This window comes from Acinetobacter brisouioides (assembly GCF_004331075.1).
Classification (GTDB): domain Bacteria; phylum Pseudomonadota; class Gammaproteobacteria; order Pseudomonadales; family Moraxellaceae; genus Acinetobacter.
In genome coordinates, this window is record NZ_SJNX01000002.1 from 1 (window position 1) to 57,671 (window position 57,671).

Genomic DNA, 57,671 nt, shown 5'->3' on the forward strand with positions numbered 1-57,671 from the left:
CACCATAAGCCATATCGGCAAACAACATACCAAAATCGGGTTGGTCAACGCCCAGTTGAGTTTGAACAACCTTAGACGTCAATCCAATTTTACGACCCACCAAACGGCGGCCTTCAGATAATGCATGTTGTGTATTCACTTCCTGAACAGCATAGGCGATATCGACATCAGCACTTTCTCCGCCAAGTTCAGAACGAATGGGAGCGATTGCAGCCTGTAATAATTCAGCTTGCCTTAATCTTAAGGCAACTGACTCAACTACAGCAGAATTTGACATCAACTTTTCCTTAAAAGTTAAATTTATAAAACACCTTGAGCTAGGAAAAAAATATAAACCAAACATTGATTTATTAGGCTTCTTTTTTGTATTTCTCCCATAAAGATAAAATGGACGAATAAAAGAAATCTATCAAAATAAACCCAGCTCTAAGTGAGTATAAGAATGGAAAAAAGTCGAATAGAATACCAATACTTATTTTATTTATTACTATAGGTTCTATGTCTAAAAATAAATCAATTATAGCCTTAAGCCAATACCAAACAAATTACCACAGCATTATGATTGATCTTTCACTCTCTGAGTCAATAGATTCATTTTCTATCATAACTCATGGACGGCTTATTCCTTTTTGTAAAAATTACATATATTTCAATAAAATGAAAAAAATAAAACAAACCAATAAAGAAACCCAATAATAAAGCTCACTATACCGCTTTGTATAAAAGCTCTCATTAAGGCATTAATTCTTAGGCTTTGTTCATCATGCCTTATCCACCTCTTTTATTTTCTCACAGAGAAAAAATGGATCAGTCAAAGCACTTATAATATTAAATAAACTAAAATTAAAATAGAAATCAACATACTGTCTAGAGCATTTATGTTGCTTCAGTATAACTGAGGTTTTAGTAATTATTGATTGCAGCACATTCTGTTAGATATTACTGTGCAATATAAAGCTTCTTTAGTATGGTGCTAAACTAAATAGCCCTTGAGAATTGAATGACACCCCAATTAGAAGCCTAAGAAGGTGCTCACTCTGTTGGCTTGATGATTACAAATCCAATCCTATGACAATAATCTCTAAATTTACTGAATGGTTAAATCGAAAGTAGAGAGAATCTATTTTAAATACAGCATATATCAGTTGCCAAAGGGCTGAAAGAAACCAACTCAAATACTCAAGTTCAAACCAATCTTACAAAGCACTCAAATAAAAAAAACAAGCTCAACCTATTTGGCTAAACTTGTTCCTTGATCTATTTACACTGTCATGATGAAAGTGTTAAAAATCTTGATTTAAACTGTTCAATCAAAGTTCTACAAGTTTTTCTTCTGAAATAATAATGCCATTATTATCAGCATAAATATAATTGCCTGGGATAATAATCACTCCACCAATATGCAGTGCAATATCAATCACGCCCACGCCCTGACGGTTACTTTTTCGTGGAATCGCTGCCAAAGCATGCACGCCCAAATCTAGCTCTGCCATTGCATCAACATCACGCACACAACCATAAATCACCACGCCATTCCAGTGATTACGTACAGCAGATTCGGCAATCATATCGCCCATGAGCGCACAGCGCATAGATGCACCGCCATCCACTACCAGCACTTTGCCCGTACCATCGCTGGCAAGTAATTCTTTAACACGTGAATTATCTTCATAGCATTTGACTGTGACAATTTCACCGCCAAAGGTTTTACGACCACCATAGCTTTTAAAAAATTTGTTGTCCAAACTCGGACCAAGCACCTGAATATTACTTTCAGGATGATCATCCAATAAATCACAAGTTACAAATGCTGTCATTCTGTGCTCCATGTTGTGTTTTGTATATCTAAGTTATTATAAATTCGAACGTGTTCGGTTTGTAGCATTGCAGCCGCGACCATAGTCTTAGCTACCTGTAGTGCTGTTACAGGTTTATAACGGTAGTATCGTGGTAAAAACCGTTCAGTACAATGAAATAATTTTTGTCCCAACCCTTCAAAAATTCGCGGATGTTCACGCTCACCAATCAGTAGTGATGGACGCAAGATAGAAATGGTGTCGAGGTCAAATGCCTGAACATCCCGCTCTAACTCGCCTTTGACCCGATTATAGAAAAAATGGGAATCTGGTGATGCTCCCATGGCACTGATCAGCAAATAATGTATACGTTTATTTTGTAGAAGTTCAGCAAAATGCATATTGATGCCATAGTCAGTATCATAAAAGGCTTGGCGTGAACCTGCTTGCTTTAAGGTTGTACCGAGACAACTAAAGGCATGCGTATGCTGACTGACATCTTCTTCATTGAGTAATAAAAAATCATCTAGAACCAATTGTTGAATCTTACTGACCCCTTGGTACTGAGTTTGTTCACGGCGTAATATCAGGGTGATTTTTAGGCATTCGGGAAGCTGTAGCAATTGCTGCACCAACTGCCGACCAATCAAGCCTGTTGCTCCAATTACAATTGCACTTTGTATTTTTACTTTTTGCATGAGAAGATATTCATCTAGAGCGATAATTATGTTTAGATTTTATACTTTTTTTGACCGCAAAAGTCGATCAAACCCTGATAATACTTGACTTCATAACGCTGATTCATCAAAATATCGCACTTGTTTACGGGCTGGTGAAGGCAATCTGAGTAGTTTCAGTATTGTTTCAGCCCGCCCAGACCAATCTATTTCAAGGAGTGCAAGAGTGGCAAACTCTGCTCAGGCAAAAAAACGTGCGCGTCAAAACGTTGTAGCGCGCAAACACAACGCAAGCTTGCGTTCTATGGTTCGTACTTACATCAAACGTACTTTAAGTGCAATCGCAGCTGGTGATTATGCTGTTGCTACAGAAGCTTACAAAAAAGCTGTTCCTGTAATCGACCGTATGGCTGATAAAGGCATCATCCATAAAAACAAAGCTGCTCGTCATAAGAGCCGTTTGAATGCACAAGTTAAAGCTTTAGCTAACTAATTTTGCATCATAAAAAAGCCCCAAGTTTGGGGCTTTTTTATTGGCTTATAATCCACTTTTTTGCTGGATAAATTCACGAATGGACAACTGGTGAATCTTTCCACGCCAAATCCACTTCAGTACACTATCGGCAAAGTTATCGCCTTCAAACCAGACGAATACCCCTTCCATCATTTCAGGCCAGTCACTTTTTTCTAATTGAGTCTGATTACGCATGACTGCAAGCATAGCTGCAATAATCGTGTCATGGCTGACCGCAAGCGTTAAACCACCACTGTGCTGCGGATGGGCGTTATAAATCAGTTCCAGCACATCTACTACGCCCGTAATCGGGTGCTTCATGCCAGGTAAAGCGTTATTGACAAAACTATTAATAAAACCCAATGCGCCTTGCTGACGAAAATACGGCGCTGCCTGCTGGATATCCAACACAAAGCTTCCTGGTTCAACCAGCAAACCCTGTTCAACAATTTCAATATGATGGGTATTGGTACTCTGTGTGATCTGGTCTGCGCCCTGAATCATCAATGCAGCGGTATCGACACAACGCTGGATTGGGCTGGACATACACTGTTCAATCACACGTCCTGTATTTTCAATTAAATAACAGCCCCACGCCTGCGCTAGTTCACGCCCCGCACCAGTCAATTGCAAATCATATCCCGCCAAACCTTGCCCAGCCACAACCTCACGAACGGAGTGTCGTGTAAATAAAGTCACAGGCGTGGAGATATCAGGAAGTAAATCAATTGCCCGATACATGCTTTGGGGTAATAACTGTAAAGACATTCTTCTAGATTCAAGTGGTTACTTGCCCACTATATCATGCTGCTTTTGGACTGCAATGTCATTTCGTCATTAGGCAAAGTGCATTCAAAGCAATTTCCTGATATACAGGCTGTGAAAAAGCAATAAACCCGTGATTTAACAAACTGCTACGCTGATTATAGACAAACGGCTCTCCTGTTAGGCTCACTAAGCCACCGCCAATGCTCTCAAGCAAGCCTTGCCCTGCACTGGTATCCCATTCTGAGGTTGGATGAAACCTTGGATACAAATCAATTTTTCCTTCCAGCATCATGCAAAATTTATAAGCACTGCCTGCCTGCGAGGTTTCAATCGCATGATGTTGCTGCAAAATATCAATAAACTGCTGATATTGCGGTTTATGGCTGCGATGACTCAAACCGACATGAATCGGCTCAAGCAAATCAGATTGTGGTTGATACTGAAACCAACGCTGCTGCACTACATCATATTTATAAGGTTTTTGTTGTATATATCCAATATAAATAAGCTGCTGTGCAGGAATCGCAATGGCAGAAAATAGGGTTTTGCCATGTTCGATCTGGCTTAGATTAATGGTAAATTCTGGACGTTGATGCAAAAACTCTTTGGTGCCATCGAGCGGGTCAAGCAACCAACAGCGCGACCAATTATGACGCTCATGATGCTCATTTTCTTCTGATAAAAGTGGCAGTGTTGGCGTAAGTTCTTGCAATGCAGCTTCAATAAACTGATTGGCTTTCAAATCAGCCTGCGTGACAGGTGAATCATCATGTTTGGTCTGAACATGAAATTTCTCTCCCTGACAAAAGTTCAAATATTCCTGCTGAATAATCTCACTGGCTTGCTGCAAAATTCGCACAACAGCATGCAGTAATTCATCATTCGGGCGGTCGCTTGGCACAAACATGATGACTTCTCATTTTCAATGATCCTTTCATCATAGCGACTCATTATTTTAAATACAGTCGAATGTGCTGAATTTTTTCGGTTTGTTGAAAATCTCGGCACAGTCCTTGCTTTATTCTTCATAAGAAAAAATATTGCACATCAATATATCGTCTACTCCTTATGAGATACCCCACAAAAGTTTCCTGATAGGAAATAAAAATTCAAAATAATACTAGACGCGGTGTTTAATTTTTTATATAAATTACCTTGAAGAAAATATTTTTCCCACGAAGAATTTTAAGGGGAATTTTCCTAAAGACCACATTGGCGAGGAAGCACCACCATGGCACACAACCAAGTTGAGCAATTTGTATTAAAAATTAGTTGTCCTGCGGCATCTGGAATTGTTGCAGCGGTTTCGGGGTATTTGGCAAGTAATGGTTGCTATATCAGTGAGATGGCACAATTTGACGATGAAACTACAGGGCATTTCTTTATGCGTGCCGTGTTCCGTTTCAATGCTGGCGTAGCTGGAGATATTGAACAGCTCAAAGCAAACTTTAATAGCGTTAGTGATGCCTTCGACATGCAGGCCACTTTTTATAATCAAAATCAGCCTGTTAAAGTTTTGATTATGGTGAGCAAGTTTGATCACTGCCTACTGAACTTGCTGTATCGCTATCACAAAGGCGAGCTGGATTTTCAAATTACTGCAATTGTTTCCAACCATTTAGATTTGCGTGCAGTTGCTGAGCGTGAAGGTATTCGTTTTATTTACTTACCTGTCACTAAAGACAATAAAGCACAGCAGGAACAAGAGCTGATCAAAATTGTTGATGAAACAGGCACTGAACTGGTCATTCTTGCACGTTATATGCAGATTCTGTCTAACGACCTGTGCAAACAGCTATCAGGTCGTGCCATCAACATTCACCATTCATTTTTACCAGGTTTTAAAGGTGCTCGACCTTATCACCAAGCTTTTGACCGCGGCGTGAAACTAATTGGTGCAACGGCGCACTTTGTCACCAGCGATCTTGATGAAGGCCCAATCATTGAACAAGCTGTGCAACGTGTTGACCATGCCTATATGCCAGAAGATTTGGTCTCTCTCGGTCGTGACACAGAAACCATCGCGTTGTCTAAAGCTGTGAAATATTTTGTCGAGCACCGTGTGTTCCTCAATGACAATCGTACGGTGGTGTTCCAATGAGCCTACTTAGCCAATTTACAGCATCTGAAATTACCGTGATCGATGGTAAAGCCACCGCTGCACAGGTACTCGAAGAAGTTAAACACGATGTTGCTGCCCTGCAACAGCAAGGCATCACACCTTGCCTCGCTGTGGTTTTGGTCGGCGAAGACCCTGCAAGTCAGGTCTATGTCCGCAACAAGGTCGAAAAAGCCCTGATGGTTGGTATTCGTTCACTGGAATTTCGTTTTCCTGCCGAACTTAGCCAAATAGAACTACTTGCCAAAATTGATGAACTGAACGCAGATCACAGCGTACATGGCATTTTAGTGCAACTACCTCTGCCAAAACATATTGATGAAACATTGGTTCTTGAACGTATTGACCCGAAAAAAGATGTCGATGGTTTCCACAGTGAAAATGTCGGCGGTTTAAGTCAGGGGCGTGATGTGCTTACCCCTTGCACGCCAACAGGCTGTATCCGCCTGCTTAAAGATACTTTGGGAGATCTGACTGGGCTACACGCGGTTGTGGTTGGACGTTCCAATATTGTTGGTAAGCCCATGGCGGCTTTGCTGTTACAGGAAAACTGCACCGTGACTGTGGTGCATTCCAAAAGTCAGGATTTGGCACAGCTTTGCCAGTTGGGTGACATTGTGGTCGCAGCGGTCGGACGCCCACGCATGATCAACTCATCTTATTTAAAAACCAATGCGGTAGTGATTGATGTTGGGATTAACTGCATTCAGGAAAATGGCAAAAATCGTTTGGTCGGCGATGTGGACTATGACGATGTCCTGCCAATGGTCAGCGCCATTACCCCTGTGCCAGGTGGTGTCGGCCCAATGACTATTGCCTACCTAATGAAAAATACCGTACATGCCGCACAGTTGCAGCATGCACAAGCTCATTCAACTTCCGTTTAAGTCAATGCCTAGCGCTGTGGAGGACTCATGCCATTTAGTCTACTGAAATATGGATTAAGTTCTGAATATCCTGTCGAAGTGGATTTACCTCCACCGACGGCTCTGAAACCGCATTATGATGTGGTGATTATTGGCGGTGGTGGGCATGGTCTTGCGACAGCCTACTACCTGTCTAAATATCATGGCATTACCAATATTGCGGTTCTGGAAAAAGCCTATTTGGGTGGGGGCAATACTGCACGTAATACTGCCGTGATTCGCTCTAATTACCTGACCTCCGAAGGCGTAGAATTTTATGCCGAATCGGTGAAATTATTTAAAAACCTCTCCAACGAATTTGATTTCAACATTATGTATTCTGAGCGTGGGCAGCTCACACTGGCACATACTGACTCGACTGTACGTGCCTTCCGCCAACGTGCAGAAGTCAACAAACACTTCGGTGGGCGTACCGAAATGCTGGATCGCCAGCAGATTAAAGAGTTAGTGCCTTGTCTGAATCTTGATCCTGCTCATTTGCCTGTATTGGCTGGACTTTGGCATATTGATGGTGCAACTGCACGTCACGATGCCGTGGCTTGGGGCTATGCCAAAGAAGCCGCCAAACGCGGTGTAGAAATCCATCAACTCACTGAAGTTCAAGATCTGGTGATTGAGAACAATAAAATCAAAGCCATCAAAACCAATCGCGGTACGGTGCAATGTGGCTGTGCGGTTCAGGCGATTGCAGGGGCATCTTCGATTTTGATGGCAAAAGCCAAAATCCGCGCACCAATTCAGACTTTCCCACTCCAAGCGATGGTTTCTCAACCATTTAAACCGTTCCTGACACCTTTGGTCAGTTCATCGGCTTTGCACTGTTATGTACAACAAACCAGTCGTGGCGAAATTGTGTTTGGTGGTGGTTCAGACCCTTATCCACTCTATAACACCCGCTCGACTTTGGATTTGAAAGAAAGCCTGCTCGCACATGCCATTGAAATGTTTCCTTTTATGGCCAATGTCAAACTCATGCGCCAATGGGCAGGCATTACCGATATGACGCCTGACTATAGTCCGATTATGGGTAAATCCCCTGTTGACAATTACTACCTCGATGCAGGTTGGGGAACCTGGGGCTTTAAAGCCACGCCAATTTGCGGCAAAACCATGGCAGAACTGGTGGCGACAGGCAAAACTCCAAGCCTAATTAAACCGTTTGCACTAGAACGTTTCAGCACCTTTCAGCAAGTCAACGAAATGGGCGCAACTGCGGCGAGCCACTAAAGGAGAATCTGATGAAAATTATGCCTTGTCCACTCAATGGTCCACGCAATATCAGTGAATTTGTTTATGGTGGCGAACTCAAAGACATGCCAGACCAGAACCACTGTAGCGACTATGAATGGGCAGATTACGTGTTTAACTGCGACAACATTGCAGGCATTGTTCGTGAATGGTGGATGCATGCTCCAAGCAGTTACTGGTTTATTGCTGAACGCAACACCATCACCGATGAAATTTTAAAAACTTATGACCCGAAAGAATTGTTCCAGCAACGGGTCGAATTTAATGAAAGCAGCCCATCTTCAGTTCAGAAGGAGTCTATGACATGAACCGATTACCCCTCCCTTATGGGCTGTTAATCAATCGTCAACAGCCTGTTGAATTTGAATTTGACCACAGCCGTTTCCAAGGTTTTGCAGGTGACAGTATTGCCAGTGCACTTGTGGCAAACCAGCGCTGGATTATGTCACGCTCATTTAAATATCATCGTCCACGCGCACCACTGACTATGGCTGGGCAAGATGCCAACACGTTGGTACAACTGCCTGAAGAAGCCAACGTGCTTGCCGATACCACAGTGATCAAACCAAATATGCAAGTCACTGGGCAAAACTTTTCAGGTTCACTACTGAAAGACTCAGATGCCTTTTTGGGTAAATTTTCCAAGTTTATGCCTGTCGGGTTTTACTATCGCTCGTTCTACAAACCGAAAGGGGTTTGGAAACTATGGGAACCCATAATTCGTAAAAAGGCAGGTTTGGGGATTCTAGATCTGAACTTTCAGCCTGAATATTACGACAAGGCCTATTTGTTTACCGATGTGGCAATTATTGGTGCAGGACCTGCAGGGCTACAGGCAGCGCTGACTGCAGCAGAGTTAGGTGCAAAAGTTCTACTGATCGAGCAAGAGAAAATCTTGGGCGGTAGTCTGAACTATGCACGCCTCGATGCGGCAGGCAAACAAGCGGCTGAGCTTAAACAACGTTTGGTCAGTGCAGTTGAACAACACGCGCAGATTACTGTACTGACTGAAGCAACCTGTAATGCATGGTTTACCGACCACTATTTGCCGATTATTCAAGGCAAACGGATGTACAAAGTCCGCGCAGCGCAATGTATTGTAGCGAGCGGCAGCTTCGATCAACCCGTGGTTTTCCGTAACAATGACCTGCCTGGTGTGATTTTGTCGAGTGCAGCACAACGCCTGATGAAACTCTATGCCGTGAAGCCTGCACAAACAGCAGTGGTGTTGACTGGGCATGATGATGGTTATTTGACTGCGCTAGATTTGACGGAAGCAGGTGTGACCGTCAAAGCGGTGGTCGATATGCGCCCTGTGGCATCGGATACCAGCTTGTTAAGTGCGGTCAAAGCCAAAGGCATTACCTGCCATTTAAGTAGTACCGTCTATGAAGCCTTACACAGCAGTGGCATGCAGCACCTGACTGGTGTGGATGTGCGCCGCATTGTGGCTGAAGGTCAAGTCGATGCTCACGCGCAGAAAATTGACTGCGATGTCCTGTGCATGTCGGCAGGTTACATGCCTGTTTATCAATTGCTGTGTCAGGCTGGCGGCAAGCTGAGCTACAATGATCAACAAGCTGCCTTTAACATTTCAGGTTTGCCGAAAGGTTTGTCGATTACAGGTTCGGTCAATGGCATTCACCAGATCGAGCATGTTTTGCAAGATGGCAGCTACATTGCCAAAGCTGCGGTTGCCGCTTTACGTGGTGAAGATACAAGTCAAATCATTGCTCCAAGCTCTAAAGAAAGTTCAATGAATTTTCCTTGGCCGATCTTTGAACACCCCAAAGGCAAAGAATTTGTCGATTTCGATGAAGACCTGCAAATTCGCGATATCGTCAATGCCACCAAAAGTGGTTATCGTGATGTGCAACTGGTGAAACGCTTTTCGACTGTGGGCATGGGACCTTCGCAAGGGCGTCATTCTGCACTGCCAACGGCACGTTTGGTGGCAAAATCCACTCAGCGCAGTGTCAGTGAAACAGGTGTGACCACTGCCCGTCCTCCATTTACTGCCGAGAAACTGGCACATGTTGCGGGGCGCGGCTTCGACCCATTTCGCCAGACTCCAATGCATGCACGCCATCTTGCTGCGGGCGCAAAAATGATGCCTGCGGGCAACTGGCAGCGCCCTGCTTTTTATGGCAATCCTGAACAGCGCCTAGAACACATTGCCCGTGAAGTACAAAACGTACATCAAAATGTCGGTATCATTGATGTCTCAACTTTAGGTGGACTCGATGTCCGTGGTCCAGACAGTGCTGAATTCCTGAATCGTCTCTATACCTTTGGTTTTGCGAAACTTCCTGTTGGAAAAACTCGTTATGCAGTCATGACCAATGAGCATGGCGTAGTGATTGACGATGGTGTAGCGGCACGCCTGAGTGACAACTATTTTTATGTGACAGCAACCACCAGCGGTGTCGACCGTATTTATCAGCAAATGCTGAAATGGAATGCCCAATGGCGTCTCAATGTCGATATTGCCAATGTCACCACCGCCCTTGCCGCGCTGAATATCGCAGGGCCAAACTCACGCCAAGTCATGCAAAAAGTCTGTCAGGATGTGGATTTATCCAATGCAGCTTTCCCATATCTGGGCGTGCGTACAGGCACAATTCATGGCATTCCTGTACGGATTCTACGGATTGGTTTTGTCGGTGAACTGGGTTACGAAATTCATTTCCCTGCACGTTATGGCGAGTATATGTGGGATACCCTGATGCAGGCAGGTCAAGCCTTTAACATGCAGCCATTTGGGGTGGAAAGTCAGCGTTTACTACGTCTCGAAAAAGGTCACATTATTATTAGCCAAGACACCGACGGCATGACCCATCCGCAAGAAGTGGATTTGGGTTGGGCGGTGGCTCGCAAAAAACCGTGGTTTGTCGGGAAACGCTCAATTGCAATTTTGGAAGCACAGCCTTTAAAACGCAAACTGGTGGCCTTTGAACTGGACAAACATCAGACTCAACCACTTGAAGGTCATATTGTGCTGAATGGTGACAAGATCACAGGCAACATTACTTCTTGTGAATACTCACCAACGCTCGACAAAATTATTGGCTTGGCCTATGTCAGCATTGAACAAAGTGAAATCGGGCAAAACTTCCCGATTCGGGTGGAACACGGTGCCATGGTACACGCCAAAGTGGTCAAAGCGCCATTTTATGATCCAGACAACCAACGGCAGGAGGTTTGATGATGCAAACTCTAGCAACTGAACGCAGCCCAATTGCACAGCAACCTTACAATACTTTTGGGCGCAGCAAACGCGAATTCCTGAGCGAAGCAACCTCACAGGCTGAACGTAAAATTCAGCGCTGTGCAGTGGTTGACCTCAGTAACTTATCGCATGTGGGTTTTCGTGGTGCGGACAGCGCAGCCTATTTGCACCGTTTTGGCTTTAGCCTGCCTGAGCATCCAAACCATGCCTTGGCACAAGTTGACGGTAGTTGGATTGCCCGACTGTCGATGACAGAATATTTAGTTTTGGGCAGTTTGGATGATTTTGGTGAACGTGTTGCTCAGCTCGAAAATGACTGGCAACCCGATGAACAATATGCCAACTATTTACTGCCACGTCAGGACAGCCACGCGTGGATACAACTGACAGGCCAGTTCAATACTGAAATTATGGCAAAACTTTGCGCTGTCGATTTATCACCTAAAGCCTTTCCAGTAGGCAAAGTGGCGCAAACTTCGGTAGCACGGATTAATGCCATTGTGATCAATGTCGGTGATCTACAAACGCAAAAACTGAATATTCTCTGTGACCGTGCTGCGGCGCTGTATTTGTGGCAAGTCCTGCTAGATGCCATTTCAGAATTTGACGGTGAGATGAGCGGTATTGAAGGGCTAATTTAAATTAACGTGAATTTGATGACTATTTTTCTGCAAAATTGGATACGTGAAAATGTCATCTATAACTGTCCGAACCAAATCAATATTTGTAAAATGCTATTTTTGCAATATTTTTGATCAAAGATGATCTTGAGCTAATTCTGCAGTGAGCAGCATAGCTGCGCAAGTGGGTTGCCCTTGCGTAGCAATTCTTCTCAGGTTGAATCTGAACAAGATTGAAATATATTTCAATCGACGCTCAAGACGCAGTGGGTTAATCCAGATATAGAAAGTCAAAACTGTAAGACACCACAATTATGACTCATTTATTTTCATTATCTTGATTAAATTTTTTTACCGCACTCAGGTGAATTTTAACAATAACCATCTAACTAAGCATACTTTTGCTTTAAGGGGATATAACAATGAAACTGATTACTGCAATTATAAAACCGTTCAAACTCGATGATGTACGCGAAGCACTCGCAGCGATTGGCGTACAAGGGATTACTGTGACTGAAGTCAAAGGTGCGGGGCGACAAAAAGGACATACCGAAATGTACCGCGGTGCAGAATATGTGGTGGATTTCTTACCTAAAGTTAAAATCGAAATTGCACTGGACAATTCAACACTTGATCAAGCCATTGAAGCAATTAGTAAAGCTGCAGCAACAGGTAAAATTGGTGATGGCAAAATTTTTGTATCCCATCTGGAACAAGTGATCCGGATTCGCACAGGCGAAACTGGCATGGATGCATTATAGAGGCAATTTTCAGATTCTAGATGCAACGTCAATACTCATGATAGGTAGCATGGATGCTGCCATATCTACTGCGTTATAAAGACGATGTACCTAATTTTGGAATCAAAGAAAGTTAAATGGATCTTGGATATTAACTCTAGAAAATCTGATCTATGATTAAGCCTTCTCATGAATCATAAAGAGCAAATCTTGTATTCATCTTTTAGACTTGCTTTACTCTTTTTGTTATTTTTTATACAGAGATTAAAACCGACATCTTTCCTCATGGTTTAACCTCTCTTTGCATTTCTCCATGAGCAAGATTGAAATATATTTCAATAAGGTGCAAGAGAAAGAGCATGGATATATGAAAGAAATCTAATCGGTACATTGCTCTTCTGCCTCTAAATTCTGTCTTTATTGAGTTATACAAAAATGAACTGGTTAGCTGCAGCACCTATCCTTGAACATGGCAACATTCGTCTTGAACCGTTGAGCATCGAACATTTGCAAGGTCTGATTACAGCCACACAAGATGGTGAACTGTGGAATATTCGCGTCACCTCTGCTCCACATCCCGATCAAGTTGCAGCCTATATCGAACACGCTTTACAACAGCGTGAACAGCAACAACGCCAAGCCTTTGCAGTCATTAACACGCAAACAGGCAAAGTGCTTGGAACAAGCAGCTATCACGATATTGTGCCCAATATTCGACGTCTTGAAATTGGTTATACGTGGTATGCGTCTTCGGTGCAGAGAACCCATGTGAATACCACCTGTAAATTTCTGCTGCTACGTCATGCTTTTGAAGATTTGGGCGCACAGCTCGTGGGCTTTCGTACCGATAATTTCAATTACCGTAGCCAACGCGCGATTGAGCGTTTAGGCGCAAAAAAAGATGGGGTTTTGCGCCATCATCAACCACGTAAAGATGGCACAGTGCGTGATACTGTCATGTACAGTATTCGCGCTGGAGAATGGGCGGAGATTAAGGCGCATTTGCAGGATTTATTGCAAAAGGCGTATTAACAACTTTTGGTATCAAAGGATGCCTTTTATAAGTCATGTTTAAACAATACACTCACCATCAGGATGCCCTCATCCTCTTGTGGAATAGTGTTCCCCATCCCAAGGGAGAGAAGGAACTTCCAATTGCAATTTGATTGATGAAAGATATCTCAACCTACTCTCTTAGGTTTCTATTCTATTTCAGCTCAAACATCATCCTGTGGATTGAGTGGCGTTGACAACGTCAGTTGATAAAATGCCGCATCTAGCCAGCGTCCAAACTTAAAACCAACCTGTGGGAATGTCCCCGAATGTTCAAAGCCTAAACGTTGATGCAAGGCTATGCTCGCCTGATTGCTGGCATCAATACAACCAATCAAGACATGTACCTGTCCGACTTGTTTTGCACGTTCAATCAAGGCTTGCAACAACAACTTTCCTAAACCGCGCCCACGTTGTTCATGATGAATATAAATACTGTGTTCAACCGTATATTTATACGCAGGAAAAGCACGGAAGCTCCCCCAGCTGGCAAACCCAAGTAGATTACCTTCAATATCGGCTGCACCAATCACGGGAAAACCATGTTCACGTTTAGAGGCAAACCAAGTTTGAATCTGTTCCAAACTGCGCGGTTTATAATCATACAACGCTGTTGAGTTTAAAATCGCTTCATTAAAAATGTCTAAAATAGCTTGAGCATGCTCAGCTTCATTACATTCAATTAGTTGGATATTTTCACTTTTGTACATCGGTTGTATTCCTATTGTCATTACACTTCACACACTGCGACCAAGTAACGAGCTTCATTCACTGTGAAATTTTGAAAAACGATGGGTTGGTTCAACTGAATCGACAGGCAATCACCTTGCTGCAAGGTATAGCTCTGCTCGCCACAGTGAATTTGCATTTCACCTTCTAACAGCCAAATCTGTTGATAAACTTTGACCTCACGCGGTACAAAGTCATAAGAAACCTGTTTATGTGCAGGGAAAGTAATTTCAGCCAGTTGCATCGGTGATGCCACACTCACAGGCGACAAATTACGTCGTAAATAACCCGATGCAGGATCACACCACTGCTTCTGTTGCTCATAACGCAATAACGGTTGTGGCTCACTGGTTGTTGCATCGAAGACAAATAGACTCGCCAATGAAACATCCAAAGCAGCAGCAAGTTTTTCAAGAATCACTGCCGTAGGACTGGTTGCAGCACGTTCAATCAGGGAAATACTGGAGCGACTAACTCCACTTCGTGCCGCCAACTGATCGAGCGAATAGCCTTTGGCAAGACGTAGTTCACGAATATGCTGGGCGATATGCTGATTAATATCAGGTTGTTGTTCGCTCATACCCCTCCTCTTTATATTCAATATATTAGAATATAAATTTAATATATTAGAATTTAAAAAGCAGATGCAAGCAAATTTTGTATAGTTTTAATTTTGAAGTGCTTGTTAATGTCTTTGAAATGCTTAGGCTATTTAAATGACAAAGCAAATTTCCATAAAAAAATCCTGCTGGATGCAGGATTTTGGATGTAATAAGACAAATTAACCTTTGGCTGTTCTTTTCAGTTTTTGTGGATCATCAAACGGTAAAGTATGGGTAATCGCATTCACTTCCAAACTGCCTTTGACCTGAATCTCGCGTCCTTGTACAGCATACGGTACATCGACCCGCGCCAACGCAACCGATTTTTGGCTCAGTGGCGAATACATACCACAGGTAATCACTCCAATTTGCGTATCACCATCCCACAAGGTATCCCCCATTTGCGCTGCTTGCTCACCTTCAAGCATCACACCAAAAATTTTCACGCGCTCTTTACCTTGCAAGCGTTTATGTTCATAACCACCGCGAAACTCGCCCTTACTCGGTGAAACGGTAAAGTCGAGTCCAAGTTCCCATAAGCTATCGCCTGACTTGTCATTTTTAAATGGGAAATACTCAGAGTTATCATAAGGATAAAACAGTAAATAACTTTCCACCCGCAACCAGTCCAAAGTCACAAATGAACACGGGATAATGCCGTACTTCGCGCCTTTTTCTAAAATCGCATCCCAAATCAGTGGCGCATCCATTGCCTTGCAGAAAATTTCATAACCACGCTCGCCTGTATAACCTGTACGTGAAATCATCACAGGGCAACCAAACAGTTTGGTCTGGATATGATGAAAATACGGCAAGTTGCGAATATCAGGGATATATTCCGCAAGAAAATCAACTGCCAAAGGCCCTTGTAAAGATAAATCATGCAAGTCGTCATCAAACAATATTGCAACTTGGCGACCTGTTGCCGAACGGGTCAGCATTTCTAGGCCAATCCCTGTACCGTGTACCACCATAAAGGCATTCGGCCCTGTACGGTAAATCACGCAATCATCGACAAATTTTCCTTCTTCATTCAGCATAGTGGCATACACCGACTTGCCTGGATAAAGCTTAGAAATGTCACGTGAGGTAGCATATTCGAGTAGGCTTTCTGCATGTGGCCCCACATAATGGACTTTTTTCAAACCTGAAACGTCCATCAAACCTGCTTTGGTTCGGATCGCCAGATAATGCTCGGCAGTATCACTGGCATACATCCATGCTGTTCCCATGCCATTCCAGTCTTCTAAATTTGAGCCAAGCTGACGGTGACGTTCTGCCAGTGCTGAAATACGCCATAAATTTGCCATAGGTTTTTCCTTAATTTTGTATAGATATCAATAAAATAAATTGCTTAATCAATTTTCATTCTTGGTCGAACTGACTCAGCCACTGCACCAAGGGTTCGCGGTAACGGCTAATACCTTTGTACTCGGCAATTGGCTCAGGCAAGTCCCGAATCACCCGATGCAGACGTTTTGCCCATGCAGGATTGGACACTAAATCATTCAGGCTGATCAGATACGTGCGGATGCTAAATAACAGTGCGTTGCTGCGCGCAAGGCGTGGCATCATTTGCAGCTCAACCCGCAAATGCACCAACTCACCTGCATTGTCTTTGGTGACTAAACCACGCTCATGCCCCCACAGATGAAAAGTTTCCGAAGAGGTGTCCATACGCGGGTTAATGGTCATGGTCCAGTTGAGACGGCGGTACGGATGCCCGACCTGAATGTTGAGCAAAAATTTCAGTGCCCGTTCAAACACACCTGCGTCATGCGCCAGTTTTGGTACAGGTGCATGCCACTGTTTAAAACTCATACCAGCATCAAAGTTCAGTGACCAGTCCGCAGGCCCTGTAATCATGCCTGCATCCATAAACAGGTCACCCTCACGCTGATCGAGCAAAGCAATATCTCCCTGCAACTGACGCGAGATAAACTCAAATGCAGGCAGTGGCAAACTGGAGTCATCACCAAACTGGAACTGCACATCAATATTCATCGGGCGATTGATCCAGTGCCATGTCTTGCCCTGCCGTTCCAACTGAAAATGTTCAGGGTAATCTGCTGACAAATGCAGCATTGCCATTTCCAGAAAATCCCACGCGGCCTGTTGCATATGCGGCAACACAATGCAGCGTTTTGGGTCACTTTTCAGGGTCAAGGCACGTTCATTCATTTCAGTCAAATAATGCTCGTCAATATCAAACCAATGTTCAAAGATCGTTCCAGGCTTAGATAATGCAGGTTCGATATTCACCGAATACATGTAGCTGTCTTCAGGAAATGGAAATGGAAAACGTGCAATGGCTTTGGCACTGTTGTGATAATAAAACTGATCACGCATATTTTCTGCAGGGTTAAATTGTACGGTCATGGCAGTTCTCCTATAGCTCAAGCTCAATCCGACAGCCCTGTTTGCCTCGTGACACGCATGGCATCAACAGTTGCTCACGTTCCTGTGGGTTTAAATAATGATCGTGATGTTCAACATCGCCTGTATATTTGGTCGCGCACTGCCCGCACACGCCACCACGACATAAACTGGTCACGGGAATCTCATGTTTTTCTAAGGCTTCAAGCAGGCTGTAATCACTCGGAACTTCGATTTCCTGTTGGCTTTGAGTGAGATAGGCTGTAAATGCTGCACCTGCCGCAGGCGCTGCAAAAGCTTCAGCATGAACGCGCTGCTTCGACCAGCCCAAAGTTTGCGCTGCATCTTGTACCGCCTGAGTCAGGCGTTCTGGGCCACAGACATAAACGTGGCTGTTTAAACTTTGTTGCTGCAACAACTGCATCACATCCAAACGGCGCGCAGTTTTTTCAGAATAAATATGTACCTGCTCAGGAAATAACTCGGTCAGCAGTGTTTCATAGGCATTGCTGATTTGATCGCGGCAGGCATAGTGCAACTCGAAGGCTTGACCTGTATGCATCAGCTCACGGATATGTGCCAAAAATGGCGTGATTCCGATGCCGCCCGCAATAAACACATGCTTGTGTGCCTGTGAATGCAATGCAAATAAATTCAACGGTGCGGAGATATTCAGCACATCGCCAATCATGACCTGTTCATGTAAAAACCGAGAGCCGCCACGCGAGTCATCTTGCAGGCGTACTGCAATTTTGTAGTGGTCATCGTGCGCAGGGTCATTGATCAATGAATAGGCATTACGCAATATCCGATCAGGCAAAGGCAACTGCACCACTACATGACTGCCCGAAGAAAATGCAGATAAAGGCTGATCCAGCGCCTCTAAAGTAAACTCACGAATCAGTGGCGTGACTTGCTGAATATCGCGCACACGCACAGGAATTAATGTAGACATACGCCCTCCGCTTGCATCGGTTGATCAGGGTTAGCACATACCCCCATATACGCACCTAAACGCTCGGAAAAATGTGTGCGAACCAGTAAATACACACCGCAATGCTCACAACTGCAAAACTCTTCGGCAGTCGTGGTTTGTAACTCACCGCAATGCACGCAGTAGACTTTTTTTAACTCGGGCTGGGTCTGTATCAATTCAATCTCATCTTTCATCAAACCTTGTGCCATTAAGTTTTGCGTGACTTGCCATAAAAAGATTTCATCCCCACAGACCACCACATGTAGCCCTGCTCGTGCCTGTTGCAACTGGGCTGTGAGTTCATCTGAAAATGCCTCTGAAGTTGCAAGCAAAGTCGGAAATGCTGCAAACTGTTCAGCCAAATGCTGTGCATCTGGGGTATGGGCATGCTGTAAAATCAACAGATATTGCCCATGTACAGGTTTAAGTTCCTGTGCCTGCCGATAACTCGGAGTGCTTTGCATTACCTCTTGCATGGCAGTTACTCCAATAAATAAATTAATATAATCAAATATTTAAATTATTTAATTCATTCAATCAATTCCCTTTAAAACATACCTCTAAGGGGGTAATGCCAGTTTGTGGAGTTTAAAAAAGTAAAAAACCAGTCAAGTGAATTGACTGGTTTTAAATTAATTAGAGAATATCCTCTGTATCTGCTCGTGCTAGAGGTCATCCACAACCTGCGTGGTCTTTATTCGATGTTGTTTTTGCAACATCATGGACTCAATGCCGATATTAGACAGGTTTTGTGGATGACAAAGTTTTTGGTTACTTTTTTAAAAAAGTAACATCACTCGTAAAACTTCCTTTATGTACTCACCACAAGATACCGAGTTGTTAGCATTCATGAATAATGGAAAGTGGATGACATTCAGCACGAGTAAATGCAAAGAAAGGATTAGATTTTTAAAAAATTATCACTTCCCTCTCCCCGTCACACCTACCCCACTTTTTTCTGTGGCACTTCTGGCGTATCCGTCAGGTAAGCTTCAAGCGAATCATCAAGGGCATCCAGCCACGGCGTATGATGCGGTGCTGCCAGCGTGCCTGTAATCGCTGAACGGTAAATATGATCGCGGAAGGTCATGATGTTTTCTTTTTTATGCTTTTTCCATTCAAGGAAAATTAAACGCATGGCTTCAATATCAAAAGTTGGATAATCGGTAGCTTCTATCAACTCTAAAATATAATCACCCTGAAACTTATACATTTGTGCAGCGTCAGTCAGGGTCTTTTCCTCTTCATGCCATGCTAAAGTATGCGCCTGCATTTCTGATAAACTTGGCAAAGCCATACGGTTTAAAATAATATCGCGCACATACCATGCCTGCGCATCAAACATATTGAAGGTATACCACTGGTCTTGCATACCCAAATAAAACAGTTTCGGATTTTTCTCCCAAACCACGCCTTTATATAAACCCAGTGGATATAATCGGTTATCGGTTTTTAAACGAATTGACTCCGCCATAAACGGGAAATGGTGCAGATAACCTGTACACAAAATAATCGCATCAACCTCAACACTACTACCATCGGCAAAATAGGCATGAGTTTGATCTACTCGCAGTAATTTCTGGCGTTCTGACCAGTTTTTTGGCCATTTATAACCCATCGGGCTATTGCGATAACAGCTAATAATCTGTTTTGCGCCATATTTGTAGCATTGTGAACCAATGTCTTCGGCAGAATAACTACTGCCCACCACCAACACAGTTTTATCTTTAAATTCTAAAGCGTCTCTAAAGTCATGCGCATGTAAGATGCGTCCGCCAAAGCTTTTAAAACCATCATATTCTGGGACTTTCGGCGTTGAAAAGTGCCCGCTGGCGACCACGACATAATCAAAGATTTCGGTATACACCACATCTTGATTATGATCATGCACACTAACTGCAAACTGCTGAGTCTGTTCATTAAACTCAATATGACGCACGGCACTGTTGAAACGCACATAACGGCGCACATTGGCTTTTTCGACCCGCCCTTTAATGTAATCCCAAAGCACTGCGCGTGGAGGATATGAACCGATCGGTTTGCCAAAGTGTTCATCGAAACTATAATCAGCAAACTCTAAGGCTTCTTTCGGGCCATTTGACCACAGGTAACGATACATACTACCGTGTACAGGTTCACCATTTTCATCGTTCCCTGTGCGCCATGTATAGTTCCATAGACCACCCCAATCCGCCTGTTTTTCAAAACAAACGATTTCAGGAATATCCGCGCCTTTGGCTTGAGCAGATTGAAATGCTCTTAATTGCGCCATTCCACTTGGCCCTGCACCTATAATTGCAACTCGCGTCATAGCTTTATCCCCATATGATTTTATTAAAAGAGTTAAAGTGTAGAAACACTATGCAATTAACATAGGACGAAGTCTGTGATCGTGAAATTCCTAAGATGGGGTAACACAAACGGGATACCGTGAAACAACACTTAAAATTTGCAATAAAAAAACCTGCCTAAAAAGACAGGTTCAATCAAAAAATCTCGACTTATAACTAAGATTGAGGTGCTAACTCACCATACCAATAAGCCGCAGTCACACCACCATCCATCAGAAAATCACTGCCTGAAAATCCACCATCTTCACGTATCAGTAATACACCGAGTACACTAACTTCATCTGGCGTACCTAAATGACCAACAGGAGAAAGCTGAAGTGACTCACGCGAAGCAACATCAACAACGCTTGGCTCACCTCAACCCAGCTTCACTGAGTATCTTTGCTGCGGCTTGAGCATTGTCGAGTTTTAAATCGGCAAGTACGATATGTTTACCTGTACTGAGACGTCGGGCAATTACCTGATCAATCGACCCTGCGCCGATCACGAAAATCACTTGTTTTATATTCTGCTTCTCAGACTCATTTCAAAGCGTGATTGTAGAATAAATAACCACGTGTTATTGAGTCATAAAAGTTGCATAGATTTATCAGTGAATTTGATTAACCTAAACATTGCTCATCAACAAAACAAGCCCGTTATATCATAGACTTAAGAACATTATCTTTAAGAAAAAAATGATGAAACAAGGCAGCACAAGCATGCAATCCGACAAGTGAAACAAATACATTACCCAACACTTGATGAATATCACCTAAATAAAAATCACCATATAGACTTTCAATGACATATACATTTTGTCCCAATAGTGAATAACTATCCGCAATACTCGACAAAGCAAGATATCCTGAAATAGGCACAATAATTAATAATGCGTACAAGAGAACCTTGACACTTTTAAAGGCAAATTGCTGAAGCTTACTCACAACTGGAGTTTTTGGAAAATCTTTATGTAACAGTAAGAAAGAGATACATCGCAAACAAAATAAAACAAACACGGTTCCGCCAGAAAGAAGATGAATTGTTCCAAGTTGAGGATCTTTTAATGGATTCCCACTGGTAATATAAGCTGTCGCAACAGCAATCAGCGTAATCCAGTGAATAGCCATCATAGTTCTGGGATATTTTTTAATCATGGTGATTTCTTAAATTCAACATTTGTAGTTGGATTAAATCACGAGCAATATACGAATAACATTCGCTTTAATAAAAAATACACAAATTAAAGGCATATAGGCTTAATTCTTAAGGGTTTCTTAGGATTGAGCCAGCTGTGAATGCCAAATAATTCCCTCAACTGCCAAAATCATATCGCTTTCAGAGTAGACTCCCCAGCCAATGTCCTGTACCCACACCACACGCTCTCCATCGGGCAATATTCGATATATCACATTGAACACTTCTTTCTGATTCAGTGCATCTTGTACCGCAGACCACACTGAAGGTGCATCTTCAGGGTGAATCATTTGCCCATAACGTGGCGTATTGAGTAATTCCGCAGGGGTATAACCTGTCACATCGACACAGCCATCACTGATGTATTCCATCGTCCAGTCAAAATCATTGCGGGAACGGTACAGCATCATCGGCAAACGCTTAATCAGGTCATTGAGACTACGCTGCTGCGCCGATTGTAGATATTGTTGTTTAATTTTTTCGGTCTGATCTGACAGTAGCAAACACCAGAAATACTGCTGACTATCGGGTTGACTCAGCAAATAATTTGCCGAGAGCTCAAACCAGCGTAAGTTTTGCTGGGCATCCATCAGGCGGATGCGACAGCTTTGAGTCAACTGTGGCGAGCTGAGCAGGCTTTTGAGTTGATAAACATCTTCGGGGTACAACCATTGGGTCAAATCCCGACCATCAGTCTGACTAAATTGCTGCCAAATGATATTACTTTTATAGATATTCAGGTACTGATCGACAATCAGTACCACCTCGGCAAAACGGTCAAACACAGGTGACCAGTAGGTTTGCAACAGTTGCAAAGGATACTCTTGCTCAGGACGGCGAAACAGTTTCAGCATATTCACCTCAGTTCCGCAGGGATTTGAGATGCTGATGCGCCCACACCGACAACTCTAAACGTGAATGTACATTCAGTTTGCGCAGCAGGCTTTTGACGTAGACTTTGACCGTACCATCACTGATTCCAAGTTCACGTGCGATCAGTTTATTATTTAGTCCTTTAGCAATCAGCAATAAGGTTTCCCTTTCACGAGCGGTCATATCCGCCAGATCCTGTTGTTCTTGCTGATCAATTTGCCAAGATTCAGCTTCACTGAGCTGCGACTGCGTATGGCGTACTTGCCGTGCCAAAATACTCACGCCTTGACCATGTAATATAATCTGCCCATCCAGTACATCCTGCAATTTTTGTAAAATCACCTCAGGTAAAGTGTCTTTAGGCAAAAAACCATTAGCACCAAGTTGTATCGCATCAATCACCACCTGCTCATCTTCACAAGCCGTTAAAATAATCACCTTTAACTCCTGATCGGTCTGGCGAATGTGCTTTAAAATCTCCAAACCTGATTCATTTGGCATTTGTAGATCGAGCAGCACCACATCGGGATATTGTTCGGGCAAATCCTGCAAAAAATCTGCACCCGAAGCATATTCGGCAAGGACTGCATAGCCCTGTTCCTGCCGAATAATGTCGGCAACACCACGACGAAATAAAGCATGATCATCCACAATACTGACTTTACACATGAGCGTATTCCTCTAATGTTGTTCCAAATGCAGTATGACGCAGGTGCCTTGCGGCGAATTGGCAACAAAACGTAGTTCTGCCCCGATTCGCTCTGCCCGCTCCTGCATAATTTCCAAACCAAAACTGTCACTACGTTTGTTCTTTAATTGAATGCCACGCCCGTTATCACAAATACAGATTTGCAGTGTTCCTGACGTCAAATATTCAATCCGTACCTGTGCGCTTGAAGCATGTGAATGTCGCACCACATTGCTCAAACTTTCCCGAATAATGTAGAGCAGTTGCATGGCGTATTTGGCACTGACGTTCAGATGCGCTACACGATTGTCCAGTTCAAAGGAAATGCTGGACTGATGTGCAAATTCATCCATGACTTTTTTTAGTGCCGAAGCAAAATCAAGTTCTTGATAGGCTAAACGTGAAGCAGTAATCAACTCACGCGTTTGCTGATAGGCATAATGGGTATAGCTGGCAAGGTCTTCACTCAACGGTAAAAGTGCCGTGTAATTTGGCTGATTTTTGCAGAGGCTATGTAGTTGTGCTGACTTCAGGCGTAAAAACCCCAATACCTGTGCAATGCTGTCATGCAGTTCTGCGGCAAACTCACGGCGTTCTTTGAGTAAAATCGCCTGCCGTTTTTGCTGCTGTTCAATCCAGTGCTGAAAACCTTGTTGCAAGGCATCATCCAGTTGTTGTAAATGTGGCTGCATGTGCCTATCTACCACATTCACCTGTTGTACATACAAACGCCACACCACCACTTCTTGCCCAAGCACCAACAAGCGCGCCTGATGGCTCTGGATCTGTAACAGATTCTCAACTTGTGACTGAGCATAATAGGTCTGATTTAACAGTACCGACTGAATCTGATTTAAATCTTGTCGTTCAAGTTGTGTACTTTGGGCATGGTAAATAAAACATTCCTGTGTAAATGGATAACACAACACCAGGCACAATTTTGGTACATGTTGCATTGCAAAAGTGCGATCAAGCTGCTGTTGCAGGTTATGCAGTAGCTCAGGCAATTGTTGATTGGGCTGCTCAACATGGGAAATATTCAACATCAGTCGGAGCAATACCACCTCAAATTGTGCGGCAAAAAGCTGCTGTTGCAACGAGGTTTCTGCTGCATTTACACCGATTCGGCGCTTTTGCCATACCTGCGACAAAGACTGCCAAACTTTCATGGTCGTTCCGTATTGTATTGCCCAATCCACTGCATTTTTGCCCCATTTTATTCTTCATAGTTATAATTTTTGAGCATTATTCATGCCAAAATCAGTTTTTACCTCATTGGGAGTAATCATTCTGGGCAATTGTGATCTGTTTTTGAACTGGCGATATTGAAACTCATCGAGGCATGACAACAGGCAAATGAGCGTGTGGTGATGCAAGTGAGGACAACAGCGCAAAGGCAATGCATATGGGCAATTTATCACAGCATCTTTCAGTCGAAACTGAGCAGTTTTTTCATTTACAAGTAGCACTGCAACAGATTCAGTTACGGGTTGATCCGCAATCAGCAGCAATATTTGAACTCGATGCTCAAGATGACTTAGAACTGAATCTTCCAACAGGTCAAGGCATTGAAATCTTGGTGCGCAATGCACAAGGTAAAATCCAATTGCCCTTACTGCAACTGGTCAGCCCAAATGGCATTATCAGCATTGGAACAGCAGTACAAACGCTTGAACAACTTGTGCAACAAGACAGCGTTGCTCAGCGTCTTGAATACCAGTTACAAAAATTCAATATTGCTCAAACTGATTTAGAAGTGGTGCTACGTGTTCAACACACTGAGCAAGTTCGTTTTCATGCGCCTGAACCCCTTTCCGTGATTGTGCTCAATACAGGCGAAAATATGCAGGTCGATCAGCAGAATGCTATCGACGAAGTTCAAGTGATCATACATAAAACTAAAGCCCAGACCGAATATTTACCTGCTCCACTAGCACAACCCATTCAGGAGATCCGTGTCAGTAAAGCCAGTGCCAAAACCTACCAAGTCAAAGCGGGACAATGGATTCAGATTATTGATGTTTCGGGCAAGCAGTGCTCGGACTTTTTAGCTTTTGATGCCAATGCGCTGACTCAAGGTCAGGAAATTGGACTAGATGCGGTAGCAACACGCACAATACTAGGACATAGCACGCCAAGTCCAGGAATTCACTCACGCTTTTATGGCACAGACATGCAAGCCTTAGTCGAAGTGGTTCAAGACACTGTGGGACGACATGACATGTTTCTCACCGCATGTAGTCCAAAATTTTACGAAGACAGTGGCTACTTTGGACATACCTCCTGTACCGATAACTTTAACCGTATTTTAAATCCACTTGGGCTTGCTCCCAAAGCAGCATGGCCAGCCATTAATTTTTTCTACAACACTCAAGTTGAACCCTGCGGCAGCATCAGCATGGATGAGCCGTGGTCACGTGCGGGCGACTATATTTTGCTGCGTGCGCACAAAGATCTGCTTTGTGCATCATCTGCCTGCCCCGATGACATTGACCCATCCAACGGTTGGGTTCCCAGCGACATTCATGTGCGAATTTATGCCGAGTCTGAGCAATTTGCACGTTCCCAACTGTACCGTACCCATCCTGAGGAGATGCCCCGCATGACCAAACAAAGTGGCTTTCATTCCCGTATTGCCGCCCTAACCTCGCAACTGGTTGAATATCATGGTTATTGGGTGGCTAATGAGTATCATGGCTGGGGCGCCAAAGCCGAATATCTGGCGTGTCGTGAACGCGTAGCAATGATTGACTTAACAGCTTTACGCAAATTTGAAATTACAGGCCCAGATGCCGAAAGTTTCTTGCAATACATGCTGACGCGCAATGTACGCAAACTGGCAATTGGCGAAATTGCCTATTCTGCGATTTGTCTTGATACAGGCGGTATGCTCGATGACGGCACGATTTTCCGTTTGGGAGAAAACAACTTTCGCTGGGTTTGTGGCGATGAATACACAGGCACATGGCTAAAACAAAAAGCCCAGCAACTCGGATATCGGGTCAGTATTCGACATTCTTCAGATCAAATTCACAATGTTGCCGTGCAAGGGCCTCGCAGTCGCGAACTGCTCAAGCAACTCATCTGGACACCTGAGCATCAACCCAACCTCGACCAACTGGCATGGTTCCATTTTACCCTCGGACGCTTAGGCAATGCCCAAGGCATTCCCGTCATGGTTTCACGCACAGGTTATACAGGTGAACTTGGCTTTGAAGTGTGGTGTCATCCCACCCATGCCGAACAGGTTTGGGATGCGATCTGGTCGGCAGGACAAGCCTTTGAGATTGCACCGATGGGTTTTACCGCACTGGATATGCTGCGTATAGAAGCAGGTCTGATTTTTGCACAGCATGAATTTGATGCACAGACCAATCCGTTTGAAGCAGGCATTGGTTTTACCGTTCCCTTAAAAAGTAAAGAAGAAGACTTCTTGGGCAAGCAAGCCATGCAAAATCAAACCGCACAAAGTCGACATAAATTGGTGGGCTTAATCTTGGAACAAAACGAAGCTGCCGAACACGGCGACCTGATTTATGTCGATCGCTATCCTGTCGGTGTCGTCACCAGTGCCACCAATTCACCTTTACTGAAAAAACAAATTGCACTGTGTCGGGTTGCCCCGCAATACGCCAGTGCAGAGACCGCTTTAGAAGTTGGCAAGCTCGACGGGCAAAAGAAACGCCTCAAGGCCAAAGTCGTCAGCTTACCGTTTTACGATCCCGAACGCACACGGGTACGTGCCTAAGTTTTTCAATTCTCCTGATTACCAAGTGTGAACTTGGCAATCTGTAAAAAATGGACTGTTTTGTTTCGGCAAAACGCAACACATTGTGATCATTACACGAGGAGGGAGAAATATGAATTTCCGTTCTATTTCGAGCTTAGTCTTAGGTTGTTTATTGTTGTCGCCACAATTTGCTCAGGCAGCAGGAACTGTAACCTTGAACCAAACATCCACAGCATGGGTCATGACATCCATCATATTCGTCATGATTATGTTTATTCCAGGGTTGGCTTTGTTTTATGGCGGCATGCTCCGCAGTAAAAACGTCTTGTCCATCTGCACCCAGTTTTTTGCCTTTGCAGGCATTATCGGGCTGATGTGGATTACCCATATTTACAGCATGATTGTCGATACCACAGGCATGCATGACGGTACGTTTAATCTTGCTAGTTTTGTCGGTGGTTTTGACAAAGCCTTTATGCATGGTGTTACCGATCAATCTTTAATGGGTGATATCCCTGAGTACGTCACCTCAGTCTTTGGCATGACTTTCGCCATGATCACCCCAGCAATTGTGGTGGGTGGTTATGCCGAACGCATGAAATTTAGTGCCATGGTGATTTTTGTGATTTTGTGGACAACCATTGTTTATGCACCAATGGCACACATGGTCTGGGGCGGTGTCGGTTCTGCCATGCACAATTGGGGCGTGCTCGATTTTGCAGGTGGGACAGCCGTACATATTAACTCGGGTATTGCTGCACTGGTTGGTGCAATGATCATCGGACGTCGTAAAGACTGGAAAACCCAAAATATTGCCCCACACAACTTGGTCTACACATTCATTGGTGCAGGTCTACTTTGGGCAGGCTGGTTCGGTTTCAATGTCGGTTCAGCACTGGCAGCCAATGCAAGTGCTGGCTTAATCATGATGAATACCCAAGTTGCAGCTTGTGCAGGCATTGTAGGCTGGATGATCATTGAAAAAGTTCTCGACAGACATACCACGTCTCTAGGGCTTGCTTCTGGTGCAATTGCAGGTTTAGTCGGTATTACCCCAGCAGCCGCTTATGTCGGGGTGTTTGGAGCCGCTGCGATTGGGCTGATTACAGGTATGGTGTGCTTCTATGCAGTCACTCGTCTTAAAAATGTACTCAACATTGACGACTCGCTGGATGTATTTGCCTTACACGGGATTGGTGGCATGGTCGGTGGGATTTTGACAGGAATTTTTGCCTCACCGCTGTTGGGTGGCAATATTACAGGCCTAAATTTTGGCACACAGTTCATTTCACAACTTATCGGAATTGGTGTGACTGTAGTGTATAGCGCAGCATGTACATGGGGCATTTTCAAAGTGATCGAAATGACCGTTGGTTTACGTGTTTCACATGAACAGGAAGAACAAGGTTTAGATCTCAGCGACCACAACGAACGCGCTTATAACTAAACATTTTAAATAGTTTTCAATCGGGCAGAAGTACGACTTCTGCCCGATTTTTTGCGCCAATTGATTGCAATCCCCGCCTATTTCAAAGCATTTATGCACATTTTTTGTTCGTAACATATAGCTATTTCTTCATCCAGACAAGATTATTCATTAAAAACAAACCTTTGATTTATCAGTCATTATATTAAATTCACTTTTTATAAAATTTGGTACAAGAATTGCTTATAACTAAAATGAAATTAATATTCTCTAAAAGAATATTAGCAAAACCACATATTTGAATTTTTAAAACCGCATCTTCGCCTAATTTTTTGCATACAGGAAGGATCTATGATTTCCCGTTCTCTGGTTAAATTGGCTTTGGGGAGCCTGCTATTTACCCCTGTCTACGCATTTGCTGCTGATGCACCCTTCGATGCTGCATCTACGGTTTGGGTAATGATTTCTGCCATTTTGGTGCTGATCATGTTTATTCCAGGCTTGGCGCTATTTTATGGTGGCATGATTCGCGCTAAAAATATCCTGTCGATTTTTTCGCAATTCTTTGCTATCGCTGCTGTTGTCGGGATTTTATGGGTGAGTTTTGTATATAGCTTGGTTGCCGATACCACAGGCATGACTGAAGGCTCACTGAATTTGTATAGTTTTGTTGGTGGCTTAAACAAAGCCTTTATGCTTGGAATTAACGAGAAAACACTCATCGCGGGTGTACCCGAATATGTCATCGCCGTATTTGGCATGACCTTCGCCATGATTACCCCAGCCATTGCTGTGGGTGGCTACGCTGAACGTATGAAATTCAGTGCAGTGGTTTTGTTTGGTGCGCTTTGGCTGATTTTAGTTTATGGACCACTGGCACATATGGTTTGGGGTGGCGCAGGTGCAATCATGCACAACTGGGGCGTACTCGACTTTGCAGGTGGCACAGCAGTACACATTAACTCAGGGGTTGCTGCACTGGTTGGTGCATTGATTTTAGGCAAACGTAAAGGTTGGCCAACAGCATCTATGCCGCCACATAACTTGGTCTTTACCATGATTGGCGCAGCATTGCTTTGGGCTGGTTGGTTCGGATTTAATGTTGGCTCGGCACTAGCAGCCAATACCACAGCAGGCTTAGTTCTCATGACCACCATGATTGCGACTTGCGGCGGAATTGTCGGGTGGATGTTCATTGAAAAAATGATGGCAGGTCATGTCACTTCTTTAGGTTTAGCTTCTGGTGCCATTGCAGGTTTGGTCGGTATCACCCCTGCGGCAGCTTATGTTGGTGTATTTGGTGCAATTGTTATTGGTATGATTACCAGTGTTTGCTGCTTCTTCGCCGTAACAGGTCTAAAACGCAAATTTGGTTTTGACGATGCGCTTGATGTATTTGCACTACATGGTGTGGGCGGCATGATCGGTGGCATTTTGACAGGTATCTTCGCCGCACCTGCTTTAGGTGGAAATATTGCCAATTTAGCCATTGGCTCTCAAGTTGTTATCCAACTCATGGGAATTGGTTTAACTGTGGTGTACTGTGGCTTCTTCACATGGTTAATTCTAACGGTGATTGATAAAACCATTGGCTTACGCGTCAGCACCGAACAAGAACAGCAAGGGCTAGATGTCAGCGATCATAATGAAAAAGCTTATAATCCTTAATTGTTTCTTATAAGTGGCTATGCCACACTCAAGCCAATATCCGCAGTTCAACACTGCGGATTTTTTGTCTAAGGTTTTGCATATTTAAGGACACCACATGTACGTTCCTGCACAGTTTGAAGAAAAGAATTTGGATGCTTTACATGATTTAATCCGTAACAATGCCCTTGGCTGTCTGATTACACAGCACGATGGACGACTCGATGCCAATCATATTCCGTTTGAACTCTGCACAGAACCCCAAGGCTTAGGTGTTCTTACAGCCCATATTGCCCGTGAAAATCCATTATTTCAGCAACTCCAAGATCAAGAGGAGGTTTTGGTCGTATTCCAAGCTGATCAAGGTTATATTTCGCCCAACTGGTATCCTGAAAAGTTACAGCATCATCGGGCTGTACCCACATGGAACTATCGAGTGGTGCATGTTCGCGGCAGAATCCGTATCCATGATGACGAAAAATTTTTACGCGGTTTATTGGCACGCCTAACCCGCCAACATGAAGCGACTCAACCGCGGCCATGGAAAATGTCAGATGCACCCGCAGACTATATTGCCGAAGAGCTTCGCCATATTATCGGGATCGAAATCCAGATTACCGATATTCAAGGCAAATTCAAGATCAGCCAAAACCGTTCAATTGAAGACCGTCAAGGCGTGGTCAAAGGATTGGCTGAACAAGGCAATCTGGCTTTATCGCAGTCTGTACAAAACACATTGTCAGAGTAAATTTAGTCAATAAAAAACCTTTAACGTTGTAATATTGATCTGTTAAGGGTTTTTACAATAAACGCCTTAATTTGTAGGTGTTTATTTAACCTTAATTCGGTAAAAGTTTTTGCTCAACACATTAAAAATAAATGAATCATAATGACGGAGTCTTACAGTTTTGACTCATATTTCAGGATTAATCCTCCATTCAACCGGAGAAGCATCACTTCGCAAGGCTTTCGGGAAAAGTGGAATTGCCACGCAAGGGTAACCATCTAGCAAACTCAAAATATATTTTGGGGCGCTTTACTACAAAACTTGTCTACCACCATCAATCTATGATCAAATTTTTCGTAGAAAAAATCATTTGTTAAAAATCTTCTACTTCAAACAGTTACGAATGGCACTGCCGAAAATCACAAAACATTTAAAATCCAAAAAGAAAATGCCAGTCAGCTTCTTCACTGACTGGCATTATTCTAAATCTTAGAAATTCTTTGATGTTTTGCTTATGCAGCAACCGTTGCAGGCACACCACTATGGAAGCGGAAAGTATCATCAGGATCTAAGATCAGGTTTTTTTCAACTTCGCGAATATGTGCAATACGCTGCTGAATATCTTCTTCAGGTTTTTTCATTTTTGCGGTTTTTGCAACATCAAGTGCAAGCGCCAAATAATCTTCATAATGGCGTGACTCTGACTTGAGCAAATAGCGATAGTAACGCCCTAACTCTTCATCAACCAGTGGTGCTAAAGCATAGAATCGTTCACATGAACGTGCCTCTACAAATGCCCCGATAATCAGAACATCCACCAGTGCTTCAGGCTCGTAAGTGCGGATTTCTTTGCGTAGACCACCCGCATAACGCCCTGCACTCACGGCTTTCCATTCCTGACCACGCTTTGCCATGAACTCTAACACTTGTTCATAATGCAGCATTTCTTCACGGACAAGCTGTGCCAGTTTGACCTGCAAATCGGTAAAAAAACTATAACGGAACATCAGATTCATCGCTGTTCCAGCAGCCTTTTTTTCACAGTTGGCATGATCTTGCATCAATAATTCTAAATTATTCAATGCCTCATCTAACCATGCTTTAGGGGTTTCACAGCCTAAAAAACCGATGACAGGCTGCATCAACTCATCATAATCTGGCGTTGACATTATGCACTCGCTGCCTGAATTGCGGCTTTCATTTGTTGTACTGCTTGTTCCAAGCCCACAAATACGCTATCTGCAATAATCGAATGTCCGATGTTCAATTCATGAATTTGTGGAATTGCGGCAATCGGTGCAACATTGTCCAAGTTCAAACCATGCCCTGCATTCACCACCAGACCTTTTGCTGCAGCATATTCAGTACCCTGAATAATGCGTTGTAATTCGTGTTGCTGTGCTTCAGGTGTTTCTGCATCAGCATAAGCACCTGTATGCAGTTCAATAGTTGGCGCACCACATGCAACGGCTGCATCAATTTGTGCAACATCCGCATCAATAAACAAAGATACATCACAGCCAATCGCGGTGAGTTCCTGAGTTGCAGCTTTGACATGCTCAAAGTTACCAACAACATCCAAACCGCCTTCTGTGGTCAGTTCTTGGCGTTTTTCAGGTACAAAACAGACATGATGTGGCTGAATCTCTTTGGCAAATGCCACCATTTCATCGGTCACTGCCAATTCCAAATTCATACGTGTCTTCAATACTGGGCGCATGCGACGCACATCATCATCTTGAATATGACGACGATCTTCACGCAAATGTAAAGTAATTCCTTCTGCACCTGCCTGCTCACAAATCAGTGCAGCTTTGACAGGATCAGGATATTGGGTTCCACGTGCTTGTCTTAAAGTCGCGACATGGTCAATATTTACACCCAGTAAGGCAGCCATAACGTATTTCCTATTTAGTTCTGAACTTGACGATGCTGTATCCACAACTGCCGACTTTTTAAGGGTCGTTCACCCAAAAGTGCGGTTATCATTTGTCGGTAAAGCTTGGTAAGACATTGTAACTGCTGTGCAGAAAAATCCCTACCCTGAATATGTGATTGCATGCCTAAAATCATTTCACCTTGCAAGTTTGCAGGGCTATGGCTAACCGCGGGTAAAAAACCCTCATTGAGATGAAATTGATAATAGGCTTCAGGCAAAAGATCATTCTGATTAGCATCTTTTGAAAAATCAATTGCATACCCCAGTTCTTGCAATAAAACATGCTCAAACTGACGTAAAATCTGCTTTAAAAATATAGGTTTTTCTGTTTCAGTTTGCAGATTTAAATACTGTAATTTTTGCACTGCCGATGCATATTGCAAAAAACTCTGTGGCAATGCTTCTTCTAATGGACATAAACGTAAAATCAGCTCATTCAGATAAAAACCACAAAAAAAGGCATCCCCTTGAAAAAAAATGGGTTGGGACTGAATTTCCAGATGACTAAAGTTTTTTAATTCTGATTTACCAGAAGCCTGTAAGCGCAATGGCTGATATTGTGGTGGCGAATTTTGTCGCAATACACCATCTATTCGCCCATATTCTTGGCTAAAAATATGAACAATCTGGCTACGTTCGCGGTATTTACGGTGATGAATTAAATATCCATGTAAGACTTCATTACGCATGAAATTGTTTAATTTTTCTATTGATCTTTTTGTTTATCTTGTTGTTTATCTTTGTCATCATCCCCATCTGGAGTCACAGCACGTACAACTGCTGCTGTGCCTTTGACCACACCTTTGGTGGTCTTATAGGCAATCTCAACGGGAACAGTCACCAAGCTCGTAATACAGCCCTGCAATAAAATCACAGCAGCCAAAATTATTCCTACTCGCATCATGCTGTTCCCCTTATGGTAAAACGATTAGATATCGCTATAACCTAAACTTTTCAATGCACGTTCGTCATCTGACCAGCCACCCTTGACTTTCACCCAAAGCGTGAGCATGATTTTTTGCTCGAACATTTTTTCCATATCAACGCGCGCCTCCATACCAATACGCTTCAGCTTCGCACCTTTATCACCAATCACAATGGCTTTTTGACCTTGGCGTTCTACAAAAATAGTCGCATCGATATAAGTACATGCTGGCTTTAAGCGTCCAGTTTTTTCATGCACAGTTGGTTCTTCAGTACGGAAAGATTCAATTTGTACCGTTAAATCATAAGGCAACTCTTCACCGAGCTGGCGCATAATTTTTTCACGAATAATTTCACTCGCCAAGAAACGCTCAGAACGATCGGTAATTTGGTCTGGTGAGTACAATGGTGCAGAAAATGGCAAATAGCTTTCAATGGTATTGCGTAACTGATCAAGATTTGCACCGCGCAATGCAGAAACAGGAACAATTTCTGCAAATTTCATGAGCTTAGCGCGCTCTAGAATCAGTGGCAACAATGATTTTTTATCTTCAAGTGTATCGACTTTATTGATGACCAAAATCACAGGCATTTGTGCATTTTGCAGTTTCTCTAATACCAAGTCATCATTTGGTGTCCACTTATACGCATCAACGACAAATAGCACCAAATTCACATCACGTAGTGCTGAATGCGCTGCGCGGTTCATCATTTTATTGATGGCACGCACTTCTTTTTTGTGCATCCCCGGGGTATCTACATAGACTGCTTGCGATTTCTCACGCGTGTCGATTCCAATAATTTTATGACGCGTCGTTTGTGGTTTACGTGAAGTAATAGACAGCTTTTGCCCAAGCAAGTGATTCATTAGCGTCGACTTGCCTACATTCGGACGACCGACAATTGCCACAAAACCACTTCGGAAGTCAGCAGGGATCGTGGCATTTTGTGAACTAAAAAATTGATTAATCAAATCAGAATCTTCAGGGTTCACAGATTGATCGTTTGGTTGATCAGATGACATCGTCATGCTGTTTTTTGCTCCAATAATTTTAAAATTTCAGCCGCTGCAGACTGTTCTGCAAAACGTCGACTGTTACCTTCGCCCTGTGTGATTGGAAAATCTTCCACCTTGCACACCACTCTGAAGTGCTGATTGGGTGCATCACCCTGAATATCAGTCACTTCATAGACAGGTAAAGGCTTTTTGTGTGCTTGTAAATATTCTTGTAACCGAGATTTAGGATCTTTAAGTTGATCCGTTGGCTCAATATGACTGAAATAGGGTGTATACCATTTTAGAACAATTTTTTTCAGTACTTCCAAATCTGCACAATCGAGATAAATAGCACCAATAATCGCTTCAACTGTATCAGCTAAAATAGACTCACGATGGTGACCACCTGACTTTAACTCGCCTGTACTCATAATCATATACTGGCTCAGTTTCAAATCATTGGCGATTTTTCCTAAAGCTTCCTGTCTGACCAAGGTCGCTCGCATCCGCGTCAGGCGCCCTTCATTTTCATACGGATAAGCATGGTATAAATAATGTGCAATCATCATTCCCAACAATGAATCGCCTAGAAATTCTAGGCGTTCATAGTTGTATTTATGACTCACGGATCGGTGAGTTAAAGCAAGCTGTAATAACTCGGGCTGCTTAAACTCGTAACCGATTTGTTGAGCTAAGCGAATGTCACTTAGCTTGGGCTGTCCTTTGATCAAAATTTTTCTCGAAGCTTAAAACTATATCAATATTCAATAATAAATGCCGACGCACTTCATAGCGCTTCGCCACATTCAATTGTCCACCATCATTTGATACTTTGGCAATATCTCCGATCTTAAGATCATTGATATTGTTCATTGATAAACGTTCATTCATAGTAGATGCAAATTTATCCGAGCTAAGGGGGGCTGGATTATCATCTAGAACCGATTGAATTTGCTTATCAATAATATGATCATCCCAATAAGCTGGCCAAATCGCCACTACAACTTTTAGCACTATTGAAAAAATAATTAATACTAAAAGAAAAGTACTATAGGATGCCCCACGTTGAAATTTGTGCATTTTTATTATCCAAGTCGATTTTTAGTCAATTTTACCATTTCGGGAAAAACTTGGAAGATGCAAACCAGGTTCTTTATGCATCCAAACATAAAAAGCACGCCCTGTTAGGTTCTCTTCAGGAACAAATCCCCAAAAACGGCTATCGGCACTTTCATCACGGTTATCGCCCATCGCAAAATAATGTCCCTGAGGCACAGTGACATCCCAAGCCTTACCATCATTTTGCACAAAGGTTTTATTCAGATTAGCAACAAACGGAATCGCGCTCGCCTGATTGCTACTCATCGCGTAGTTATATTGTTCAACTAAAGGATCCCGTCCTTCAAGATGGCGTACCAAATGCTTGTGCGTTCCCAAAGTTTCATAGGTATATTTGGCTTCAAATGAAGATAACTGGTCTTTGTCACGTTTAAACTGCGTGACTGTAGTTGCAACAGTTTGGTTATTGATAAATAGTTTACCATCATGATAGGCCACGTGATCACCTGGCAAACCCACTACGCGCTTGATATAACTAATATTGGGTTGCAATGGATAACGAAAAACAATTACATCGCCGCGCTGTGGCTCACCGACACTTATGACTTTTTTGTTGATTAAAGGCAGTCGAATACCATAATCAAATTTATTCACCAAAATAAAATCACCCGTTTCCAAGGTTGGCACCATAGAATCTGAGGGAATATTAAATGGCTCATATAAAAATGAACGTAAAATTAACACAACTGCCAATACTGGCCAAAAATCATAAGCCCATGTAACAATGAAATGTTCATTGCCTCTTCCTTTATTCACTCTCTGCTTCAATTTTACTTTGTCGAGTAACCAAACAAAAAACAAAATCAACGTAACGGGAACGAGGATCAAATTAAAATCAAAATCCATGGACTTTTCCTAAAGACACTTACTTTTTATCGACTTGTAAAACGGCTAAGAAGGCTTCTTGTGGGATTTCAACATTGCCCACTTGCTTCATACGTTTTTTACCTTCTTTTTGTTTCGCAAGCAATTTCTTCTTACGGGATACGTCACCGCCATAACATTTTGCCAACACATTCTTACGCATTGCCTTCACAGTCGAACGCGCAATAATCTGAGCACCAATTGCTGCCTGAATGGCAACATCAAACATTTGACGTGGAATCAGGTCTTTCATCTTTTCAACTAAGGCATTACCACGGTAACGTGCGTCATTGCGGTGACAGATCATTGCCAAAGCATCGACTTTATCACCATTGATCAAGACGTCGACTTTTACCAAACTGGCACTTTCAAAGCGCACAAAGTTATAGTCCAAAGATGCGAAACCGCGTGAGCAAGACTTCAAACGGTCAAAGAAATCCATGACCACTTCCGCCATTGGAATCTCAAAAGTCACTGAAACTTGGTTACCCAAAAACTTCATATCTTTTTGAACACCACGACGCTCAATACACAGGGTCATCACATTACCCAAATACTCTTGTGGCACCAGAATATGACATTCAGCAATCGGTTCACGCAGGTCTTCAACCACTGAGCCATCGGGCATTTTCGATGGACTATCGATATAAATTGTTTCGCCTGCTTTGGTCACTGCTTCATAAATAACAGTTGGTGCAGAAGTAATCAGGTCTAAATCGTACTCACGCTCTAAACGTTCTTGTACGATTTCCATATGTAGCATACCCAAGAAGCCACAGCGGAAACCAAAACCCAGTGCATCTGAACTTTCAGGTTCAAAAAATAATGCAGAATCATTAATTTGAAGCTTTTGTAGTGCTTCGCGGAATGGTTCAAAGTCACTTGAATCAATTGGGAATAACCCTGCATATACCTGTGGTTTAACTTTCTTGAAACCTGGCAATGAAGCCACTTCAGGCGTAGAAGACAAAGTAATGGTATCACCCACTGGCGCACCAAAAATGTCTTTAATCCCTGCAATCACGAAGCCCACTTCACCTGCTTCAAGCATATCTGTTTCAGTATGTTTCGGGTTAAAAATACCCACAGACGTCACGATATGGGTTTGCCCTGTTGATTTAATGAGCATCTTATCGCCTTTACGGATACGTCCTTCTTTAATCCGTACCAACGACACTACACCTAAATAATTATCAAACCAAGAATCGACAATTAATGCCTGTAAAGGTGCATTACGATCACCTACTGGTGCTGGAATAATATCCACCAAGGTTTCTAAAACCTGATCGACACCTACACCTGTTTTTGCTGAGCAAGTTGGCGCATGTGTGGCTTCAATTCCAATAATTTCTTCAATCTCGTGAATGACACGCTCAGGCTCAGCCTGTGGCAAGTCAATTTTGTTCAGGATCGGTAAAACTTCCAGACCTTGCTCAATCGCAGTATAACAGTTTGCAACGGATTGTGCTTCAACACCTTGTGCTGCATCTACAACCAGCAAAGCACCTTCACACGCAGCCAAAGAACGTGAAACTTCATAAGAAAAGTCTACATGTCCTGGCGTATCAATAAAGTTAAGCTGATATTCCTGACCGTTTGGATGGGTATAGTACAGTGTTACTGAAGCTGCTTTAATGGTAATCCCACGTTCACGTTCAAGCTCCATAGAGTCTAAAACCTGAGCTTGCATTTCACGCTCTTGCAAACCACCGCACATTTGAATGAAACGGTCTGCCAGCGTGGACTTACCGTGGTCGATATGCGCAATAATAGAAAAATTACGTATGTTTTTGATATCAACAGATTTTTTAGCTTGCGCCATGGGCTACCTTAAGAAATTAAAAATCGCTATGTACGCTAAAACGCATGTTGTACACAGCACAAACCGTTAACGAAATTGCGAGGATTATAGCAGATGGATATTTTAAAGTATCCATTATTTAAGCCACTAGAGATGATTCGATGAAAAATTAAGAAGCTTCTGTTTTATCTGAAAAATCATATGGGTTAATTTGCGAATCTAAAGGCTGATAGGCATTTAAAAATGTTGGTGACATGCGTTTTGGACGACCCGTAGCAATTTCAATACATGTCCACTTGGTTTTGGCTAAAAAAATCAGCGATTGGTCTTTGACTCTAAAAAAAGCATATTCGCGAAATGAATACATTGCATTTAAATCTGAGAACCATGTTCTTAAAATGAGTTGATCCCCAACCATAGCGGCTTTACGGTATTGCATTTGATGTTCAACTGCAACCATAGCATGTTTCATTTGCAGATATTGCTCAAGCCCAACACCTAGTGCCTGAATATGTGCATGCGCAACATCCTGCATCCAGCTCACATACACTACGTTATTGACATGTCCAAGTAGGTCAATATGTTCAGGCTGAACCTGTATTTCCAAATCAAAAAAAGTCGTCATGTCCCTAGCAACATCATGCAATCATCAAAGTGAGTATTTTGCTACACTGTTTACAGCTTCTGCAAGAATTGAACAAAATCATGTCTGAATCTATGACCGAAACCCATCCTTTGCATCCTTTCCTACCCTCAAATGCTCGATTACTGATGCTGGGCAGTTTTCCACCACCTCAAAATAAATGGAAAATGCGATTTTATTATCCCAATTTTCAAAACGACATGTGGCGGATTATGGGAATCTGCTTTTTTAATGATAAAAACCATTTTTTAGACCTGAATAATAAAAAGTTTTTTCAACAGCAAATTGAAGAGTTTCTGACTGAAAAAGGCATTGCCATTTTTGATGCAGCTTGTGAGGTGATTCGACTGAAAGGCAATGCCTCAGATCAATTTTTACAGGTGGTTCAGGCAACAGACTTGTCAGCTTTACTTAACAAAATTCCTGCATGTCATAGCATTATGACCACAGGTGACAAAGCCACAGATACACTCATGACCAATTTCCCAAAAGATACGCCTAAACCGCAGTTTACTGCACCAAGCCAAGTGGATTTCCTTGACCGTTCACTCAACTTATATCGGCTTCCTTCCAGCTCGCGGGCATATCCTTTAGCTTTAGAGAAAAAAGCAGAAATTTATGCGGATTTCTTTAAAAATATTAGTTTGCTTTAAATGCTATAACCATAAAAAACCACAATATACAGGCGCATATTGTGGTCATTTCACTTCAGTGAATAGACTTAGTGAACGGCTTGAATTTTTTCTAGGAACTGTTTGGCGCGTTCATGACGTACATGCAAATTCCCAAAAAACTCAGAAGTTGCACAGTCTTCCAGAATCTGACCTTGATCCATAAAAATCAGACGATTGGATACTTTTTTCGCAAAACCCATTTCATGAGTGACACACATCATGGTCATGCCTTCATTGGCAAGCTGTACCATTACATCAAGTACTTCACCTACCATTTCAGGGTCAAGTGCCGAAGTTGGTTCATCGAACAACATACAAATCGGATCCATGCACAAACCACGGGCAATCGCCACACGCTGCTGCTGACCACCTGAAAGCTGCCCCGGAAATTTATCTTTATGTGCCAACAACCCCACACGTTCAAGGTATTGAGTCGCTTTGGCACGCGCATCAGTCATATTTCGCTTGAGCACTTTGACTTGGGCAATAGTTAAATTTTCAAGCACAGTCATATGCGGAAATAATTCAAAGTGCTGAAATACCATACCGACGCGTGAACGGAATTTGGCAAGGTTAGTTTTTGGGTCTTTGAGTGAAACTCCATCTACAATAATGTCGCCCTTCTGAAATGGCTCAAGCGCATTCACCGTTTTAATTAAGGTTGATTTTCCTGAACCTGAAGGGCCACAGACTACCACCACATCCCCTTTTTTAATTGTGGTTGTACAGTCCATTAAAACCTGGAAATCACCATACCATTTAGAGATATGTTGAATGTCGATCATAGGCATTTTGCGATCTCCTAAAATTAGCGAATAATGGCGATTTTTTCTTGTAAGCGTTTGACGAGTTTAGATAAAAAGAATGATGTACAGAAATACACTACTGCCACAACCAAATAAAAAGTCGCTTTGGTTTCTGATCCATAAGTGTTGGCAAGTGTGTCGGCATTTCCCAGTAAATCAGGTGCGCTAATCACATAAACCAGTGACACGTCTTGGAACAAGACAATGGTTTGCGTGAGCAGTACAGGAATCATGTTGCGAAACGCTTGTGGTAGCACCACATAACGCATGGACTGCCCATAAGTAAAGCCGAGCGCATAACCTGCAAATACTTGACCTTTAGAGACTGACTGAATTCCTGAACGCACAATTTCCGAAAAAAAGGCAGCTTCAAAGACAGCAAAAGTAATGACGCTGGCAAATAGTGGCCCATAATAAGTATCTGACTGAAAATCAAAAACTTTAGGTAATAAAAAATAAAATATGAAAATCACCTGAATCAGGGGAATACCGCGAAAGCAGTCAACATATAATTTAGAAAAATTGCGCGCCAGTCCATTATTGGACAGGCGCATCATGGCCAGTGGTGTACCAATCATGATACCGCCAACCATCGCCAGCAATGTAACCATTAGCGTAAAACCAAAACCTTTGAGCAAAGCCTGCGTAACATCAGCATGTTGTAATAAGCTAAAATCCATCTTACTTACCCCCTGAACCTAAGCCTGGTACTGACATACGTTTCTCAATCCATGCCATAAATGCTTTAATGGTATAAGTAATAATGAGATAAACAGGTGTTGATAAAACCAGAATCACAATGTCCTGAGACGTTTCTTCACGCATGGTTTTGGTATAGGCAAAGAAATTCAGCACGCTTAAAGCGTATAGAACAGCTGAGTTCTTAAAAATATTCATGGACTCAGAAGTAATCGTTGGCCACACAATACGATATGCCACAGGTAAAATCACATAGCGATAGCTTTGAGCTGTAGTAAAACCTAGTGCAGATGCTGCAAATTTTTGCCCACGTGGCACAGTAAGAATCCCTGCACGAATTTGTTCAGAGACACGCGCCGCAGTGTATAAACCTAAAGCCATGACCCCAATACTGGCAGGGTTATAGTTAAGTAAGTTTTTCCACCAGCCACCTGCAACCATTTCACCACTACCAGCACTTAAGCTTTGAGGTAAAAATTCGGGAAATACAAATGCCCAGAAAAAAAGCTGAACAATTAATGGGATATTACGAAAAATTTCAACGTATAGATTCCCAATCGCGGCAAGCGGTTTATTGGGTAGTGTTCTTATAACACCAAGTAATGAACCTAAAAAAAATGCAATCACAAATGAAAGTAAGGCTGTCCACAGCATAGTCATTACGCCATTGCCAAGCATTTGTAGCCACGTTGGCGCTTCAGCAAATTGCGAATAGCTTGTGCCACCAATATGTTGGCAGATTGTTTCAGCCCATTGCGCTTTGTTTACACCATATTCATTTGATGCTGAACAAAAAGTTGTCCAATTTAATGAGCCAAGAGACATACATTCCCCTTATAAAAACTATAACCTGGTCACTCCGCTCTCCCTAGCATCGTGACCAGTGCATCCTATTATTGCGGTTTAAATTCCAGCATCAGTCGGACGAGCTTTTAATTTTTTGAGTGATGTACTTGATGCCATATTTAAATTGACATTTTTAGGCGGAATTGGTGACTGGAACCATTTTTTATACAGCTTATCCATCTGACCTGATTTCCACATGCCCATGACGACATGGTCAGTCACTGCTTTAAATTTTGCATCACCTTTTGGCAACATAATACCGTATGGTTCAGAAGACAAAACAGGGCCTACAATGGCAAATGATTTAGGATTTGAAGACTTAGCAATCAAACCTGCTAGAATATTGTCATCCATTACAAATGCTGCAGCACGACCTGATGCAAGCATTGCAAAAGAGTCAGCATGGTCTTTACCATAAACATTTTGTACGCTGACAGCCTGCCCTTTCTCATTCATTTTAATGTATTTATCAGACGTTGTGCCTTGTGTGGTCACAATCGCTTTACCACTCAGGTCTCCAATCCGTTTAATATTTGAACCTGCTTTAACTGCCATGCGAACTTCTGTTGCGTAGTAGTTGGTTGAAAAACTAACCTGTTGCTGACGTTGTAAAGAGTTGGTGGTTGTACCACACTCCATATCAATATTTCCTGCCAGTAACTCAGGAATTCGGGTTGAAGATGTGACTGCCTTATATTCCACCTTAAGGTTTGGCATTTTGAGTTCTTTTTTAATTTCATTGGCAACGTTGTTGCAAATATCGATGGCATAACCCACAGGTTTACCAGCCACTACATAAGAAATCGGATCTGAGGATTCACGATGGCCAATGACGATTTTCCCTGTAGCTTTAATTTTAGCTAAAGTATCTGCGGCTTGAACTTGACTTGCACCCCCCATCATACAAAGCATTAAAGTTGAGGTAAGCACTGCTTTTGAAGAACGTTTCATTATTCACTCCTGTGATTAATTGTTTGTTTTAGCTATTTTTTATCCTGATCCTAGGACTTGGCTAAATACCTGCTTATCCCAAGCAAATATCAAGCCAATCATTTAGTAATATTTTAATTCAAATTACTAATCGTATTTTTATACCCAATTTGGTGCACAGAGTGAATTAAAATGTTGCCATATCAGACTTTAGTCTAATATTTTATATATTAAGAACTTTTTCTTATTTTAAATAATCATTTAATTTTAGACACAAGCTATAGGGTACAAGTATTTCACCTATACCCTATTTGAAAGAGTTGATTTAGATTGCAGATAAAGCCTGCATTGCTTGCTCAAAGACATGTTGAGCCGATTGTGTTGCATCTAAACGAATCATACGTTCTGGATTTTTCCGATGCAAAATCTGATAGCCTTCACGCACACGCGTAAAAAACTCCAGTTTTTCTTGTTCAAAGCGGTCAAGCTCACCACGTGCACGCGCACGTGACATACCTAACTCAATCGGAGCATCTAACCAAAAGGTGATGTTTGGCATTGAACTCACAAAGTTCTGGTTTAACAGTTCAAGTTTAGCCGCATCTAGCCCACGCCCCATGACCTGATACGCAAAACTGGCATCGCAAAAACGATCACTCAAGACAATTTTACCTTGAGTTAATGCAGGCAAAATCACTTGACTCAAATGCTGGCTGCGTGCTGCATAAATCAGCAGTAACTCAGTGTCAGGGCACATTCTCTCATCATGATTTACAGCAAGTAATAAGTCCCGAATTCTTTCAGCAAGTGGTGTTCCACCTGGTTCACGAGTCAGCACCACTTCTCGTCCAAGCTGTTCAAAATGCGCATGTATTTTTTGAATCAGGGTGCTTTTACCAACGCCTTCTGTACCTTCAAAACTAATAAACATTATGGCGTTGCTCCACTTTTCTTTTCTCTTAAAACTGTCAGATATTGCTGTACTGCTTGGTTATGCTCTGCCAGAGTTGCACTAAATTTATGCCCGCCATTGCCTGTTGCGACAAAATAGACATTATCAGAATGGTCGGGATGCATGGCTGCTTCAATGGCTTTTTTGCTCGGAAGTGCAATCGGGCTTGGCGGCAAGCCTGCCATGGTATAGGTGTTGTATGCGGTTGGCGTACGTAAATCGTCTTTGGTGAGTTTACCTGTGTATTTATCACCCATTCCATAAATCACTGTTGGGTCGGTTTGCAAACGCATTCCTTGTTGCAAACGGCGGATAAACACACCTGCGACTTGATTTAACTCGCTGTTCAGGCTGGTTTCTTTTTCAATAATGGATGCCATGGTCAAGGCTTCATATTTATTTTTATATGGTAAATTCGGATCGCGATTTGCCCATGCAGCATCTAAGTTTTCCATTTGATGCTGATACAAATCCAGCAAAATTTTCTTGTCCGTTTCACCCTTGTTATAAAAATAGGTATTTGGTGCAAACAGCCCTTCAAGATTGGAATATGGAATGCCAAGTGCCTGAACCATTTGATCTTGTGGCAAATTAACCACTGTTTTTTCAATCAATGGATCTTTGCGTAATTTATCAATCAACTGCTGAAAGGTTGTACCGTCAATTACCAAAATACGGCTCATTTGCGCATTGTCAGCATTGGACATCATGCTTAAAACCTGACGCACACTCATGCCACGTTTGACTTCATACACCCCTGCTTTGAGCGTGTCATGAATCATCAGTTTTTGATAAATTTTGAGTACCCACGGGAAATGAACTTTATGCTGTCTGGCAAGTCGATCAATCAAGCGCGAGTAATTATCTCCCGCATTGATCGAAACAAATTGCTTCTCACCCTGAACAGGGTAGGCACGCCAAAGACTTGATGAAAATACCAACAACATAATGACACATGCTGTCACAACGCATGCCGCAATAAATTTTGTTGTTTTGAAAAAAGGCGTTTGCTTTTTTCTTGATTTTTTAGATTTCAGATTTGCCATAGCTTATTGGATTTGATCAAGTTGAAGGTCTTTAAACAACTGAATTGCATGAGATGTGCTTAAATTGGTGTTCATTAAATGCTGGGCTATCTGCATAGGATGCAAGGCATTACAAAAAAATAATGCTTCAACACGATGCAAATCAGCTTGAAATAGCTCAATGGCATGGCATTCAATTCCTGCATGTTGCATACGTTGCAAAATTTCTGCCCGCATTACACCATGCACGCCATTATACTCAAGATCAGGCGTCACCCACTGATTATTCATCAGAATAAAACAATTGCTGCTGATTCCTTCAACAATTCGCCCCTGAATATCTAAAACCAGTGCTTCATCAAGTTGTTTTTCGACCGCTTCTTTCTTTAAAAGTACCTGTTCTAAACGGTTTAGGGTTTTTAGACCACAAAGCTGCGGCATGGTTAAACCGATACGCTGATCCAGCACACCAACTTGTGATACATAGCTAAAACCACAATCTGCCACCTTGGTTAGTGGATAATAAAATACATATACATCGGCAGGATGATCGGGCAAAGCGTAGCCACGCTGCCCTTCTCCACGGCTGATGATGATTTTCAGTGTGCCATTCAGCTCAGTTTCTATACATCTTAACTGCTTCAAAGTCTGATCAATCAACGATAAATCGACTTGCAATCCCATACGCTGGCAGCACTCTTGTAAACGCTGTAAATGTCTGTCCCACAATTGAATTTTATTTTGCAAAATTTTTGCCGTGGTAAAGCAGCCATCCCCATAATGAAAAGCTCGGTCTAGCAAGGAAATTTGTGGCTGTGCCAGTGCATTTTTAAAGCATTGCATGGGGTTTATCCGCTAGGCAATTGATTTTGTAGCTTAGTTTAAAAACTTCTATCTAAATTCTATTTCTCTTTTCTTCATATCAAATTCTATTTTTATTATTTTTTTAGATTTTAATCTCATCGTATGCTTCTTTTCATGAAAGATGCACCCAATATGAAGGAAAAGAAAATGCAACGAAATCAATTAAAAGTCGGATTACTCGCAGCGCTACTGTCATTTTCATCTATGAGCTTTGCTGCAAAAGACTTTCTAAACGTTTCTTATGACCCAACACGCGAATTGTATGTCGATATTAACAAGCAGTTTGGTACATACTGGAAAAAACATACTGGCGAAGATGTGAATTTCCGTCAATCTCATGGCGGTTCAGGTAAACAAGCCCGTGCTGTGATCGATGGCTTAAATGCCGATGTCGTGACCTTGGCACTTGCCGCAGATATCGACGTAATTGCAGACAAAGCCAAGCTGTTACCACCAGACTGGCAAAAGAAACTACCGCAAAACTCAACACCATACACATCAACAATTGTGTTCTTGGTTCGTAAAGGCAACCCAAAACACATTAAAGACTGGAATGACCTCGTTAAACCAGGCGTCGATATTATTACGCCAAACCCAAAAACTTCAGGTGGCGCACGCTGGAACTACCTTTCAGCTTGGGCTTGGGCAAAACATCAACCAGGTGGCAACGACAAAACCGCACGTGAGTTTGTTGCCAAAATTTATCAGCACACCAAAGTGTTAGATTCGGGTGCGCGTGGTGCAACCACAACATTTGCTGAACGCGGGATTGGTGATGTGCTGTTGGCTTGGGAAAATGAAGCACATTTAGCAGTACGTGAGCAACCGGGTAAATTTGAAATTATCACACCCTCATTGTCAATTTTGACTGAACCACCTGTCGCCATTGTTGAAAAAAATGCACAGAAAAAAGGCAACCTTTCTTTAGCAAAAGGTTATCTGAACTTCCTTTACTCACCTGCGGGGCAAAACATTATTGCACGTAATTTCTACCGTCCACGCGACCCAGCGGTGCTGAAAAAATACAGCACTGTCTTTAAGCCACTCAAACTGGTGACGATTGATCGTGAATTTGGCGGCTGGAAAAAAGTTCAGAAAGAACACTTTGAAAATGGCGGGGTATTTGACCAAATCGTTCAAAGCAACAACGCCAAGAAATAATCTGTTCAGCAACACGGGAGTAAGCGCATGATTCATCATTTAATCGTACCGGGTGTCGGTGGAAGTGACGAACAGCACTGGCAGTCTTGGCTACAACGCCAGTTGCCAAACAGCTCCCGTGTGCAACAAAACTGGCAACAACCGATTTTGCAACAATGGGTTGAACAATGGGTGGCACATGTAGACAGCATCCATGAACCGATTCAAGTCATTGCACATAGTTTCGGTTGCCTGACCAGTTTGGCTGCCTTAGCACAGCACCCTGAATTACAGGAAAAAATCAACAATCTGATTTTAGTTGCACCTGCTAACCCTGCACGGTTTAGTGAAACAGGTTTTGCCCAACCGGGACAAAACACTTACCTCAACTATTTTGAACAGCTTCAACTTGAAATCTCAAGCCTGATGCTGATTAGTGAAAATGACCCTTGGCTGGCATTTGATGATGCACTGCATCTGGCAGAGGTATGGAAATTTCCGTATCTCAATATGGGTCAGGTCGGACATATCAATGTGGCATCGGGTTTTGGCGCTTTTCCACAAATTCTGCCATTTATTGAGCAGCCTTATTTCTCTCCCTGTTCGCGAATGCCCTGTTTGAGTAAGGCTTTACCGCATTAATTCCGCAATTTATGTCTGATCTGAGTTTGTTTGTGGTGATCCATCATCACCATTGAGGTATTCCATGTTACAAGGTAAACGGGTGCTCCCCGGTTTTGGACTCTCTTTGGGTTTTACCCTACTGTATCTATCAATTATTGTACTCGTGCCATTATCTGCCATATTTATTAAATCTTTAGGCATTGGCTGGAGTGGTTTTTGGGAGATTATCAGCTCTGCACGTATTTTAAAGGCGTTGCAACTGAGTTTTACCACCGCACTTGCCGCAGCATTGATCAATGTATTTTTTGGCTTATTGCTGGCGTGGTGTTTGGTTCGTTATCAATTTTTTGGCAAACGCGTGGTCGATGCTTTAATTGATTTACCTTTTGCGTTACCAACTGCGGTTGCAGGGATTGCCCTAACCTCTTTATATGCATCTACAGGTTGGATCGGTCAATATTTAGAACCGTTAGGAATTAAAGTTGCCTACACCCCGCTTGGCATTACCCTTGCGCTGGTATTTATTGGTTTACCTTTTGTGGTGCGTACAGTTCAGCCTGTACTGAGTGATCTGGAAACCGAACTTGAAGAAGCGGCTTCAGCACTTGGTGCAAACCGCTGGCAAACCATTCGCCATGTGATTTTTCCCATCGTTCTCCCTGCCATCTTTACAGGTTTTGCTTTGGCATTTGCACGTGGTGTAGGTGAATACGGCTCTGTTATTTTTATCGCAGGGAACCAACCATTTAAAACCGAAATTGCGCCACTCATGATCATCTCTCGCTTAGAAGAATACGATTATGCGGCAGCCACCACGATTGCTGTCATCATGCTTCTGATTTCCTTCGCGATTTTATTCCTGATTAATATTTTACAAGCATGGGCAACACGTCGTACAGGGAGAGTGACTTCATGAGTACGTTAAGCAATAGCCAAAACTATGCAATACAACTGCAAAAACGTGATGCAACGCGTGAACCAAAATGGGTACGTTACCTGTTACTGAGCATTGCCCTGATCAGCTTTTTAGGTTTACTGATTTTACCGCTGATCTTGGTGTTTGTAGAAGCATTTCACCAAGGGGTTAATGTTTACCTGCAAGCTTTGATTGATCCAGATACTTTGTCTGCGGCAAAGCTAACTTTACTCACTGCCGTAGTTGCTGTACCGATTAATGTGGTGTTTGGTGTCGCTGCGGCTTGGACAGTAGCCAAGTTCCAGTTTAAAGGCAAAATTATTTTAACCACCATTATTGATATGCCATTTTCAGTATCTCCTGTGATTGCAGGTCTGATGCTGGTGCTGATTTTTGGAACACAAGGTTGGGCGGGTGAATGGCTACAAGAGCATGACATCAAGATTTTATATGCTGTTCCTGCCATTATTTTAGCCACGGTATTTATTACTGTACCCTTTGTTGCCCGTGAATTAATTCCGCTGATGCAAGCACAAGGCAATGAAGAGGAAGAAGCCGCGATTTTACTCGGCGCATCGGGATGGCAGACATTCTGGAAAATTACCCTGCCGAATATTAAATGGGGTTTGCTCTATGGTGTGATTCTGTGTAATGCACGGGCAATGGGTGAGTTTGGTGCGGTGTCTGTGGTGTCAGGACATATTCGTGGTGAAACTAATACCCTGCCGCTGCATGTCGAAATTCTCTACAACGAATACAGCTATAGCGCAGCCTTTGCCGTGGCATCGTTACTGGCATTTCTTGCGATTATTACCCTGATTATTAAAACATGGGTGGAAGTACGTCAAGAAGAACTCAATGCCCAGTTAAACAAATCGAATTAATTTTGGAGTGCCCTCATGAGTATTCAAGTTAAAAATATTGAAAAAAACTTTGGTGCATTTCATGCGCTAAACAATATCAGCCTCGACTTTCCTGAAGGTCAATTGGTTGCTCTGCTTGGCCCATCAGGTTGCGGGAAAACCACCTTATTACGGATTATTGCAGGGTTAGAAAGCGCCGACTCGGGTCAGGTCATTTTAGAGGGGCAAGATGCCACAAATACCCATGTACGTGAGCGTCAAGTCGGTTTTGTATTTCAGCACTATGCCCTGTTTCGTCATATGAGCGTGTTTGACAATGTTGCTTTTGGTTTACGTGTACGTCCACGTGCCACACGTCCATCGGAAAGCGAGATTAAACAACGCGTTAATGCTCTGCTCGACTTGGTACAACTTGGCTTTTTAGCAGACCGCTATCCTGCACAGCTTTCAGGCGGTCAGCGTCAGCGCATTGCTTTAGCACGCGCACTGGCTGTTGAACCACGAGTGTTACTGCTCGATGAACCTTTTGGTGCGCTCGATGCTAAAGTACGTAAAGAGCTGCGCCGCTGGTTACGCCATTTGCATGATGAACTACACATTACTTCGATTTTTGTGACCCATGATCAGGAAGAAGCCTTGGAAGTGGCAGATCAAATCGTGGTCATGAATAAAGGTAATATCGAACAAATTGGCTCACCACGCGAAGTTTATGAAAAACCTGCAACACCGTTTGTGTTTGATTTCTTGGGACATGCCAACCGTTTTGAAGGTGAACATCAGCAAGGTACTCTCATTCTGGGTGAAGATCGGTTACATTTAGCTTCGCACCATCCTCAAGGCTCACTGATTGCCTTTGCTCGTCCACACGAACTGAGTGTCTATCAACAACCTATAGACAATGCCATTCAAGCAACTTTTGTACGTGAAGTTTGGGTTGCAGGTAAAGTTTTTCTTGAGTTACAAGATCGACAAGGCAAGATTATTGAAGCAGTATTAACGGCAGAGCAAGCGAAGCTACAAAACTTTCAACCCAATCAATCTGTTTGGGTGAAAATCAATCATTTACATTTATTTGAACATCATGCGGCATAACAATTTGCCCAATTTAAGATTTTTTAGTGGTTAGCAATTATGAATTTTCAACAATTACGCATTATTCGCGAAACGGTACGTCAAGATTTTAACTTGACGGAAGCCTCTGCAGCACTGTACACCTCCCAGTCAGGTGTCAGTAAACACATTAAGGACTTAGAAGACGAGCTTGGCGTACAACTTTTTATTCGTAAAGGTAAACGCTTGCTTGGGCTAACTGAACCAGGTCAGTCTTTACTGGGTATTGTAGAACGCATGCTGATTGATGCAGACAATATTAAACGCCTTGCCGATGACTTTAACAAAGTCGATGAAGGTACGTTGACCATTGCTACCACACACACGCAGGCACGTTATGTACTACCGCCGATTGTGAATTTGTTTAAGCAGGCCTTCCCTAAAGTTCACCTGATTTTACAACAAGCCAGCCCTGCGGAAATTGCCAATATGCTGCTACAAGGCGAAGCGGATATTGGCATTGCAACCGAATCGCTGATCGTTGAAGATAATCTAGCAAGCGTGCCTTACTATAACTGGCAGCACAGCCTGATTACACCATTTGACCATCCTTTGACTCAGCTTAAAGAAATCACACTACAAGATGTCGCTCAGTATCCTGTGATTACTTATCATGGCGGTTTTACAGGACGTTCTAAAATTGACCAAGCGTTTGATGCTGCTCAGGTCGATGTTGATATCGTTATGTCAGCTCTCGATGCTGATGTCATCAAAACCTATGTAGAACTCGGCATGGGCGTGGGAATTATTAACGATGTAGCATATGACAGCGAACGCGATTACCGCTTAAAACAAATTAAAACCGATCTATTTGGTTTAAACACCACATGGATTGCTGTTCGCAAAGGGCATTTGCTCCGTGGTTATGGTTATGAATTTATTTCGTTATGCTCGCCCGATGCGGACATTCAAGCACTCAAAAAAGTTGCTTATCCTGACTATTAATTATTAATAAATTCCATTTTTTACATGCCGAATCTCCAACTTTTTTTTGGAGTTCGGCTTGCATCTCATCTTCACGTATAATAAAAACAAGAGACGATAAAAATGGATACCCATGCTATGACAGCCTACAAAATTCACGTCATTGATGTAAAAAATGATTTAAAAAATTATATCTGGCTGATTGAGCATACACCTTCGCATGAAGCGGTCATTATTGACCCGACTTCAGCACAACTGGTACTTGATTACTGCGCACAGCAGCAACTTAAACCAAGTCAAATCTGGCTCACACACTGGCACAAAGATCATATTGGTGGTGTTCCTGCACTACTTACAGCACATGCGATTCCAGTATATGGACCACGTGCCGAACTCAGTAAAATTCCAATGCTAAGCGTTCCCCTCGATCAGCATAGCCAAGTGAAATTTCACGACCTTGAAGTAGAAATTATTGAGGTCCCAGGACACACCCTCGGGCATATTGTGTATTACATTGAAAACCTCGATGCCGCCTTTGTCGGAGACACTTTGTTTGCCATGGGCTGTGGTCGTGTGTTTGAAGGGAGTTACGAGCAAATGTTTCATTCGTTACAACGACTGGCTGCATTACCTTCCCAAACTCAGGTCTACTGCACTCACGAATATACACTTGCCAATGCCAAATTTGCGCTCAGCGTAGAACCAGACAATGTTGCCTTGCAGCAACGTGCTGATCATGTAGAGCATTTACGCTATTTAGACAAGATTACGTTACCAAGCAGCATAGAGCAGGAACTTGCCACCAATCCATTCCTAAGGGTATCTTCTGCTGAAGATTTTCAGCGCTTACGAGAACTCAAAGACAATTTTTAAATCAGTTTAATGCAACCGAAGTTTGCTGAAAGTTTTTACTCAACATATTGAAAATAAAAAAATCATGATAATCGAGTCTTACTTTTTTGACTGGTATGTCTGAATGAACTTTCAGATCCACTTGCATCCTCAAAATCTATTTTGAGGATGCTCATTACCAACTCAGCTAACTACCATCATTTTTTCATGTATTGAAATCTTGACCTCAAACATGCAACTGGCATTGCTGCATATCCAATGATGCCTACACATTTAATATTTAACTCTGATTAATGTAATAAATTTTTACATAATTTACATGCCGAATTTTAGTCAAAATCATGCGACTAAAAAACCAACCAACAAAATGTAACGCACTGATATTTTTAGTATTGATTAAAAATATCAGTTGCAAAAATATTAAAAAAACTCACACATTTGCACTCAAATCGTTCTTTATTTTAGCAACTCGGATCTTTTTTTGCAGATCGTCAAAATAATTTATAAATCTCCCCTTTAAAAAAGCTGAAGACAGCCTTATAAATAATTAAAATTGTTTGTTGTTTTTGTTTTGAGGATTTAGCCATGAAAAAAGTTGTTAAAGCAAAGAATTTGATTGCCTTTCGTATTTGGTTAGAAAAATTAGGGTATTCAGTAAAGAACTTGGCAGATGGTAAAGGTTTTACCTTTAGCTTTAAAAAAGAATATGGTTTGGTGACGTATGATTTATCAGGCAATGCTTTAGCAATGCAATTGGGTGAGGAATTTGAAGATCACCTTAAAGCATAACTATTTTACGTTCTACAATGATTGGCTAAAATAATATAAGAGAGGAAAAGGATTTCTCGCAAAAAGGGCTCATCGTTGGGCTCTTTTTTATGCGCATAAAAAAGCAAGATATTTTATCTCACCTCTTTGAATATGGTGGGGGCGAAGAGACTCGAACTCTTACACTTTGCGGCGCTGGAACCTAAATCCAGTGCGTCTACCAATTTCGCCACGCCCCCATCTGGGTACATCAATTTTTTTGGCAGAGGATCAAGGACTCGAACCTTGACGAACGGTTTTGGAGACCGTCATGCTACCATTACATCAATCCTCTACATCTGCCTTTTCAGGCACAAAAAAAGCAAGAAATATCTTGCTTTTTTAAATATGGTGGGGGCGAAGAGACTCGAACTCTTACACCTTGCGGCGCTGGAACCTAAATCCAGTGCGTCTACCAATTTCGCCACGCCCCCATTTGGGTACATCAAATTTTGGCAGAGGATCAAGGACTCGAACCTTGACGAACGGTTTTGGAGACCGTCATGCTACCATTACACCAATCCTCTATAGACTTTGCTTTCGCATTGTCAATCTAAAACCACTTAAAGTTTTAGATGGTGGGGGCGAAGAGACTCGAACTCTTACACCTTGCGGCGCTGGAACCTAAATCCAGTGCGTCTACCAATTTCGCCACGCCCCCGATGGATGTGTATATTATAGATGAGCTTAGACGATGACAAGCCTTTTTTCCCAAAAAATAGCCCAAACGCTTAAATATCAAACAAAAAATGCGTTTACGGCTATTTTTAATACAATTTTATTGTTTCTAAACAAAGGCTTGCTTGTTTTGCACTCTCAAACCTATGCTTAAAATCACGTGTTAGCAGCCCCTCTAAACACGGTTGTAAAACAGACCAAGACTCGGGCAAATTAAATTCAGCAGACTGACAATGAAAAACTGCCCAATCCAGATAACTTTTTGAACTCAAACGGGTTTGTGTCAGCCATTCATAGAGTACAATACCCAAAGCATACAAGTCGGTCTGAATGGTTTTGGCTTGTGCATGAAACAGTTCAGGTGCCATATACCGTGGCGTTGCATTTAATACAGAGTTAGACCCGTGGATGGGTCGGGTTTGTTCAAAGTCAATTAAAAATATCTGCTGGGCAGCATAACGAAAATGAGCAGCTTTAATATCCCCATGTACGTACCCTAGCATATGCAACTCATCAAGCTGCTCAAGTGCCATACGAATACGTTTTATAACGTCTATATGTGTAAGTTGACCTAATGTAGAAAATGCCTCTGGCACATGGGGCAATAATAACCCCTGCGCAGTTTGTGGCAGTTCAGGCAGATTTAACTCGGCAGCATATTGATAAGGCAAAAGAAAACTGGGTTGCAGGTTTTGCCACTGACGATAACACTCAACTTCACTGGCAAAGCCCTGTTGAAACTGTGTATGCCCATGTGGCAATTGTAGCTTTAACCAGTAATGCTGCCCTGCTTGTTCAAGCAGGTAAATATGACGCCCAAATGTCTGACTTTGCCTAGGTATTTTATCACAAACTGAGTACAAGCTTTCAAAGTCAAACATTTATGCAGGTATAATGACTTTTGTCTGTTGCTCAGCACGCATAATTGCATGTAAGGCGTGTTCAATCGTTTTACCAATACGCGCATGCATTTCAATGGTAGAGATCTTCGGCCATGTTGCTTTCTCCCCTTCTTTTTGCAACTGGGCAAATAAATGCGGTTTTGGATTTTGCAACATATACCAATAATGCTTGAAATTATAATGGGCAAAAATATTTACATCGCCATAATAACGCTGGTCAATAATGCCATAGCCATAATCCAGCAAACGACGTACCTGTGGCACTGCCCCAATCCGTTCACGGGTAAAGTCCATCATGCCTTTTGCTAGAACCTTGCCCTGACGGCGTAAAATTCGTTCTGGCCAGCTCAGCAAGTCCTTACGATAACGAGATTCATCACTCTGCATAAATGGCACAATATGCGGATTTACCTGACAGGCAATAGTGTAATTAACATTATATAAGCGCACCATTTTCTCTTGTGGAAAATCACTACGCATACTGCCATCGACCCAAAAGGTATTTGACATAAATGGCGTATGTTCACCATCGTAGCGTTTAGCCGTCAAATGCACAGGTGGAAATAAAATTGGCACAGCACAGGACGCCAACACCGCGCTCCAGACTAGTAAGTCAGGTGAGGTAAATCGATTCAAAATGCGCGGGCTTTGTGAAGAGTCATATGGCGCAATCGCAATGTTAATATTTAAACCCGAACGCTGATAGGCTTCATCAAACGTTAAATCACCTAGATTTTCCATCAGGAATTTTTTCAGATAGCGTACATCGGCAAAGCCACCTTTATCTTTAAACAAGGATGACATAGAACGAAAATGAAAAGCATCACTAAAGAAATGCTCACCTGTTAATACTTGATCAATCTGTTCAGGCAATGATGTGCCCAGCATGGCTGCCATAATTGCCCCAGCACTTGAACCAGAAAGAACACGTGGCAACAAATCCTGTTCGCGAAGCACTTTACATACGCCTGTGTGAAACAAGCCCAAAGATGCTCCACCTGAAAACATTAATGCAGGCTGACCATAGGCAGTTTCGCAATTTTTAAAAAACTCGATTTTTTCAGCATGACTGAGTATTTCAGTTGGTGCTGAAGCAACATGTTCTAATGACTGACTGACTTCATCGACATAGTCTTCAATAATTTTTTTGGTGCCGATATAACACTCAACAAACAGCATTGGATGACAAATATTGGCAATATCATAAGTTAAACCTTCTCTTAAAATATAAATCAGGTCTTTAATACGGTTTTGCTGACGGTATTTGCGGAGTAACACCAAACGATGAGAAATTACTTCTGCATCAAAATAAGGCGATGCATTTTCAAATTTCCACTCCTGACTACCAGAAGCTTCATCAAGCTGTAGGGCGATCTCTTTCCATTCGATGTAACTTTCAGCAGAACTCAGCTGCTTCTGTAATTTTTTAATACGATCGGCTTTGTGTGAGTTATAGGAATTACTGGTAAGTAGATTTGTCATCATATTTCCCAATTGTTTGACCTTCACGATTTCCGCCCATTTTTCTCAACTTAACTTAACTGGCGTAGCAAGATCAATTGCAAATTCGATTAATTTGTGGAGTGCGTGAAATATACTATTTTTTGTCTTATGCTTAAACCTACAAAAAACCAGCAAACTAGACCTAAATTATGGCACATATCGATTTACCCCAAGAATTTCTCGAACGTATCGGCTACGTATTACAACAGTTACAACAAGCCCTCCCTGAAGTAAAAACTGAAGTCGATTTTTCTGCACCAGCCTACAAATGGCAAAAGCAGCAGCTTAAACCGATTGCTCAACCTAAAAAAATGTATCTGGAAGACTTAAAAGGCATTGAACGTCAAAAACAAAAAGTTGTACAAAACACTTTGCAGTTTCTCAAAGGCTTACCTGCCAATGATGTGTTACTCACAGGCGCACGCGGTACAGGGAAATCATCGATTGTGCGTGCCTTACTGACTGAGTATGCAGATCAGGGCTTACGTCTGATTGAAATTGAACGTGATGACCTGTCAGATTTACCTGAAATTGAAAAACTCATCAAAGGCCGCCCTGAAAAATTTATTGTGTATTGTGATGACCTCGCCTTTAATGCTGAAGATGAAAACTACCGTAGCTTAAAAAGTGTGCTTGATGGTTCATTACAATCGGGCAATAACAATTTTATTATATATGCGACCAGTAACCGTCGTCATTTACTGCCTGAATTCATGCATGAGAATACGCCCGTCACAAAAGTTGATGTGCCTCAGTACACCGAATTACATCCGCAAGAAGCGATTGAGGAAAAGATTTCACTCTCTGACCGTTTTGGCTTATGGCTGTCATTTTACCCAATGGATCAGGCGCTGTATCTGGAAGTGGTTGAGCATTATCTGAAAAAAGCCAATATTGAATTTACAGAAGAAGCGCGTGCTGAAGCCCTGCGCTGGTCACAAGGTCGTGGGCAGCGTTCTGGTCGTGCTGCGTATCAGTTTTCTAAACACTGGATTGGTTCAAATCTACTCAACCAATGATTTAATCTGTTATATGATTGGCTTGGTTATACCGAGCCAATTTTTAAGAATATGGATGTTCTGTTATGCAGATTGATGATGAAATCACCTTAAAGAAAATCCAGATTTTTCTTGCCTTTATGCGTTATGGCAATTTATCCAAAACTGCCGATGAAATGCAAGTCAGTAATGTCAGTATTCATAAGGCCCTACATTCTTTAGAAAGCGCACTGCGCTGTCCGTTATTTAAAAATGAAGGACGCAATCTGATTCCCCTGAA

59 protein-coding genes, 5 tRNA genes and 1 pseudogene (1 of these 65 running past the window's edge) are annotated in these 57,671 nt (G+C 42.5%); 24 read left to right on the forward strand and 41 right to left on the reverse strand.

What is annotated here, in order from left to right; all coding sequences use genetic code 11:
- From E0H77_RS02820 to E0H77_RS02830, 3 genes and pseudogenes are all read right to left on the reverse strand, one after another.
- A pseudogene (locus E0H77_RS02820) lies at positions 1-277 on the reverse strand (2-keto-4-pentenoate hydratase); the annotation flags it as partial.
- Positions 278-1,310: 1,033 nt separating this feature from the next.
- On the reverse strand, positions 1,311-1,817 hold the full coding sequence (rraA, locus tag E0H77_RS02825; protein ID WP_131374831.1) for a ribonuclease E activity regulator RraA: 507 nt from the start codon (positions 1,815-1,817) through the stop codon (positions 1,311-1,313).
- Entirely contained in the window at positions 1,814-2,494 is a 681-nt protein-coding gene (locus E0H77_RS02830; protein ID WP_131374832.1) for a Rossmann-fold NAD(P)-binding domain-containing protein, read from the reverse strand. Before E0H77_RS02830 ends, rraA begins: the two co-directional genes overlap by 4 nt.
- A 205-nt stretch (positions 2,495-2,699) precedes the next feature.
- Between E0H77_RS02830 and rpsT the strand changes: the two genes are divergently transcribed.
- The gene (gene rpsT / locus E0H77_RS02835; protein WP_004900852.1) at positions 2,700-2,966 is read left to right on the forward strand and encodes a 30S ribosomal protein S20; all 267 of its coding nucleotides are present in this window, start codon (positions 2,700-2,702) and stop codon (positions 2,964-2,966) included.
- A gap of 45 nt (positions 2,967-3,011) precedes the next feature.
- Here the strand turns inward: rpsT and E0H77_RS02840 are convergent, their stop codons facing one another.
- Both E0H77_RS02840 and E0H77_RS02845 read right to left on the reverse strand, forming a co-directional pair.
- Positions 3,012-3,755: a histidine phosphatase family protein gene (locus E0H77_RS02840; protein WP_131374834.1), complete on the reverse strand. Its 744-nt coding sequence runs from the start codon at positions 3,753-3,755 to the stop codon at positions 3,012-3,014.
- Positions 3,756-3,813: 58 nt separating this feature from the next.
- Positions 3,814-4,662, reverse strand: a complete 849-nt coding sequence (locus E0H77_RS02845) for a 3'(2'),5'-bisphosphate nucleotidase CysQ family protein (protein WP_131374836.1) — start codon at positions 4,660-4,662, stop codon at positions 3,814-3,816.
- Positions 4,663-4,986: 324 nt separating this feature from the next.
- Between E0H77_RS02845 and purU the strand changes: the two genes are divergently transcribed.
- From purU to E0H77_RS02885, 8 genes are all read left to right on the forward strand, one after another.
- The gene (gene purU, locus E0H77_RS02850) at positions 4,987-5,856 is read left to right on the forward strand and encodes a formyltetrahydrofolate deformylase (protein ID WP_131313185.1); all 870 of its coding nucleotides are present in this window, start codon (positions 4,987-4,989) and stop codon (positions 5,854-5,856) included.
- A complete protein-coding gene (locus tag E0H77_RS02855; protein ID WP_131374838.1) occupies positions 5,853-6,761 on the forward strand; it encodes a bifunctional 5,10-methylenetetrahydrofolate dehydrogenase/5,10-methenyltetrahydrofolate cyclohydrolase in 909 nt (302 codons plus the stop codon). The genes purU and E0H77_RS02855 overlap by 4 nt, the downstream gene beginning before the upstream one ends.
- 27 nt (positions 6,762-6,788) lie before the next feature.
- On the forward strand, positions 6,789-8,027 hold the full coding sequence (locus E0H77_RS02860) for an FAD-dependent oxidoreductase (RefSeq protein ID WP_131374840.1): 1,239 nt from the start codon (positions 6,789-6,791) through the stop codon (positions 8,025-8,027).
- A gap of 11 nt (positions 8,028-8,038) precedes the next feature.
- Entirely contained in the window at positions 8,039-8,356 is a 318-nt protein-coding gene (locus tag E0H77_RS02865; protein WP_131313188.1) for a sarcosine oxidase subunit delta, read from the forward strand.
- Complete coding sequence (locus E0H77_RS02870; RefSeq protein WP_131374843.1) at positions 8,353-11,253, forward strand: glycine cleavage T C-terminal barrel domain-containing protein; 2,901 nt, start codon at positions 8,353-8,355, stop codon at positions 11,251-11,253. Before E0H77_RS02865 ends, E0H77_RS02870 begins: the two co-directional genes overlap by 4 nt.
- Positions 11,253-11,918, forward strand: coding sequence for a sarcosine oxidase subunit gamma (locus E0H77_RS02875; RefSeq protein ID WP_131374845.1), 666 nt, complete (start codon positions 11,253-11,255; stop codon positions 11,916-11,918). The genes E0H77_RS02870 and E0H77_RS02875 overlap by 1 nt, the downstream gene beginning before the upstream one ends.
- 401 nt (positions 11,919-12,319) lie before the next feature.
- Complete coding sequence (locus tag E0H77_RS02880) at positions 12,320-12,658, forward strand: P-II family nitrogen regulator (RefSeq protein ID WP_131374847.1); 339 nt, start codon at positions 12,320-12,322, stop codon at positions 12,656-12,658.
- A gap of 414 nt (positions 12,659-13,072) precedes the next feature.
- Entirely contained in the window at positions 13,073-13,669 is a 597-nt protein-coding gene (locus tag E0H77_RS02885; protein ID WP_131374849.1) for a GNAT family N-acetyltransferase, read from the forward strand.
- 185 nt (positions 13,670-13,854) lie between these two features.
- On the opposite strand, the gene E0H77_RS02890 is transcribed toward E0H77_RS02885, so the two are convergent.
- From E0H77_RS02890 to E0H77_RS02945, 12 genes are all read right to left on the reverse strand, one after another.
- On the reverse strand, positions 13,855-14,400 hold the full coding sequence (locus E0H77_RS02890) for a GNAT family N-acetyltransferase (protein WP_131374851.1): 546 nt from the start codon (positions 14,398-14,400) through the stop codon (positions 13,855-13,857).
- Positions 14,401-14,420: 20 nt separating this feature from the next.
- Entirely contained in the window at positions 14,421-14,999 is a 579-nt protein-coding gene (locus E0H77_RS02895) for a helix-turn-helix domain-containing protein (protein WP_131374853.1), read from the reverse strand.
- Positions 15,000-15,200: 201 nt separating this feature from the next.
- The gene (locus tag E0H77_RS02900) at positions 15,201-16,331 is read right to left on the reverse strand and encodes an aminomethyl transferase family protein (protein ID WP_131374855.1); all 1,131 of its coding nucleotides are present in this window, start codon (positions 16,329-16,331) and stop codon (positions 15,201-15,203) included.
- A gap of 55 nt (positions 16,332-16,386) precedes the next feature.
- Entirely contained in the window at positions 16,387-17,400 is a 1,014-nt protein-coding gene (locus E0H77_RS02905; RefSeq protein WP_131374857.1) for a heme-dependent oxidative N-demethylase family protein, read from the reverse strand.
- 10 nt (positions 17,401-17,410) lie between these two features.
- Positions 17,411-18,352: a PDR/VanB family oxidoreductase gene (locus E0H77_RS02910; RefSeq protein WP_131374859.1), complete on the reverse strand. Its 942-nt coding sequence runs from the start codon at positions 18,350-18,352 to the stop codon at positions 17,411-17,413.
- A complete protein-coding gene (locus E0H77_RS02915) occupies positions 18,340-18,849 on the reverse strand; it encodes a dimethylamine monooxygenase subunit DmmA family protein (protein ID WP_131374861.1) in 510 nt (169 codons plus the stop codon). The genes E0H77_RS02910 and E0H77_RS02915 overlap by 13 nt, the downstream gene beginning before the upstream one ends.
- A gap of 467 nt (positions 18,850-19,316) precedes the next feature.
- On the reverse strand, positions 19,317-20,684 hold the full coding sequence (locus tag E0H77_RS02920; protein WP_131374863.1) for an NAD(P)-binding domain-containing protein: 1,368 nt from the start codon (positions 20,682-20,684) through the stop codon (positions 19,317-19,319).
- Between the two features lie 392 nt (positions 20,685-21,076).
- The gene (locus E0H77_RS13870; protein ID WP_228258284.1) at positions 21,077-21,220 is read right to left on the reverse strand and encodes a hypothetical protein; all 144 of its coding nucleotides are present in this window, start codon (positions 21,218-21,220) and stop codon (positions 21,077-21,079) included.
- Between the two features lie 142 nt (positions 21,221-21,362).
- The gene (locus tag E0H77_RS02930; RefSeq protein ID WP_131374865.1) at positions 21,363-21,860 is read right to left on the reverse strand and encodes a cytochrome b; all 498 of its coding nucleotides are present in this window, start codon (positions 21,858-21,860) and stop codon (positions 21,363-21,365) included.
- Between the two features lie 120 nt (positions 21,861-21,980).
- Positions 21,981-22,754 carry a PAS domain-containing protein gene (locus E0H77_RS02935; RefSeq protein ID WP_131374867.1) on the reverse strand — a complete coding sequence of 258 codons (774 nt, stop codon included), beginning with the start codon at positions 22,752-22,754 and terminating at the stop codon, positions 21,981-21,983.
- Between the two features lie 7 nt (positions 22,755-22,761).
- Positions 22,762-23,442, reverse strand: coding sequence for a response regulator (locus E0H77_RS02940; protein WP_131374869.1), 681 nt, complete (start codon positions 23,440-23,442; stop codon positions 22,762-22,764).
- Positions 23,443-23,454: 12 nt separating this feature from the next.
- Positions 23,455-24,630: a sensor histidine kinase gene (locus E0H77_RS02945; RefSeq protein ID WP_131374871.1), complete on the reverse strand. Its 1,176-nt coding sequence runs from the start codon at positions 24,628-24,630 to the stop codon at positions 23,455-23,457.
- A gap of 236 nt (positions 24,631-24,866) precedes the next feature.
- Here E0H77_RS02945 and E0H77_RS02950 point away from each other — a divergent pair, with 236 nt between their 5' ends.
- The 4 genes from E0H77_RS02950 to E0H77_RS02965 all read left to right on the forward strand — a co-directional run bounded on the left by E0H77_RS02950 (position 24,867) and on the right by E0H77_RS02965 (position 31,012).
- Entirely contained in the window at positions 24,867-27,209 is a 2,343-nt protein-coding gene (locus E0H77_RS02950) for a DUF1989 domain-containing protein (protein ID WP_131374873.1), read from the forward strand.
- Between the two features lie 112 nt (positions 27,210-27,321).
- The gene (locus E0H77_RS02955; protein WP_131313205.1) at positions 27,322-28,638 is read left to right on the forward strand and encodes an ammonium transporter; all 1,317 of its coding nucleotides are present in this window, start codon (positions 27,322-27,324) and stop codon (positions 28,636-28,638) included.
- 330 nt (positions 28,639-28,968) lie between these two features.
- Complete coding sequence (locus E0H77_RS02960) at positions 28,969-30,285, forward strand: ammonium transporter (protein WP_131374876.1); 1,317 nt, start codon at positions 28,969-28,971, stop codon at positions 30,283-30,285.
- A gap of 97 nt (positions 30,286-30,382) precedes the next feature.
- Complete coding sequence (locus E0H77_RS02965; protein WP_131374878.1) at positions 30,383-31,012, forward strand: FMN-binding negative transcriptional regulator; 630 nt, start codon at positions 30,383-30,385, stop codon at positions 31,010-31,012.
- Positions 31,013-31,503: 491 nt separating this feature from the next.
- On the opposite strand, the gene E0H77_RS02970 is transcribed toward E0H77_RS02965, so the two are convergent.
- The 10 genes from E0H77_RS02970 to E0H77_RS03015 form a co-directional block, all read right to left on the reverse strand.
- On the reverse strand, positions 31,504-32,160 hold the full coding sequence (locus E0H77_RS02970) for a MiaE family protein (RefSeq protein ID WP_045793330.1): 657 nt from the start codon (positions 32,158-32,160) through the stop codon (positions 31,504-31,506).
- The gene (gene pdxJ, locus E0H77_RS02975; RefSeq protein WP_131374879.1) at positions 32,160-32,888 is read right to left on the reverse strand and encodes a pyridoxine 5'-phosphate synthase; all 729 of its coding nucleotides are present in this window, start codon (positions 32,886-32,888) and stop codon (positions 32,160-32,162) included. Before pdxJ ends, E0H77_RS02970 begins: the two co-directional genes overlap by 1 nt.
- A 14-nt stretch (positions 32,889-32,902) precedes the next feature.
- Positions 32,903-33,619: a DNA repair protein RecO gene (recO, locus tag E0H77_RS02980; RefSeq protein ID WP_131374881.1), complete on the reverse strand. Its 717-nt coding sequence runs from the start codon at positions 33,617-33,619 to the stop codon at positions 32,903-32,905.
- 17 nt (positions 33,620-33,636) lie between these two features.
- On the reverse strand, positions 33,637-33,834 hold the full coding sequence (locus E0H77_RS02985) for an NF038104 family lipoprotein (RefSeq protein ID WP_131374883.1): 198 nt from the start codon (positions 33,832-33,834) through the stop codon (positions 33,637-33,639).
- A gap of 24 nt (positions 33,835-33,858) precedes the next feature.
- Entirely contained in the window at positions 33,859-34,878 is a 1,020-nt protein-coding gene (era, locus tag E0H77_RS02990; RefSeq protein WP_131313576.1) for a GTPase Era, read from the reverse strand.
- A gap of 2 nt (positions 34,879-34,880) precedes the next feature.
- Positions 34,881-35,582, reverse strand: coding sequence for a ribonuclease III (rnc, locus tag E0H77_RS02995; protein WP_131313209.1), 702 nt, complete (start codon positions 35,580-35,582; stop codon positions 34,881-34,883).
- Positions 35,554-35,931: a DUF4845 domain-containing protein gene (locus E0H77_RS03000; RefSeq protein ID WP_131374885.1), complete on the reverse strand. Its 378-nt coding sequence runs from the start codon at positions 35,929-35,931 to the stop codon at positions 35,554-35,556. Before E0H77_RS03000 ends, rnc begins: the two co-directional genes overlap by 29 nt.
- A gap of 21 nt (positions 35,932-35,952) precedes the next feature.
- Complete coding sequence (gene lepB / locus E0H77_RS03005; RefSeq protein WP_131374887.1) at positions 35,953-36,816, reverse strand: signal peptidase I; 864 nt, start codon at positions 36,814-36,816, stop codon at positions 35,953-35,955.
- A gap of 19 nt (positions 36,817-36,835) precedes the next feature.
- Complete coding sequence (gene lepA / locus E0H77_RS03010) at positions 36,836-38,656, reverse strand: translation elongation factor 4 (RefSeq protein ID WP_131374889.1); 1,821 nt, start codon at positions 38,654-38,656, stop codon at positions 36,836-36,838.
- Positions 38,657-38,804: 148 nt separating this feature from the next.
- Positions 38,805-39,260 carry an acyl-CoA thioesterase gene (locus E0H77_RS03015; protein WP_131374891.1) on the reverse strand — a complete coding sequence of 152 codons (456 nt, stop codon included), beginning with the start codon at positions 39,258-39,260 and terminating at the stop codon, positions 38,805-38,807.
- An 80-nt stretch (positions 39,261-39,340) separates the two neighbouring features.
- Between E0H77_RS03015 and E0H77_RS03020 the strand changes: the two genes are divergently transcribed.
- Positions 39,341-39,931, forward strand: coding sequence for a uracil-DNA glycosylase family protein (locus E0H77_RS03020; protein WP_131374893.1), 591 nt, complete (start codon positions 39,341-39,343; stop codon positions 39,929-39,931).
- Between the two features lie 68 nt (positions 39,932-39,999).
- On the opposite strand, the gene E0H77_RS03025 is transcribed toward E0H77_RS03020, so the two are convergent.
- The 7 genes from E0H77_RS03025 to pabC all read right to left on the reverse strand — a co-directional run bounded on the left by E0H77_RS03025 (position 40,000) and on the right by pabC (position 46,053).
- Entirely contained in the window at positions 40,000-40,743 is a 744-nt protein-coding gene (locus E0H77_RS03025) for an amino acid ABC transporter ATP-binding protein (protein WP_131374895.1), read from the reverse strand.
- 17 nt (positions 40,744-40,760) lie between these two features.
- Positions 40,761-41,438, reverse strand: a complete 678-nt coding sequence (locus E0H77_RS03030; protein ID WP_131374897.1) for an amino acid ABC transporter permease — start codon at positions 41,436-41,438, stop codon at positions 40,761-40,763.
- Position 41,439: 1 nt separating this feature from the next.
- Entirely contained in the window at positions 41,440-42,282 is an 843-nt protein-coding gene (locus E0H77_RS03035; RefSeq protein WP_131374899.1) for an amino acid ABC transporter permease, read from the reverse strand.
- A 78-nt stretch (positions 42,283-42,360) separates the two neighbouring features.
- Positions 42,361-43,254: an amino acid ABC transporter substrate-binding protein gene (locus E0H77_RS03040; RefSeq protein ID WP_131374901.1), complete on the reverse strand. Its 894-nt coding sequence runs from the start codon at positions 43,252-43,254 to the stop codon at positions 42,361-42,363.
- A 304-nt stretch (positions 43,255-43,558) separates the two neighbouring features.
- On the reverse strand, positions 43,559-44,164 hold the full coding sequence (gene tmk / locus E0H77_RS03045; RefSeq protein ID WP_131374903.1) for a dTMP kinase: 606 nt from the start codon (positions 44,162-44,164) through the stop codon (positions 43,559-43,561).
- A complete protein-coding gene (gene mltG / locus E0H77_RS03050) occupies positions 44,164-45,231 on the reverse strand; it encodes an endolytic transglycosylase MltG (protein WP_131374905.1) in 1,068 nt (355 codons plus the stop codon). The genes tmk and mltG overlap by 1 nt, the downstream gene beginning before the upstream one ends.
- Before the next feature lie 3 nt (positions 45,232-45,234).
- Positions 45,235-46,053: an aminodeoxychorismate lyase gene (gene pabC, locus E0H77_RS03055; protein ID WP_131374907.1), complete on the reverse strand. Its 819-nt coding sequence runs from the start codon at positions 46,051-46,053 to the stop codon at positions 45,235-45,237.
- A 168-nt stretch (positions 46,054-46,221) separates the two neighbouring features.
- On the opposite strand from pabC, the gene E0H77_RS03060 reads away from it, so the two are divergent.
- From E0H77_RS03060 to E0H77_RS03095, 8 genes are all read left to right on the forward strand, one after another.
- Positions 46,222-47,235 carry a sulfate ABC transporter substrate-binding protein gene (locus E0H77_RS03060; RefSeq protein WP_131374910.1) on the forward strand — a complete coding sequence of 338 codons (1,014 nt, stop codon included), beginning with the start codon at positions 46,222-46,224 and terminating at the stop codon, positions 47,233-47,235.
- A gap of 27 nt (positions 47,236-47,262) precedes the next feature.
- Positions 47,263-47,856 (forward strand): RBBP9/YdeN family alpha/beta hydrolase, encoded by a 594-nt coding sequence (locus E0H77_RS03065; RefSeq protein ID WP_131374912.1) that lies wholly within the window; start codon positions 47,263-47,265, stop codon positions 47,854-47,856.
- A 64-nt stretch (positions 47,857-47,920) separates the two neighbouring features.
- Complete coding sequence (gene cysT / locus E0H77_RS03070) at positions 47,921-48,754, forward strand: sulfate ABC transporter permease subunit CysT (RefSeq protein ID WP_131374914.1); 834 nt, start codon at positions 47,921-47,923, stop codon at positions 48,752-48,754.
- Positions 48,751-49,638 carry a sulfate ABC transporter permease subunit CysW gene (cysW, locus tag E0H77_RS03075; protein ID WP_131374916.1) on the forward strand — a complete coding sequence of 296 codons (888 nt, stop codon included), beginning with the start codon at positions 48,751-48,753 and terminating at the stop codon, positions 49,636-49,638. The genes cysT and cysW overlap by 4 nt, the downstream gene beginning before the upstream one ends.
- A gap of 15 nt (positions 49,639-49,653) precedes the next feature.
- On the forward strand, positions 49,654-50,709 hold the full coding sequence (locus E0H77_RS03080) for a sulfate/molybdate ABC transporter ATP-binding protein (RefSeq protein ID WP_131374918.1): 1,056 nt from the start codon (positions 49,654-49,656) through the stop codon (positions 50,707-50,709).
- Positions 50,710-50,748: 39 nt separating this feature from the next.
- Entirely contained in the window at positions 50,749-51,672 is a 924-nt protein-coding gene (locus E0H77_RS03085) for a CysB family HTH-type transcriptional regulator (RefSeq protein ID WP_131313227.1), read from the forward strand.
- A gap of 117 nt (positions 51,673-51,789) precedes the next feature.
- Positions 51,790-52,524 (forward strand): hydroxyacylglutathione hydrolase, encoded by a 735-nt coding sequence (gloB, locus tag E0H77_RS03090; protein WP_131375485.1) that lies wholly within the window; start codon positions 51,790-51,792, stop codon positions 52,522-52,524.
- Between the two features lie 564 nt (positions 52,525-53,088).
- On the forward strand, positions 53,089-53,292 hold the full coding sequence (locus E0H77_RS03095; protein ID WP_004751698.1) for a hypothetical protein: 204 nt from the start codon (positions 53,089-53,091) through the stop codon (positions 53,290-53,292).
- Positions 53,293-53,425: 133 nt separating this feature from the next.
- Here E0H77_RS03095 and E0H77_RS03100 read toward each other — a convergent pair.
- The 7 genes from E0H77_RS03100 to E0H77_RS03130 form a co-directional block, all read right to left on the reverse strand.
- Positions 53,426-53,510: transfer RNA gene (locus tag E0H77_RS03100), tRNA-Leu, on the reverse strand.
- A gap of 21 nt (positions 53,511-53,531) precedes the next feature.
- Positions 53,532-53,605: transfer RNA gene (locus E0H77_RS03105), tRNA-Trp, on the reverse strand.
- Positions 53,606-53,659: 54 nt separating this feature from the next.
- Positions 53,660-53,744 (reverse strand) — tRNA-Leu (locus tag E0H77_RS03110).
- A gap of 19 nt (positions 53,745-53,763) precedes the next feature.
- Positions 53,764-53,837, reverse strand: a tRNA-Trp gene (locus E0H77_RS03115).
- A 49-nt stretch (positions 53,838-53,886) separates the two neighbouring features.
- Positions 53,887-53,971, reverse strand: a tRNA-Leu gene (locus E0H77_RS03120).
- 106 nt (positions 53,972-54,077) lie between these two features.
- A complete protein-coding gene (locus tag E0H77_RS03125) occupies positions 54,078-54,869 on the reverse strand; it encodes a protein kinase domain-containing protein (protein WP_131374920.1) in 792 nt (263 codons plus the stop codon).
- The gene (locus E0H77_RS03130; RefSeq protein ID WP_131374922.1) at positions 54,870-56,372 is read right to left on the reverse strand and encodes a DUF3336 domain-containing protein; all 1,503 of its coding nucleotides are present in this window, start codon (positions 56,370-56,372) and stop codon (positions 54,870-54,872) included.
- Positions 56,373-56,542: 170 nt separating this feature from the next.
- Here E0H77_RS03130 and E0H77_RS03135 point away from each other — a divergent pair, with 170 nt between their 5' ends.
- Positions 56,543-57,412 carry an ATP-binding protein gene (locus tag E0H77_RS03135; RefSeq protein ID WP_131374924.1) on the forward strand — a complete coding sequence of 290 codons (870 nt, stop codon included), beginning with the start codon at positions 56,543-56,545 and terminating at the stop codon, positions 57,410-57,412.
- Positions 57,413-57,477: 65 nt separating this feature from the next.
- A protein-coding gene (locus E0H77_RS03140; RefSeq protein WP_131374926.1) for a LysR family transcriptional regulator crosses the window boundary here: on the forward strand, positions 57,478-57,671 show its 5' portion. Its footprint extends 742 nt past the window's final position; the window shows 194 of its 936 coding nt (coding positions 1-194); the start codon lies at positions 57,478-57,480; the stop codon falls past the right edge of the window.

Bases quoted from the DNA above. Each gene is read 5' to 3' on its own strand.
- E0H77_RS02955 (WP_131313205.1), top strand. From the start codon at position 27,322: ATGAATTTCCGTTCTATTTCGAGCTTAGTCTTAGGTTGTTTATTGTTG.
- E0H77_RS02945 (WP_131374871.1), bottom strand. From the start codon at position 24,630: ATGAAAGTTTGGCAGTCTTTGTCGCAGGTATGGCAAAAGCGCCGAATC.
- E0H77_RS02930 (WP_131374865.1), bottom strand. From the start codon at position 21,860: ATGATTAAAAAATATCCCAGAACTATGATGGCTATTCACTGGATTACG.
- E0H77_RS03030 (WP_131374897.1), bottom strand. From the start codon at position 41,438: ATGGATTTTAGCTTATTACAACATGCTGATGTTACGCAGGCTTTGCTC.
- E0H77_RS02970 (WP_045793330.1), bottom strand. From the start codon at position 32,160: ATGTCAACGCCAGATTATGATGAGTTGATGCAGCCTGTCATCGGTTTT.
- E0H77_RS03095 (WP_004751698.1), top strand. From the start codon at position 53,089: ATGAAAAAAGTTGTTAAAGCAAAGAATTTGATTGCCTTTCGTATTTGG.
- lepB (WP_131374887.1), bottom strand. From the start codon at position 36,816: ATGGATTTTGATTTTAATTTGATCCTCGTTCCCGTTACGTTGATTTTG.
- E0H77_RS03040 (WP_131374901.1), bottom strand. From the start codon at position 43,254: ATGAAACGTTCTTCAAAAGCAGTGCTTACCTCAACTTTAATGCTTTGT.
- E0H77_RS02915 (WP_131374861.1), bottom strand. From the start codon at position 18,849: ATGCAAGAGGTAATGCAAAGCACTCCGAGTTATCGGCAGGCACAGGAA.
- tmk (WP_131374903.1), bottom strand. From the start codon at position 44,164: ATGTTTATTAGTTTTGAAGGTACAGAAGGCGTTGGTAAAAGCACCCTG.
- E0H77_RS03015 (WP_131374891.1), bottom strand. From the start codon at position 39,260: ATGACGACTTTTTTTGATTTGGAAATACAGGTTCAGCCTGAACATATT.
- E0H77_RS03065 (WP_131374912.1), top strand. From the start codon at position 47,263: ATGATTCATCATTTAATCGTACCGGGTGTCGGTGGAAGTGACGAACAG.
- E0H77_RS03025 (WP_131374895.1), bottom strand. From the start codon at position 40,743: ATGCCTATGATCGACATTCAACATATCTCTAAATGGTATGGTGATTTC.
- cysT (WP_131374914.1), top strand. From the start codon at position 47,921: ATGTTACAAGGTAAACGGGTGCTCCCCGGTTTTGGACTCTCTTTGGGT.
- E0H77_RS02890 (WP_131374851.1), bottom strand. From the start codon at position 14,400: ATGTACAAAAGTGAAAATATCCAACTAATTGAATGTAATGAAGCTGAG.
- mltG (WP_131374905.1), bottom strand. From the start codon at position 45,231: ATGGCAAATCTGAAATCTAAAAAATCAAGAAAAAAGCAAACGCCTTTT.
- E0H77_RS03000 (WP_131374885.1), bottom strand. From the start codon at position 35,931: ATGCACAAATTTCAACGTGGGGCATCCTATAGTACTTTTCTTTTAGTA.
- E0H77_RS03085 (WP_131313227.1), top strand. From the start codon at position 50,749: ATGAATTTTCAACAATTACGCATTATTCGCGAAACGGTACGTCAAGAT.
- pdxJ (WP_131374879.1), bottom strand. From the start codon at position 32,888: ATGGCTGCCTTACTGGGTGTAAATATTGACCATGTCGCGACTTTAAGA.
- E0H77_RS02985 (WP_131374883.1), bottom strand. From the start codon at position 33,834: ATGATGCGAGTAGGAATAATTTTGGCTGCTGTGATTTTATTGCAGGGC.
- purU (WP_131313185.1), top strand. From the start codon at position 4,987: ATGGCACACAACCAAGTTGAGCAATTTGTATTAAAAATTAGTTGTCCT.
- E0H77_RS02880 (WP_131374847.1), top strand. From the start codon at position 12,320: ATGAAACTGATTACTGCAATTATAAAACCGTTCAAACTCGATGATGTA.
- E0H77_RS03060 (WP_131374910.1), top strand. From the start codon at position 46,222: ATGCAACGAAATCAATTAAAAGTCGGATTACTCGCAGCGCTACTGTCA.
- E0H77_RS02905 (WP_131374857.1), bottom strand. From the start codon at position 17,400: ATGACCGTACAATTTAACCCTGCAGAAAATATGCGTGATCAGTTTTAT.
- E0H77_RS03035 (WP_131374899.1), bottom strand. From the start codon at position 42,282: ATGTCTCTTGGCTCATTAAATTGGACAACTTTTTGTTCAGCATCAAAT.
- E0H77_RS02950 (WP_131374873.1), top strand. From the start codon at position 24,867: ATGGGCAATTTATCACAGCATCTTTCAGTCGAAACTGAGCAGTTTTTT.
- E0H77_RS02940 (WP_131374869.1), bottom strand. From the start codon at position 23,442: ATGTGTAAAGTCAGTATTGTGGATGATCATGCTTTATTTCGTCGTGGT.
- E0H77_RS02840 (WP_131374834.1), bottom strand. From the start codon at position 3,755: ATGTCTTTACAGTTATTACCCCAAAGCATGTATCGGGCAATTGATTTA.
- E0H77_RS03130 (WP_131374922.1), bottom strand. From the start codon at position 56,372: ATGACAAATCTACTTACCAGTAATTCCTATAACTCACACAAAGCCGAT.
- E0H77_RS02870 (WP_131374843.1), top strand. From the start codon at position 8,353: ATGAACCGATTACCCCTCCCTTATGGGCTGTTAATCAATCGTCAACAG.
- rraA (WP_131374831.1), bottom strand. From the start codon at position 1,817: ATGACAGCATTTGTAACTTGTGATTTATTGGATGATCATCCTGAAAGT.
- E0H77_RS02830 (WP_131374832.1), bottom strand. From the start codon at position 2,494: ATGCAAAAAGTAAAAATACAAAGTGCAATTGTAATTGGAGCAACAGGC.
- recO (WP_131374881.1), bottom strand. From the start codon at position 33,619: ATGCGTAATGAAGTCTTACATGGATATTTAATTCATCACCGTAAATAC.
- E0H77_RS02910 (WP_131374859.1), bottom strand. From the start codon at position 18,352: ATGTCTACATTAATTCCTGTGCGTGTGCGCGATATTCAGCAAGTCACG.
- era (WP_131313576.1), bottom strand. From the start codon at position 34,878: ATGTCATCTGATCAACCAAACGATCAATCTGTGAACCCTGAAGATTCT.
- E0H77_RS02885 (WP_131374849.1), top strand. From the start codon at position 13,073: ATGAACTGGTTAGCTGCAGCACCTATCCTTGAACATGGCAACATTCGT.
- E0H77_RS03135 (WP_131374924.1), top strand. From the start codon at position 56,543: ATGGCACATATCGATTTACCCCAAGAATTTCTCGAACGTATCGGCTAC.
- E0H77_RS02900 (WP_131374855.1), bottom strand. From the start codon at position 16,331: ATGGCAAATTTATGGCGTATTTCAGCACTGGCAGAACGTCACCGTCAG.
- cysW (WP_131374916.1), top strand. From the start codon at position 48,751: ATGAGTACGTTAAGCAATAGCCAAAACTATGCAATACAACTGCAAAAA.
- E0H77_RS03125 (WP_131374920.1), bottom strand. From the start codon at position 54,869: ATGTTTGACTTTGAAAGCTTGTACTCAGTTTGTGATAAAATACCTAGG.
- E0H77_RS02935 (WP_131374867.1), bottom strand. From the start codon at position 22,754: ATGCTGAAACTGTTTCGCCGTCCTGAGCAAGAGTATCCTTTGCAACTG.
- E0H77_RS03020 (WP_131374893.1), top strand. From the start codon at position 39,341: ATGTCTGAATCTATGACCGAAACCCATCCTTTGCATCCTTTCCTACCC.
- E0H77_RS02860 (WP_131374840.1), top strand. From the start codon at position 6,789: ATGCCATTTAGTCTACTGAAATATGGATTAAGTTCTGAATATCCTGTC.
- E0H77_RS02865 (WP_131313188.1), top strand. From the start codon at position 8,039: ATGAAAATTATGCCTTGTCCACTCAATGGTCCACGCAATATCAGTGAA.
- E0H77_RS02965 (WP_131374878.1), top strand. From the start codon at position 30,383: ATGTACGTTCCTGCACAGTTTGAAGAAAAGAATTTGGATGCTTTACAT.
- E0H77_RS02895 (WP_131374853.1), bottom strand. From the start codon at position 14,999: ATGAGCGAACAACAACCTGATATTAATCAGCATATCGCCCAGCATATT.
- E0H77_RS02845 (WP_131374836.1), bottom strand. From the start codon at position 4,662: ATGTTTGTGCCAAGCGACCGCCCGAATGATGAATTACTGCATGCTGTT.
- E0H77_RS02960 (WP_131374876.1), top strand. From the start codon at position 28,969: ATGATTTCCCGTTCTCTGGTTAAATTGGCTTTGGGGAGCCTGCTATTT.
- E0H77_RS02855 (WP_131374838.1), top strand. From the start codon at position 5,853: ATGAGCCTACTTAGCCAATTTACAGCATCTGAAATTACCGTGATCGAT.
- gloB (WP_131375485.1), top strand. From the start codon at position 51,790: ATGACAGCCTACAAAATTCACGTCATTGATGTAAAAAATGATTTAAAA.
- E0H77_RS03080 (WP_131374918.1), top strand. From the start codon at position 49,654: ATGAGTATTCAAGTTAAAAATATTGAAAAAAACTTTGGTGCATTTCAT.
- lepA (WP_131374889.1), bottom strand. From the start codon at position 38,656: ATGGCGCAAGCTAAAAAATCTGTTGATATCAAAAACATACGTAATTTT.
- E0H77_RS02920 (WP_131374863.1), bottom strand. From the start codon at position 20,684: ATGACGCGAGTTGCAATTATAGGTGCAGGGCCAAGTGGAATGGCGCAA.
- E0H77_RS02875 (WP_131374845.1), top strand. From the start codon at position 11,253: ATGATGCAAACTCTAGCAACTGAACGCAGCCCAATTGCACAGCAACCT.
- pabC (WP_131374907.1), bottom strand. From the start codon at position 46,053: ATGCAATGCTTTAAAAATGCACTGGCACAGCCACAAATTTCCTTGCTA.